This window comes from Neisseria sp. KEM232, assembly GCF_002237445.1.
In the GTDB taxonomy this organism is placed as follows: Bacteria; Pseudomonadota; Gammaproteobacteria; order Burkholderiales; family Neisseriaceae; genus Neisseria.
On record NZ_CP022527.1, the window covers coordinates 2,190,891 to 2,247,398 of the forward strand.

Below are 56,508 nucleotides of genomic sequence, written 5' to 3' on the forward strand. Positions count from 1 at the left end.
TCGCTGATTTGCGCGTCGCTTTGCAGGACGAGGCGGATGTTGGCATGGCGGCGGGTGAAGGCGGCAAAGTGCGGCATCAGCAGCCCCTTAGCGACCAGTGGCGGTGCGGAAATGACGACTTCCGCCATTTCCTCGCGCTGCTCGCGCGCGGTGCGCAGCAGGGTATTCATGCCGACGGCGATGTCCTGCGCCTGCGCGTAAATGCGCGCGCCGTCCTCGCTTAACAGGTAACGGCGGCCGATGCGGTCAAACAGGCGCAGGCCGAGCGTCGCTTCCAGCCGCGCAATGCGGCGCGAAACGGTGCTGTGCTGCACGCCAAGCGCTTCGGCGGCGGCGGTCAGGGTTTGTTTCTCTACGAGAACGGCGAAATGGTGCAGGTCGTCCCAGTCGGTCATGGCGATACTTTCGTTGTTTGTGCGTGAATCGTCGGCGGTCGGCGATTTTTCGTATTTTAAGCGCCCTGCGCACAAACTAAACTACCGTTCCCCGATACACAGGAACCAATCATGAAAAACTGCCGAAAAAATACGCGGGCGTGCTGTTTTCTTTCTACGCCTCGGCGATTATGGTGATGATTGTCAGCGGCGTGCTGGTCGCACTAAACACCGGCGTGGACGCGGGCTATGTGCTGCGCCTCGCCAAAGCCTATCTGATTACCTGGCCGGTCGCCTTTGCCAGCCTGCTGGCGGTACGGCCGCTGGTGGTGAAGCTGGTGGCGGCGAGTGTGGCGGAGTAGGGCGGTGTGAAAGGCCGTCTGAAAACCCGTTTTACGGTTTCAGACGGCCTTTTAACGGCTTTCGGAAACGTCATTCCCGCGAAGGCGGGAACGGCCTTATTGTCCGCGTAAAAACAGGGCGTCTAGGTCTTTCAGGGTCAGTTTCACCCAGGTGGGGCGGCCGTGGTTGCACTGGTTGCTGCGCGGGGTGTTTTCCATGTCGCGCAGCAGGGCGTTCATTTCGGGCAGGGTGAGGCGGCGGCCGGCGCGTACCGAGCCGTGGCAGGACATGGTGGCAAGCAGGCGGTTTTCGTAAGCTTCGACGGCCTGCGAGGCGCCGACTTGGGCGAATTCGCGCAGCATGTCGCGGGCGAGGCTTTCGATGTCGGCTTTGCCGAGCATTTGCGGCACGGTGCGCACGGCGATGCGGTTTTCGCCGATGGCGGAGAGGTCGAGGCCGAAGGCGCGCAATTCGTCGCCGTGGTCGGCGAGGGCGGCGGTTTCTTCGCGGGTGGCGGCAAAGGAAACGGGGATGAGCAGCGGCTGGCTGTTCAGACGGCCTTGCGCGTCGCGCTGGCGTTTCATTTTTTCGTAATTCACGCGTTCGGCGGCGGCGTGCATGTCGATCAGCAGCAGGCTGTCGGCGGCTTGGGCGAGGATGTAGATGTCGAGCAGCTGGGCGATGGCGAAGCCGAGCGGGTGTTCGGGGAGGCCGTCTGAAACGCTGTCGGCAGGCGCGGGCTGGTTTTCAGACGGCCTGCCGAAGCGCTGCTGTTCCAATTCGGCCAGTTCGCGGTCGTCGTGCGGGCTCTTGCGGTAGAGTTCGGCGTAGGTGTCGAGGGCGCGGCGGCTTTCGTTGAGGCTGAGGCTGCGCTGCTGCGGCACGCGGGCGGCGGGGGTGTAGGCGGCGGGCACGCTTTTGCCGGAGGACGCGGGCGGGGCGGCGTTGAGACCGTCTGAAAGGGCGGAGGACGGGCTTTCAGACGGCCTCTCGGCCACGCCCATGATTTGGTGCAGCACGGCGCCGGCGTTGCCGACGCTTTCGGTGCGGTCGGCGCGGGTGTCGGCCAGCACTTTGTCGAGGCTGTGGAAGATAAATTGGTGGACGGCGGCGCTGTCGCGGAAGCGGATTTCGGTTTTGGCGGGGTGGACGTTGACGTCTACAGCCTCGGGCGGCAGTTCGAGAAAGAGGACGAAGGCGGGGGTGAGGGCGTGGTGCAGCACGTCGCGGTAGGCCTGTTTGACGGCGTGCAGCATGACTTTGTCGCGCACGAAGCGGCGGTTGACGAAGCAGTATTGCTGCGCGCTTTTGCCTTTGGCGAAGGTGGGTTTGGCAATCAGGCCGCGCAGGCCCATGCCGCCTGCGGCGGCGGAGACGGGCAGGGAGGCCGTCTGAAAATCGGCGCCGAGCACGGCGGCCACGCGCTCTTCGAGGCTTTGCGGCGGGTAGGCAAACAGGGTTTTGCCGTCGCGTTTGAAGGTGAAGGCCACGGCGGGATTGGCGAGGGCGAGGCGTTCGACAACGGCGGCGCAGTGGGCGTTTTCGGTAGCGTCGGATTTGAGGAATTTGCGGCGGGCGGGGGTGTTGAAGAAGAGGTCGGCCGCTTCCACCGTCGTGCCTTCGGGATGGGCGGCGGCGGACACGGCGGAGAGGGCGCCGTCTTCGGCGCGGATTTGGTTGGCGTGCGCTTGGCCGCTTTGGCGGCTGGTGAGGGTGAGGCGGCTGACGGAGGCAATGCTGGCCAGCCCTTCGCCGCGAAAACCCATGCTGGCGACGTGTTGCAGATCGCCGAGGCTGGCGATTTTGCTGGTGGCGTGGCGCGACAGGGCAAGGGGCAGGTCGTCGGGGTGGATGCCCGTGCCGTTGTCGGTGACGCGCAGGCGTTTCACGCCGCCCGCATCGGCCTGCGCCTCTATCGCCGTCGCGCCCGCGTCGAGGCTGTTTTCGATGATTTCTTTGAGTGCGGCGGCTGGACGCTCGACCACTTCGCCGGCGGCAATTTGGTTGACGAGGTGGTCGGGCAGGGCGGCTATGCGGGACATGGCGGGGGCTCGTTCGGTGGGAAAAGGCGGCATTATAAGGCAAAGGGCGATGAGGCCGTTCCCGCGTAGGCGGGAACGGCCTGTTCTTTCGGTTTTGCGTCAGTCTTTGCGGCCGAGAAAACGCTGGATTTTCGCGCCGAGTTTGAGCACCTGCGCCAGTGTGCCGGCGGGGAGTTTGATCATTTCGCGCGTCCAGCCGGTGGCTATGTCCATAAATTCCTGCGTGTCGCGGATGCGTTTTTGCACCTGCTCGTTTTCCTGCGCGAACTCGGGCGTGGCCATCAGCTCGTTGAGAAAGTGCAGGGTGGGCTCGATTTCGCGCTGCTGGCGCTGCTCGACGATGGTTTTCACCAGCACCCACACGTCGTCGGAGGTGGTGAAATAGTCGCGGCGGTCGCCGAGCTGGTGCACGGTCTGCACCAGTTTCAGGCTTTGCAGCTCTTTGATGCTGTTGCTGACGTTGGAGCGGGCGACGGAGAGGGTTTCGCTGATTTCTTCGGCGTTCATCGGTCGGCCGATGATGTAGAGCAGGGCGTGGATTTGCGCCACGGTGCGGTTGACGCCCCATTTGGAGCCCATTTCGCCCCAGTGGAGCACGAATTTCTGCGTGGTCGGATTCAGTTTCATGGCGCGCATTATTGGATTTTTGCAAATTTCCGTCAAGACAGAAACGGAGTGCGCCGCTATAATCCGCGCCGTTTTGCCAACCCGTTTTTGGAGTCCCAACCGTGAACATCCGCATCATCGACCACCCCCTCGTCCGCCACAAACTCGCGCTGATGCGCGAGGCCGACTGCAGCACCTACAAATTCCGCACCCTCACCGGCGAGCTGGCGCGGCTGATGGCCTACGAGGCCAGCCGCGATTTCGCTACCGAAACCTACACCCTGCAAGGCTGGTGCGGCGAAATCGAAGGCGAGCGCATCAAGGGCAAAACGATTACCGTCGTGCCCATCCTGCGCGCGGGGCTGGGCATGCTCGACGGCGTGCTCGATCTGATTCCCACCGCCAAAATCAGCGTCGTCGGCCTGCAACGCGACGAAGAAACGCTCAAACCCGTGTCCTATTTTGAAAAATTCGTCAGCAAAATGAACGAGCGCCCCGCGCTGATTATCGACCCCATGCTGGCCACCGGCGGCTCGATGGTGGCCACCATCGACCTTTTGAAGGCCAAAGGCTGCACCAACATCAAAGCGCTGGTACTCGTTGCCGCGCCCGAAGGCGTGAAACTGGTAAACGACGCGCATCCCGACGTTACCATCTACACCGCCGCCCTCGACAGCCACCTCAACGAAAACGGCTACATCATCCCCGGCCTGGGCGACGCGGGCGACAAGATTTTCGGCACGAAATAAACATTCCGTTTGGGGCTGTACTAGATAAGCAGTCATGTCAGACTGCAAAAATGAAGATAACCCGTTGTAAACTAAAAAAGAGTATTCAAAAGAAACTGCTTCAGTTTTTTGTACTCGAAGTTACTGCCCGTTCGGCCGCCGATTTATTGGGCATCCACCCCTACGAGGTTTCGGTGGATGATGAGAAAACAAAATTTCTTTTCTGTTCATTGATATGACGAATTTTCCTCTGTGTTTCCGTTTCTGGAGCTTGACTGAAGTTTGCCGGGTTCTGTATAGTTCACATCTTCGCTGCTTCGGCGGCGCTGTTCTTTAACAAAACGATTACCGATAAGTGTGAGTGCGCGAGCCTCACACTGCGACAAAAACAGACAGAAGATGTTTTCATTGGCTGTCGGTTTCTTTGAAGCAGACCAGAAGTTATAAGTTAGAGATTGAACATAAGAGTTTGATCCTGGCTCAGATTGAACGCTGGCGGCATGCTTTACACATGCAAGTCGGACGGCAGCACAGAGAAGCTTGCTTCTTGGGTGGCGAGTGGCGAACGGGTGAGTAATGTATTGGAACGTACCGAGTAATGGGGGATAACCAATCGAAAGATTGGCTAATACCGCATACGTCCTGAGGGGGAAAGCGGGGGATCTTCGGACCTCGCGTTATTCGAGCGGCCAATATCTGATTAGCTGGTTGGTGGGGTAAAGGCCTACCAAGGCGACGATCAGTAGCGGGTCTGAGAGGATGATCCGCCACACTGGGACTGAGACACGGCCCAGACTCCTACGGGAGGCAGCAGTGGGGAATTTTGGACAATGGGCGCAAGCCTGATCCAGCCATGCCGCGTGTCTGAAGAAGGCCTTCGGGTTGTAAAGGACTTTTGTCAGGGAAGAAAAGGCTTTTGATAATACCAGGAGCTGATGACGGTACCTGAAGAATAAGCACCGGCTAACTACGTGCCAGCAGCCGCGGTAATACGTAGGGTGCGAGCGTTAATCGGAATTACTGGGCGTAAAGCGGGCGCAGACGGTTTGTTAAGCAGGATGTGAAATCCCCGGGCTCAACCCGGGAACTGCGTTCTGAACTGGCAGGCTAGAGTGTGTCAGAGGGGGGTAGAATTCCACGTGTAGCAGTGAAATGCGTAGAGATGTGGAGGAATACCGATGGCGAAGGCAGCCCCCTGGGATAACACTGACGTTCATGCCCGAAAGCGTGGGTAGCAAACAGGATTAGATACCCTGGTAGTCCACGCCCTAAACGATGTCGATTAGCTGTTGGGCAGCTTGACTGCTTAGTAGCGTAGCTAACGCGTGAAATCGACCGCCTGGGGAGTACGGTCGCAAGATTAAAACTCAAAGGAATTGACGGGGACCCGCACAAGCGGTGGATGATGTGGATTAATTCGATGCAACGCGAAGAACCTTACCTGGTCTTGACATGTACGGAATCCTCCAGAGACGGAGGAGTGCCTTCGGGAGCCGTAACACAGGTGCTGCATGGCTGTCGTCAGCTCGTGTCGTGAGATGTTGGGTTAAGTCCCGCAACGAGCGCAACCCTTGTCATTAGTTGCCATCATTAAGTTGGGCACTCTAATGAGACTGCCGGTGACAAACCGGAGGAAGGTGGGGATGACGTCAAGTCCTCATGGCCCTTATGACCAGGGCTTCACACGTCATACAATGGTCGGTACAGAGGGTAGCCAAGCCGCGAGGCGGAGCCAATCCCAGAAAACCGATCGTAGTCCGGATTGCACTCTGCAACTCGAGTGCATGAAGTCGGAATCGCTAGTAATCGCAGGTCAGCATACTGCGGTGAATACGTTCCCGGGTCTTGTACACACCGCCCGTCACACCATGGGAGTGGGGGATACCAGAAGCAGGTAGGCTAACCGCAAGGAGGCCGCTTGCCACGGTATGCTTCATGACTGGGGTGAAGTCGTAACAAGGTAGCCGTAGGGGAACCTGCGGCTGGATCACCTCCTTTCTAGAGAAAAAAGAGGCTTGTGCATTCACACTTATCGGTAATCGAAAGAGCGTTACAAAGGGTTTGTAGCTCAGGTGGTTAGAGCACACGCTTGATAAGCGTGGGGTCGTAGGTTCAAGTCCTACCAGACCCACCAAAAAACCCGTACGGAAGAAATCCGGTGCAGGAAAACGGGGGCATAGCTCAGTTGGTAGAGCACCTGCTTTGCAAGCAGGGGGTCATCGGTTCGATCCCGTTTGCCTCCACCACATACTTTACAAATCAAAAAGGGTTGCTATAATGCGCAGCCCGTTTTGATTTGCGAAGTAGACAAAATCGAACGCATAGATCTTTAACAAATTGGAAAGCCGAAATCAACAAACAAACGAAGTAAGGTTTGTGTCTGCATGAAACAGCCGGAAGGCCGTCTGAAAGCAGGTAGTTTTAAATAACAGACAAACCGAATACAGAAATTTGGGTGATGATTGTATCGACTTAACCCTGAAACACAAAAGGCAGGGTTAAGACACAACAAGCAGTAAGCTTTATCAAAGTAAAGGCCTTAAGGAACGTAGCTAGTCAACGGCGAAACTCCAAAGTCAGAAAGGTGCTTCAAATGATAGAGTCAAGTGAATAAGTGCATCAGGTGGATGCCTTGGCGATGATAGGCGACGAAGGACGTGTAAGCCTGCGAAAAGCATCGGGGAGCTGGCAATAAAGCTTTGATCCGGTGATGTCCGAATGGGGAAACCCACCGCATTCAGTGCGGTATCCTTGTCTGAATACATAGGACAAGAGAAGCGAACCCGGAGAACTGAACCATCTAAGTACCCGGAGGAAAAGAAATCAACCGAGATTCCGCAAGTAGTGGCGAGCGAACGCGGAGGAGCCTGTATACGATAGCCGTCGGGATAGAAGAAAGAATTGGAAACTTCTGCCATAGTGGGTGATAGCCCCGTATTCGAAATTCCGGCGGTGGTACTAGGTATACGACAAGTAGGGCGGGACACGAGAAATCCTGTCTGAAGATGGGGGGACCATCCTCCAAGGCTAAATACTCATCATCGACCGATAGTGAACCAGTACCGTGAGGGAAAGGCGAAAAGAACCCCGGGAGGGGAGTGAAATAGAACCTGAAACCTGATGCATACAAACAGTGGGAGCGGATTTATTCCGTGACTGCGTACCTTTTGTATAATGGGTCAACGACTTACATTCAGTAGCGAGCTTAACCGGATAGGGGAGGCGCAGGGAAACCGAGTCTTAATAGGGCGATTGAGTTGCTGGGTGTAGACCCGAAACCGAGTGATCTATCCATGGCCAGGTTGAAGGTGCCGTAACAGGTACTGGAGGACCGAACCCACGCATGTTGCAAAATGCGGGGATGAGCTGTGGATAGGGGTGAAAGGCTAAACAAACTCGGAGATAGCTGGTTCTCCCCGAAAACTATTTAGGTAGTGCCTCGAGCTAGACACTGATGGGGGTAAAGCACTGTTATGGCTAGGGGGTCATTGCGACTTACCAACCCATGGCAAACTAAGAATACCATCAAGTGGTTCCTCGGGAGACAGACATCGGGTGCTAACGTCCGGTGTCAAGAGGGAAACAACCCAGACCGCCAGCTAAGGTCCCAAATGACAGATTAAGTGGTAAACGAAGTGGGAAGGCCCAGACAGCCAGGATGTTGGCTTAGAAGCAGCCATCATTTAAAGAAAGCGTAATAGCTCACTGGTCGAGTCGTCCTGCGCGGAAGATGTAACGGGGCTCAAATCTGTAACCGAAGCTGCGGATGTACTTTTAGTGCATGGTAGGGGAGCGTTCTGTAGGCCTGCGAAGGTGTCTCGTAAGGGATGCTGGAGGTATCAGAAGTGCGAATGTTGACATGAGTAGCGATAAAGCGGGTGAAAAGCCCGCTCGCCGAAAGCCCAAGGTTTCCTACGCAACGTTCATCGGCGTAGGGTGAGTCGGCCCCTAAGGCGAGGCAGAAATGCGTAGTCGATGGGAAACGGGTTAATATTCCCGTACTTTGATTCAATGCGATGTGGGGACGGAGAAGGTTAGGTTAGCAAACTGTTGGAATAGTTTGTTTAAGCCGGTAGGTGGAAGACTTAGGCAAATCCGGGTCTTCATAACACCGAGAAGTGACGACGAGTGTCTACGGACACGAAGTAACCGATACCACGCTTCCAGGAAAAGCCACTAAGCTTCAGTTGGATCAGAACCGTACCGCAAACCGACACAGGTGGGCAGGATGAGAATTCTAAGGCGCTTGAGAGAACTCGGGAGAAGGAACTCGGCAAATTGATACCGTAACTTCGGGAGAAGGTATGCCCTCTAATGTGAAAGACTTGCTCTGTAGGCATAGGAGGGTCGCAGAGAATCGGTGGCTGCGACTGTTTATTAAAAACACAGCACTCTGCAAACACGAAAGTGGACGTATAGGGTGTGACGCCTGCCCGGTGCTGGAAGGTTAATTGAAGATGTGAGAGCATCGGATCGAAGCCCCAGTAAACGGCGGCCGTAACTATAACGGTCCTAAGGTAGCGAAATTCCTTGTCGGGTAAGTTCCGACCCGCACGAATGGCGTAACGATGGCCACACTGTCTCCTCCCGAGACTCAGCGAAGTTGAAGTGGTTGTGAAGATGCAATCTACCCGCTGCTAGACGGAAAGACCCCGTGAACCTTTACTGTAGCTTTGCATTGGACTTTGAAGTCACTTGTGTAGGATAGGTGGGAGGCTTAGAAGCAGAGACGCCAGTCTCTGTGGAGCCGTCCTTGAAATACCACCCTGGTGTCTTTGAGGTTCTAACCCAGACCCGTGATCCGGGTCGGGGACCGTGCATGGTAGGCAGTTTGACTGGGGCGGTCTCCTCCCAAAGAGTAACGGAGGAGTTCGAAGGTTACCTAGGTCCGGTCGGAAATCGGACTGATAGTGCAATGGCAAAAGGTAGCTTAACTGCGAGACCGACAAGTCGAGCAGGTGCGAAAGCAGGACATAGTGATCCGGTGGTTCTGTATGGAAGGGCCATCGCTCAACGGATAAAAGGTACTCCGGGGATAACAGGCTGATTCCGCCCAAGAGTCCATATCGACGGCGGAGTTTGGCACCTCGATGTCGGCTCATCACATCCTGGGGCTGTAGTCGGTCCCAAGGGTATGGCTGTTCGCCATTTAAAGTGGTACGTGAGCTGGGTTTAAAACGTCGTGAGACAGTTTGGTCCCTATCTGCAGTGGGCGTTGGAAGTTTGACGGGGGCTGCTCCTAGTACGAGAGGACCGGAGTGGACGAACCTCTGGTGTACCGGTTGTCACGCCAGTGGCATCGCCGGGTAGCTAAGTTCGGAAGAGATAAGCGCTGAAAGCATCTAAGCGCGAAACTCGCCTGAAGATGAGACTTCCCTTGCGGTTTAACCGCACTAAAGAGTCGTTCGAGACCAGGACGTTGATAGGTGGGGTGTGGAAGCGCGGTAACGCGTGCAGCTAACCCATACTAATTGCTCGTGAGGCTTGACTCTATCATTTGAAGGACTTTAAAACCTTTAAGATAATGCTTACATCGGACTTGTTCCGATACTTTCATCACAGTTGATTTGACGACGGTTTGTAACCGTCCGGCTTTACCGATTTGACAGTTTACGTCTGGCGGCCATAGCGAGTTGGTCCCACGCCTTCCCATCCCGAACAGGATCGTGAAACGACTCAGCGCCGATGATAGTGTGGATTCCCATGTGAAAGTAGGTCACTGCCAGACACTTATTCCGAACCCCCGCAAAAAGCGGGGGTTTTTGTTTGTTCATACCGGAGTAAGAATTCGTGCCTGTTTGTTTGTGCCGTAGTAGGGGTTTGAGGCTTTATCCCGGATATGCGTCATTCGGGCCGGGTATGCATCATGGTGTAGGTTTCGGTCTGCTGCTATCTTTATCTTAAGCTTCTTCTGTCGGATAAAACAGAATGTTGCTCCGGGAAAATGCTTGCCGATTCGGCAGTTTTTAATTATGATATCCGTTCTTGATTGTGCCGGCCCGTCCGGTGTGTGTGCCGGAACATTATTTCGGTTGTGTGCAAAAAGAAACCGGAATGGTGTGCCGCTTATGTGTCAGAAAGGAAAATTATGATGAAGAAAATCCTGTTCGGATTGGCAGCCTATGCGCTGGCGGCTCTGGCCGCCGCCGCGGTTAATATCAATACGGCAACGGTGGAGGAGCTGAAAGCCCTGCCGGGCATCGGCCCGGCCAAAGCCCAGGCCATTGCCGACTACCGTAAGGAAAACGGTGATTTCAAATCGGTTGAGGATTTGAAAAAGGTCAAAGGCATCGGCGAGGGTATCTTCGGCAAGCTCAAGGATGAGGCTACCGTCGGTTCCGCACCCAATGCCAAAGCAGCCAAACCCGCCGCACCTGCCGCCAAAAACGTAGACGGGAAAACCCGTATCCGCAGCCGCCGGGAGCTTCACTGCCGGCGGCTTTGCCTGATTGATGTGGATGAAAACGGCAATATTACGGGGCTGTTTTAAACAGAGATAAGCTCGCCCTGCGGCAAGAGGCCGTCTGAAAAAACCTGCTTCGCAGGTTTTTTCAGACGGCCTCTTTGCCGTTGCGGCGGCGGTTTGCGGTTTATACGGTTTCGGCGGCGTCGGCTTGCGGCCGGGGTTTGCGCAGCTCTTCCACTTCGTCGAGCAGGCGCATGATGAGGCCGAGGGCGGGGATGCCGGCGTCGAAGTCGCGGCTGATGCGGGCGGCGCGGCGGACGCGGGCGAGTTGGAAGCCGCTGAACTGCGCCTGTTCGGGACGGCCTTCGATGCTGATGATGTCTTCTTCTATCAGTTCGAGCAGCCATTCGCGGCGGCATTGTCCGATGCGGACGATTTCTTCAAAGCTGAGGGTGATGTCGGTTTGCATGGTGTTTGTCCTTTGCGGTGTCAGGCTGGGTGGCCGAAGTGGGCGGCAAGCTGCTCCCAGGCGCGGCGGTCGGCTTCGCTTTCGGCTTTGGGTACGGTGATGCGGATGGTGAGGTATAGGTCGCCCGCTTCTTTGGCGGGGATGCCTTTGCCTTTGAGGCGGATGGTTTTGCCGCTTTGGCTGTCGGCGGGCAGGCTGACTTGCAGGCGGCCGCCGGCGGTGGGGACGATGATTTTGCCGCCGAGCACGGCTTCCCATGGTTTGACGTCGATGGTTTGGTAGACGTCTTTGCGGTTTTTGACGTAGAGATCGGGGCGCTCGTGGAATTTGATTTTGAGGTAGAGGTCGCCGTCGGCGCCGCCGTTGCGGCCGGGCAGGCCTTGTCCGGCAAGGCGTATCTGCTGGCCTTCGCTGATGCCCTGCGGGATTTTGACGTTGAGGGTTTTTTCGCGGTAGACGGGGCGGCCGTATTCGTCGGCGGAGGGGACGTTGAGGGTGAGGGTGCGCTCGGCGCCGGTGTAGGCGGCGTAGATGTCGACGGCGAGTTCGGCGTGCTGGTCCTGCCCTTTTTCGGGGCCTTCGGGGCGGCTTTGTGCGCGGCTGCCGAAGGCGGAGAAGAGGTCTTCGAAGTTGAAGTCGCCCGCGCCGAAGGGTTCGCCGCCGCGGTATTCGTAGCGGAAGCCGCCGTCGGCGAAACCGTTTGCATCAAAGCCCTGGCCGAAGGAGCTGCCGCCCGCGCGTCCGTAGGGGTTGGCCTGTTCTTCGTCGTAGGCGGCGCGTTTTTCGGTGTCGGACAGGGTTTCGTAGGCGCGGTTGATTTCGGCGGTGCGCCCGGCGGCGTCGGGTTCTTTGCTGACGTCGGGATGGTATTTGCGCACGAGTTTGCGGTAGGCTTTTTTGATGGTGTCGGCGTCGGCGGTTTTGTCGACGCCGAGTATTTCGTAGTAGCTTTTTTCTGCCATACGGATGTCCTCTGTAATTTGGTTTCAATTCGGCTGCCATGATGGGGGCGGGGCACCGGGATTCAAGGCGCGGCGGCGGGGAAAAACGGCAGGCCGTCTGAAACGGGTGTTTTGCTTTCAGACGGCCTAAATTTTACGCCTCTTCACGCTGCCACAGGGTTTTCTGGGCGAAGACGAGTTTGTTGTCGGTGTATTTCACGCTGTCGAGTTCGAGCTGCCAAACGTCGGTTTTCAGCGCCATGGCTTTGGCCAGCGGGTGTGTTTCCGTGTAGAGCGCCAGCGCGTTTTTGCGCGCTTCGCCTTCGAGCCGCAGGGCGCGGGCGGAGAGCTGGATGCCGCTGATTTGGAGGAAGCCTTCGGGCTGTCCGGCGATGGTGGCGGCCACCTGCGGCGAGGCCGACATCAGGCGGCCGTGACGGCTGTTGCACGAGGTGAGGACGATCAGGCGGGCGGCGGCTTCGTCGAAGGCGTAGAAGCAGCAGGCGCTCCAAATTTCGCCCTCTGCTGCCGCGGCAATGCTGACGACGCGGTTGGCGCGGAAGAAGGCGGCGGTGTTTTCGGGCATGCTCTGCACGGTTTTTCCTTTCTCAATCTGTTTCCAATACGTTTTCAGACGGCCTGAAACGGACGGCATTTTAACCGAAAGGCCGCTTTGGTTTACAATGCCGCCCTTTCAGACGGCCTCTAAAAGGACTCTTCTTATGACCATTATCGTCACCGGCGCGGCCGGCTTTATCGGCAGCAACATCGTCAAAGGGCTCAACGCGCGCGGCATCACGGATATTGTCGCCGTGGACAATCTGTCAAACGGCCAAAAATTCAAAAACCTTGCCGACTGCGACATCGCCCATTACCTCGACAAAAACGAATTCATCCGCCAGGTGCGCGACCATATTTTCCCCTTCTCCGACATCGAAGCCGTGTTCCACGAAGGCGCGTGTTCCGACACCATGAACCACGACGGCCGCTATATGATGGACAACAACTACCAGTACACCCTCGATCTGCTGGACTGGTGTCAGGACGAGCGCATCCCGTTTCTTTACGCATCCAGCGCGGCCGTGTACGGCAAGGGCGAAACCTTCCGCGAAGAGCGCGAACACGAAGAGCCGCTGAATGTATACGGCTATTCCAAATTCCTCTTCGACCAAGTCGTGCGCCGCCGCATCGCCGAAGGGCTCAGCGCGCAGGTGGCGGGCTTCCGCTACTTCAACGTCTACGGCGCGCGCGAGCAGCACAAAGGCCGCATGGCTTCCGTCGCCTTCCATCATTTCCACCAATACCGCGAACGCGGCTACGTCGAACTCTTCGGCAGCTACGACGGCTACGGCAGCGGCGAACAAAGCCGCGACTTCGTCAGCGTCGAAGACGTGGTAAACGTCAACCTGTTCTTCCTCGACCACCCCGAACAATCCGGCATTTTCAACCTCGGCACCGGCCGCAGCCAGAGCTTCAACGAGCTGGCCGCCGCCACCGTCAACGCCTGCCGCGCCGCCGAAGGCAAGGAAAAACTCGGCCTGGCCGAACTGGTGGCGCAGGGTCTGATCCGCTACACCGAATTTCCCGACGCGCTCAAAGGCAAATACCAAAGCTTCACCCAAGCCGACATCGCCCGCCTGCGCGACGCGGGCTACGCGCAAGACTTCCTCACCGTCGAACAGGGCGTGGAGCGCTACGTCGACTGGCTGCGCGAACACTGAACCTGAGGCCGTCTGAAAAGAGGTTTAAACCCTTTTCAGACGGCCTCTTTTTTTCCGACACACACACGAGACACAACATGGACAAACTCAAAGCATTCAGCGACTTTTTCGGCAAAACCTTCGCCCTGTGGGCGGCGCTCACCGCCCTTGCCGCCTACGCGCAGCCCGAACTCTTCCAATGGGTGAAACCCCTTATCCCGTGGCTGCTGGGCATCGTCATGTTCGGCATGGGGCTGACCCTCAGCCCGTCCGACTTCAAAATCCTCGGCCGCCATCCCAAATCCGTGCTGGTCGGCGTTGCCGCGCAGTTTGTCATTATGCCGCTCACCGCCTTCGTACTGGCCAAAGCCCTCGGCCTGCCGCCGCAGATTGCCGCCGGCGTCATCCTCGTCGGCGCCTGCCCGGGCGGCACCGCGTCCAACGTCATGACCTTCCTCGCCCGCGGCAACGTCGCCCTTTCCGTTGCCGTCACCTCCGTCTCCACCCTGCTCGCCCCTGTGCTGACGCCCGCCGTTTTCTACCTGCTGGCACACCAGTGGCTCGACATCTCCGCCGCCGCCATGCTGGTGTCCATTTTGGAAATCGTGCTGCTGCCCATCGTGCTGGGCGTGTTGGCCAACACCTTCCTGCACCGGCAGACACAGGCCGCGGCCGACGTGCTGCCGCTGGTGTCGGTATTGGCCGTGGCGCTGATTCTCGGCGGCGTCGTTGCCGTCAGCAAAGACAAAATTGCCGAAGCCGGCCTGCTGATTTTCGGCGTGGTCGTGCTGCACAACTGCATCGGCTACCTCCTCGGCTTCTTCGCCGCCAAACTCTGCGGCCTGCCCTATGACGAACAGAAAACCCTGTCCATCGAAGTCGGCATGCAAAATTCCGGCCTCGCCGCCACGCTGGCGCTCAAATACTTCGACCCCGTCGCCGCCGTGCCCGGCGCGATTTTCAGCGTGTGGCACAACGTCTCCGGCTCGCTGCTGGCATCCTACTGGGCAGCCAAAGCCGACCGCGCCGCCGGTAAGAAATAAAACACGGCAAAAGGCGTCTGAAAAACCCAAAAAGGTTTTTCAGACGGCCTTAATTTTGCCGGCACGCATTCGGCACAACGACAGAGGCCGTCTGAAAGCACGTTTGTCCTTTCAGACGGCTTCAAACCGCATACCGCACTACGCGCCGAACAATGCGCCGTAGTCGTTATCCTGTTTGCGGTAGGGCAGGCGGATGTCGACGCGGTAGATGCCGATGTCGTCCAGCGCCGACAGTTTCAGCTCGGCGTCATTGTCGTACATGATGTCCAGACGCTCCTGCAAATTTTTCAGCGCCATCGAATTGCCGCGGTGCGCCTTTTGCGTGTTTTCCATGTTTTCGTGCGGCGTGTAGGGATTTTCGATGCGGATATACAGCCAGTGTCCCTGCAAAGCGGTTTTCACCACAATATTGCCGGGACGGGCGGTGGTTTCCACGCCGTGGAAAACGGCGTTTTCCAGCAGCGGCTGCAACAGCAGTTGCGGCGTTTCCGCATCGTCGGGCGCTTCGTGCAGCCACTCGACCTGCACGCGGTGCGGCCCCATGCGGATTTGTTCGATGGCGATGTATTCCTGCGCCCATTCGATTTCCTGTCCCAGCGTGCTGAACTGGTTGCCCTCGCGCAGCTGGGCGCGGAACAGGTTGGCGAGGTTTTCCAGCAGGGTTTCCGCGTCATACGGACGCAGGCGGATGAGGCTGATGGCGGCGTTGAGGCTGTTAAAGAGAAAATGCGGGCGGATGCGGGCGGTGAGCGCGGTGAGCCGTGCTTCGGAAACGGCGGGCGACAGGGCGCGCAGGCGGTTGGCCTCGAAATACATGGCAAAGAGCACGCCGACGGTGTAGATAACCAAATGCTGAACGAAATGGGTGCGCTCACCCAATATGACGAAATCGACGACGAAAAGCTGCACCAGGCAAAACAGCAGGTTGAGCACCGCACCCTGCGGATGGCGGACGAGATAGCGGTCGGTGAAATAACCGGTAACGGCGTTGGCCGCCACCAGCGGCACGAGCCAGGCGGCGTGCTGCCACACCAGCATCCCATAGGGCGCACCGCTGCCGGAAATCAGCGGCAGCAGCAGCACACCTGCGGCGCAAAAAAAGAAAATCCGCACGGCCGTGCCCAAATTGCGCATATCGGGAACCGCAAACCACGCGTTTATTTGACGTATAATGTGCATTTCTTAATAGTAATTCGACTGACAAAATCCGCGCATTATATATGTTTCGACATGCAGAGCCATATATTAAAAGTGCCCCGATTCGGATAAAGTCAGGCTCCCCCGCCGCCAAACGGCGGGGCTCCAACCTTCAAGGAAATATTTGATGAACAGCAACAAAACATGGTCGGGAAGATTCAACGAACCCGTGTCCGAGCTGGTGAAAAAATACACCGGCTCGATTGATTTCGACAAACGTTTGGCCGAATGGGACATCCAAGGCTCGCTGGCGCACGCCGAAATGCTGCGGCAGGCGGGCGTGTTGTCGGACGAAGACGCCGCCGCCATACGACAGGGCATGACAGAAATCCTGGCCGAAATCGCAGCGGGCAAAATGGTCTGGTCGCTCGATTTGGAAGACGTGCACATGAACATCGAACGCCGCCTCACCGACAAAATCGGCGACGCGGGCAAACGCCTGCACACCGGTCGCAGCCGCAACGACCAAGTCGCTACCGACATCCGCCTGTGGCTGCGCGACCAAATCAGCATCATCCGCAGCCTGATACGCGACCTTCAGACGGCCTTAATCGAGCTGGCCGAGCAACACGCCGATACCGTGATGCCCGGTTTCACCCACCTGCAAGTCGCCCAACCCGTGAGCTTCGGCCACCATATGCTGGCCTATGTGGAAATGCTCGGCCGCGACGACGAGCGCATGGCCGACTGCCGAGGCCGCGTCAACCGTATGCCCTTGGGCGCGGCCGCGCTGGCGGGCACAACCTATCCGATTCGGCGTGAGATTACCGCCGAAATCTTGGGCTTTGAGCAAATCTGCCAAAATTCCCTCGATGCTGTATCAGACCGCGATTTCGCCATTGAGTTCACCGCCGCCGCCTCGCTGGTGATGGTGCACTTGAGCCGCCTGTCGGAAGAGTTGATTTTGTGGATGAGTCCGCGCTTCGGGTTTATCGACATTGCCGACCGCTTCTGCACCGGCTCGTCCATCATGCCGCAAAAGAAAAATCCCGACGTACCCGAACTTGTGCGCGGCAAATCCGGCCGCGTCATCGGCCACCTTATCGGACTGATTACGCTGATGAAATCGCAGCCTCTGGCCTACAACAAAGACAATCAGGAAGACAAAGAGCCGCTGTTTGACACGGTTGACACACTTATCGGCACCTTGCGGATTTACGCCGACATGATGCGCGGCGTAACGGCGAAACCGGAAAACATGCGCGCGGCCGTGATGCAGGGCTTTGCCACCGCCACCGACCTGGCCGATTATCTGGTGAAAAAAGGCATGCCTTTCCGCGACAGCCACGAAGTCGTTGCCCAAGCCGTGCGCCATGCCGACCAAAGCGGCGTAGATTTGAGCGAATTGCCGCTGGAAGTATTGCAGGGTTTCAGCAGCCTGATTTCAGACGACGTGTACCAAGTGCTCACGCCCGAAGGCAGCCTCGCCGCACGCAACCATCTGGGCGGCACCGCGCCCGAACAGGTGCGTTTCCAAGCCGAACGCTGGCGCAGGCTGCTGGAAAAGGCCGTCTGAAAAAGGCGGATTTCCCCCCGCTGTGCAGAGGCCGTCTGAAAACATTGCGAAAATAGCGGTTGCCCGCCGCGCGGCTTAACCGTATAATGCGCAGCTTCACGGAAAGGTGGATGAGTGGTTGAAGTCGCACGCCTGGAAAGCGTGTATACGTGAATAGCGTATCGAGGGTTCGAATCCCTTCCTTTCCGCCAGATTCGAAAGACAAGCCAGACGGCTTGTCTTTTTTCAGGTTTCAGAAACGCCGATCCCACGGCCGCATCCAAGCATATCCGCATCACCCTTAAATCAAACCGGTATTCTCCAAGCAGCAGCCAAAGCAAAAAACACATACACCGAACACGTGCAGCCGCGCACTTTTCTTTTGCCCTTTCAGACGGCCTCAAAGGCCGCCCTCTCCAACCCGACCAAACCCACTCCTATGCACGTCTCCGAACTACAAACCCAACACATCTCCAAACTGCTCGAACAGGCCGAACAACTCGGCATCGAAGGCGCCAACCGCCTGCGCAAACAAGACCTCGTCTTCGCCATCGTGCGCCAGCTGATGCAGCAGGGACAAGACTTCACCTGCTCGGGCACACTGGAAATCCTGCCCGACGGCTTCGGTTTCCTGCGCAGCGCCGACACCTCCTACCTCGCCGGCCCCGACGATATTTACGTATCGCCCAACCAAATCCGCCGCTTCAACCTGCACACCGGCGACACCATCGAAGGCACCGTGCGCGTGCCGAAAAACGACGAACGCTACTTCGCCCTGGTGCACCTCAACACCATCAACGGCGACCATCCCGAAGTGTGCCGCCACAAAATCCTGTTTGAAAACCTCACGCCGCTGTTCCCCAACAAACAGCTCAAGCTCGAGCGCGACATCAAATCCGAAGAAAACATCACCGGCCGCGCCATCGACCTCGTCTCCCCCATCGGCCGCGGCCAGCGCGCACTCTTGGTTGCCCCGCCCAAATCGGGCAAAACCGTGATGCTGCAAAACATCGCCCACGCGATTACCGCCAATTATCCCGAAGCCGAGCTTATCGTACTGCTCATCGACGAGCGCCCTGAAGAAGTGACCGAAATGAGCCGCTCCGTGCGCGGCGAAGTCGTCGCCTCCACCTTTGACGAACCTGCCGCACGCCATGTCCAAGTGGCCGAAATGGTGATTGAAAAAGCCAAGCGCATGGTCGAGCACAAAAAAGACGTGATCATCCTGCTCGACTCCATCACCCGCCTTGCCCGCGCCTACAACACCGTCGTCCCCACCTCCGGCAAAGTGCTCACCGGCGGCGTAGACGCCCACGCCCTGCACCGCCCCAAACGCTTTTTCGGCGCGGCACGCAACATCGAAGAAGGCGGCTCGCTCACCATCATCGCCACCGCGCTGGTGGAAACCGGCAGCCGTATGGACGACGTGATTTACGAAGAGTTTAAAGGCACGGGCAATATGGAGCTGCACCTCGACCGCCGCATGGCCGAAAAACGCCTGTTCCCTGCCATCAACATCAACAAATCCGGCACGCGCCGCGAAGAGCTGCTCGTACCTAACGACCAGCTCCAACGCATGTGGCTGCTGCGCAAATTCCTGCACCCGATGGACGAGTTGGAAGCAGCCGAGTTTTTGGTCGACAAACTCAAAGCATCGAAGGACAACAACGATTTCTTCGAACTGATGCGCGGCAAATAAAGCCGACCGCCGACGATATGAGGCCGTCTGAAACCGTTTTCAGACGGCCTTTGTATCATTAAAGACGTGCCGCGCGACGGCACACGGTTTGCAGTTTTGCGGAAACCCGCGCGGACAGACAAAGGCCATCTGAAAAAACGATTGCGCTTTCAGACGGCCTTCGGGTGTATCGGGTACTGCAGGGAACGCGTGCGCCGCTGCGCGACACAGCCTATTGATGAGCTACGCGACGTTTATACTGTTCCGTAAAAAAAACAAAAACGGTTTTTCAGGATACCCTACCGCGCCGTATGCACAACCATGCAACCAGCATTCCGCATGTTCCCATCGACAGCCAGTTTTTTATCAGTGGCAGTGCGCCGATACAGGATGTCAATCCCCACAGCAGAGAACCGGCAAGCAGCCTGCCGTGCCAGCGCGGATGCCATATCTGATCCGACATCATCCAAGCCGCAACTGCCGCTGTCAGAGAGAAAATCAGTGCATTAAACAGACTCCACGGCAGCAGAGCCGTCAGAAAAAAACAAGGGCTTTATCCATGTCAAAAAACGCTGCGAAAACCAAATTCGACACCGCTCCTACCAACAGATTGCCTGCAAATGCCGTTTTCACCACACGCCACAAATTGCGCCGTTCCATCTTGCACTATCCTCTTGCCCGCTATTTTTACTTTTCACCGAACCGCTGGGGCGGTTAATAAGCCCTGCCGACATGCGAACGGTCGACAGCCTTGTGCGTATTCCGACGCAAGGCAAAAGCCTGCGCGGCAGATTGTCCGCCGCGTTTACTGCGCGTGCAGGGTGTCGACATAGGCCACTTCGTCGCGGCTGCCGAGGACGACGGCAACGCGCTGGTGCAGCCCCTGCGGCTCGATGTCGAGTATCTGCCGCGCGGTGTCGGAGGCCGCGCCGCCCGCTTCGCGCATAATCAGGCTCATGGGGTTGGCTTCGTACATCAGGCGCAGTTTGCCGGGCTTGGACGGGTCCCGCGCGTCCTGCGGATACATGAACACGCCGCCGCGCATCAGGATGCGGTGCACTTCGGCCACCATGCTGGCCACCCAGCGCATATTGTAGTTTTTGCCGCGCGGCCCGGTTTCGCCCGCCAGCAGTTCGTCGATATATTGCCGCACGGGGGCGAACCAGTGGCGGCGGTTGGAGGCATTGATGGCGAATTCCTTCGTCTGCGGCGGCACTTGCGGATTGCTCTGCGTGAGGATGAATTGGTTATCGGCGTTGAGCGTAAAGACGTTGACGCCGCGGCCGAAGGTGACAACCAGCTGGGTTTGCGGGCCGTAGAGCACATAGCCTGCGGCAAGCTGCTTACTGCCGCTTTGCAGGAAGGAGGCGGTGTCGAGCGCGCCTGCGGGTTTGGCGAGCACGGAAAATATCGTGCCGACGGAGATGTTGACGTCGATATTGGACGAGCCGTCGAGCGGGTCGAACAGCACGAGATAGCGGCCGTCTGAAGCGCAGGCGACGAAGCTGTCTTCTTCTTCGCTGGCGAGACCTGCCACATGAGGGTTGGCTTTGAGCGCGTCGATCAGGATGTTGTTGGCAATCACGTCGAGCTTTTTCTGCTCTTCGCCCTGGATGTTGCCGCTGCCCGCCGTGCCGAGCACGCCCGCCAGCGCGCCGAGACGCACTTGTGCGCCGATGTTCACGCAGGCGGCGGCTATGGTTTGCACGACGCCGCCCAGCTCGGCGCTCAGGCCGTGTTGCTCGATGTGTTGTTGCAGGAATTCGGGGAAGGTGGTGTTCATGGCGTTATCCTTTGCTGAGGCCGTCTGAAAAGGCCGTCTGAAAACGAAAGCTGCGGTTTATACCCGTTTCAGACGGCCGCAACAAGCGCGGTTTTGCCCGTATGGCCGTCTGAAAGGCGCAGGCGGCGAAAATTCTTGGAAAAAAACCGCGCGCCATTTAGAATATGCCGTTTTTCGCGGCGCTTGCGCCGCAGCCGTTTTTTCCACACGAGACAAGGACAGAACCATGATTGGATTAGCCTACGCCGCCGATGCCGTGCAACAGCCCGGCGCCCTGATGCAGTTTGCACCCCTCGCGCTGATTCTGGTGGTGTTTTACTTCCTGATTATGCGGCCGCAGCAGAAGAAATTTAAAGCCCATCAGGAAATGCTGGCCTCATTGAAAGCCGGCGACAAAGTGCTTCTGGCTTCGGGCATTGCCGGCAAAATCACCAAAACCGGCGAAAAATTCTTCACGGTGGAAATCGCCCGCAATGTCGAAGTGCAGGTCGAACGCAACTCCGTGGCCGCGAAAAACCCCGAATAAGCCGTTTCTTTCCGACAAGGCCGTCTGAAAACGCCGCCTGTGATTGCAGGCATCAGACGGTTTTCCCTTTGAAGGTTTGATTATGAACCGTTATCCCCTGTGGAAATATCTCCTGGTCACAGCCGTGCTCGCGCTGGGGCTGCTCTACACCATACCGAATTTCTACGGCGACACGCTGGCGGTGCAGGTGTCCACCAACCGCCAGTCGCTCGCCATCGACAGCCGCACGGAGGCACGCGTTGCCGAAGCGCTCAAAGCGGCGGACATTGCCGACGACGGCATGTTTATTGCCGACGGCTCGCTCAAAGTGCGTTTCAAAGACTCGCAAACGCAGATGAAAGCCCGCTCAGTGATTGAAAACGCGCTGGGCGAAGGCTATATCACGGCTTTGAACCAAATCGCCAACACGCCCGACTGGATGGCGAAAATCGGCGCGAAACCGATGTTCCTCGGCCTCGATCTGCGCGGCGGCGTGCATTTCACCATGCAGGTGGACATGAAGGCCGCGATGCAGAAAACCTTCGAGCGCTACGCGGGCGACATCCGCCGCGAACTGCGCAAAGAGAAAATCCGCAGCGGCCAGATTGCCGTCAACGACAACAGCCTGGCCGTGCCCTTCCAAGACGCGGCGGAATTGGAAAAAATCCTGCCGCAGCTGCAACGCCTGTTTCCCGAAGCCACCCTCACTTCCGACGGCAGCCGCCTGATTCTCACCCTGCCCGAACAAACCGTGGCCAACATCCGCAAACAGGCCGTCGAACAAAACATCACCACCCTGCACAACCGCGTCAACGAATTGGGCGTGGCCGAGCCGGTTATCCAACAGGCGGGGGCCGACCGCATCGTCGTCCAACTGCCCGGCGTGCAGGACACTGCCAAGGCCAAAGACATCATCGGCCGCACCGCCACGCTCGAAGTGCGCATGGTCAACGAAGACCAGTCCGCCTATGCCGCCGCGCGTGAGGGCAATGTGCCCGAAGGCTACGAGCTGCTGAAAACCGCCGGCGAGCAGCCCGCCCAACTGCTGCTGAGCAAACAGGTGGAGCTGACCGGCGACAACATCGACGACGCGCAGGCCGGGCAAAACGACCGCGGCCTGCCCGGCGTCAACGTCAGCTTCAACAACGCCGGCGCCGCCATCTTCGCCGACCTCACCCGCAACAATGTCGGCAAACGCATGGCGATGGTGCTGGTGGAACAGGGCAAGGCCGAAGTCGTCACCGCGCCGGTTATCAACGAGCCGATTCCCAACGGCAAAACCATTATCTCCGGCAGCATGAGCCGCGCCGAAGCCGAAGACATTTCCCTGCTGCTGCGTGCCGGTTCGCTGGCCGCGCCGATGGAAATCGTCGAAGAGCGCACCATCGGCGCCTCGCTCGGTGCGGAAAACATCAAAAAAGGCATGGATTCGACGCTGTGGGGCTTTGTCGTCGTGGCCGTGTTCATGGTGGTCTACTACCGCCTGATGGGCTTCTTCTCCGTGATCGCGCTGGTGTCCAACCTGCTGCTTCTGGTGGCCGCCCTCTCCTGGCTGGGTGCCACGCTCACTCTGCCCGGCATCGCCGCCATGGCGCTGACGCTGGGTATGGCCATCGACTCCAACGTATTGATTAACGAGCGTATCCGAGAAGAATTGCGCGACGGCGTCAAGCCGCAGGCCGCCATTGCCGAAGGCTACAAACACGCCTGGGACACCATCGTCGATTCCAACATCACCTCACTGATTGCCGGTATCGCCCTCCTGCTGTTCGGCTCCGGCCCCGTGCGCGGCTTCGCCGTGGTGCACTGTCTGGGCATTCTGACCTCGATGTTCTCGTCGGTGGTCGTGTCGCGCATGTTCGTCAACCTGTGGTACGGCCGCAAACGCAAGCTGCAAAGCATTTCCATCGGCGGCGACATCTGTCCCGCCGCCGCGGCAGACAAGGAGTAAACCAATGGAACTGTTCCGCTTCAAACGCGACATCCCGTTTATGAAATACGGCAAGCTCACCACCTTCATCTCGCTTGCCACCTTTATCCTCGCCGTCGTTTTCCTTGCCGTCAAAGGCTTGAATTTCTCGGTGGAATTCACCGGCGGCACGGTGATGGAAGTCGAATACGCCCAAGCGGCCGACGTCGACAAAGTGCGCACGGATCTCGACGCGCTCAATCTGGGCGACGTGCAGGTGCAAACCGTCAACAGCGACCGCCACCTGATGATCCGCCTGCCCAACAAAGCGGGCACCACCACCGCCCAGCTCTCCAACCAAACCATGGACATCCTAAAAAAAAGCGATGCTTCCGTGCAGCTGCGTCAGGTCGAATTCATCGGCCCGCAGGTCGGCGACGAGCTGGTGCACAACGGCCTGATTGCGCTGGGCATGGTCGTCGTCGGCATCATCCTCTACCTCTCCATGCGTTTCGAGTGGCGCTTTGCCGTGTCGGCCATCATCGCCAATATGCACGACGTGGTCATCATCCTCGGCTGCTTCGCCCTCTTCCAATGGGAATTTTCCCTCACCGTGCTGGCCGGCGTGCTGGCCGTTTTGGGCTACTCGGTGAACGAATCGGTGGTGGTGTTCGACCGTATCCGCGAAAACTTCCGCAAAAGCACCATGCGCGACCACACCGTGCCCGAGGTTATCGACAACGCCATCACCGCCACCATGAGCCGCACCGTCATCACCCACGGCTCGACCGAAGCCATGGTGCTCTCCATGCTCCTCTTCGGCGGCGCCGCGCTGCACGGCTTTGCGATGGCGCTCACCATCGGCATCGTCTTCGGCGTCTACTCTTCCGTTCTCGTCGCCAGCCCGCTGCTGCTACTGTTCGGCCTCAGCCGCGAAAACATCGCCCGCGTGAAAGAGAAAAAAGAAGAAGCCGTCGTCTGACGCGGACAAAGAGGCCGTCTGAACGGAATGTTTTCAGACGGCCTCTTTCTTCCGCCGCCCCCGCAACGCCACACCGAGAGGCCGTCTGAAACCATGATTAGCAAACAACAATACCTCGCCCAAGCCGCCGCCGGCTACAACCGCATCCCCCTCGTGCAGGAGCTGCTGGCCGACCTGGATACCCCGCTGTCCATCTACCTCAAACTCGCCAACCGCCCCTACACCTACCTGCTCGAATCCGTCGTCGGCGGCGAACGCTTCGGCCGCTACTCCTTCGTCGGCCTCGGCTCGAACACCTACATCAAAGCCTCCGGCCGCGAAATCAGCCTGTATGAAGACGGCGTCATTATCGAACAGCACAGGGGCAACCCGCTGGAATTTATCGAAGCCTTCCACAAGCGTTTCCACACGCCCGAAATCCCCGGCCTGCCGCGCTTCACCGGCGGCCTCGTCGGCTATTTCGGCTACGAAACCGTCTATTACTTCGAACACCTCGCAGGCCGTCTGAAACACCCCGTCAAAGCCGACCGCATCGGCGCGCCTGACATCCTCATGATGCTCTCCGAAGAGTTGGCCGTTATCGACAACCTCAGCGGCAAAATCCACCTTATCGTTTACGCCGACCCGGGCGAGGCCGACGCATACGAGCGCGCCCGCGCCCGCCTCGAAGACATCCGCGTCCAGCTGCGGCAAAACTGCGCCATCCCGCTTTCCCTGGGCAGCGGCAAAACCGAAGCCGCCAGCAGCTTCGGCCAAGAACCGTTTAAAGCCTGTGTCGAAAAAATCAAAGACTACATCTGTGCAGGCGACTGCATGCAGGTCGTCCCCAGCCAACGCATGGGCATGCCCTTTGCCGACAGCCCGCTCTCGCTCTACCGCGCCCTGCGCACGCTCAACCCCTCACCCTATCTGTTTTATTACAATTTCGACGACTTCCACATCGTCGGCTCATCGCCCGAAATACTCGTGCGCCGCGAAAAAGACAAAGTCATCGTCCGCCCCATCGCCGGCACCCGCCTGCGCGGCACCACGCCCGAAGAAGATGCCGCCAACGAACAGGATTTGCTGAACGACGCCAAAGAAACCGCCGAACACGTCATGCTCATCGACCTCGGCCGCAACGACGTCGGCCGCATCAGCCAAACCGGCCAAGTGCGCGTGACCGAAAAAATGACCGTCGAAAAATACTCGCACGTGATGCACATCGTCTCCAACGTCGAAGGCCGTCTGAAAGAAGGCGTAAGCAACATCGACATCCTCGCCGCCACCTTCCCCGCCGGCACGCTCTCCGGCGCGCCCAAAGTGCGCGCGATGGAAATCATCGAAGAGCTCGAGCCCGAAAAACGCGGCATCTACGGCGGCGCAGTCGGCGTATGGAGCTTCAACAACGACATGGATCTGGCCATCGCCATCCGCACTGCCGTGATTAAAAACGGCACGCTGCACGTGCAAAGCGGCGCGGGCGTGGTGGCCGATTCCGACCCCGAAGCCGAATGGCAGGAAACCCAAAATAAAGCCCGCGCCGTTATCCGCGCCGCGCAGATGGTGCAGGAAGGGCTGGACAAATAGTTTCAGACGGCCTCAATACAGCTTGAGGCCGTCTGAAAACATTGCCGCAACCTGCACCCGCCCCATCAAAAGAGATACGCAATATGAACCCGACTCCCATCCTCCCTCCCGCCATGCTCGGCATACTCGGCGGCGGCCAGCTCGGCCGTATGTTTGCCGCTGCCGCCAAAACCATGGGCTACGGCGTAACCGTGCTCGACCCCGACCCGAACGCGCCAGCCGCCGCGTTTGCCGACCGCCATTTGTGCGCGCCGTTTGACGATGCGGCCGCGCTCGCCGAGTTGGCAAAATGCGCCGCCGTAACCACCGAGTTTGAAAACGTCAATGCCGACGCGATGCGCGAACTGGCGCGGCATACAATCGTATCGCCAAGCGGCGACTGCGTGGCCGTAGCGCAAAACCGCATTTTGGAAAAAGCGCGTATCCGCGCGGCCGGTCTGCAAACCGCGCCGTATCAGGCGGTGAAATCTTCAGACGACCTTAGCGAAAACAGCGCGGCTCTGCTGCCCGGCATTTTGAAAACCGCCACGCTGGGCTACGACGGCAAAGGCCAAATCCGCGTGAAAACGCTGGCCGAGGCCAAAGCCGCGTTTGCCGAATTGGGCGGCGTGGAATGCGTGCTGGAAAAAATGGTGGATTTGCGCGGCGAAATTTCCGTAGTCGTATGCCGTCTGAACAGCGAAAACGTGTGCACCTACGACCCGGCCGAAAATATTCACGAAAACGGCATTTTGGCTTATTCCATCGTGCCTGCGCGTTTGAGTGCGGAGATTCAGCAGCAGGCGCAGCAGATGGCCGTGCGCCTGGCCGACGAGTTGGATTATGTGGGCGTGTTGGCGGTGGAAATGTTTGTCGTCGGCGATACGCAGAAGCTGGTTGTCAACGAAATCGCGCCGCGCCCGCACAATTCCGGCCACCACACCATCGGCGCCTGCGCCGCCAGCCAGTTCCAACAGCAAGTGCGCCTGATGTGCGGCCTGCCGCCCGCGGATACCCGTTTGCTTTCGCCCTGCTGCATGGCGAATATTCTGGGCGACGTATGGGGCGAAAACGGCAGCGAACCGAATTGGCTGCCGCTGCAAAGCGACGCGCGCGCCCATCTGCACCTGTACGGCAAAAAAGCCGCCCGACCCGGCCGCAAAATGGGACATTTCACCGTGTTTGCCGACGATGCCGACACCGCGCTGCAACAGGCGCAAAAGCTGCACAGCCTACTGTAACCGCTGCTCCGTGCAACACAGAGGCCGTCTGAAAAGTGCTTTTCAGACGGCCTCTGTGTTGCAACTGTATCCCCCATCCCGCACGCGGTTTCGGCTGCCGGCACGATAAAACGCACGGCTGCCGTTTTCCGACAGGCACGCGGATTCGCCGCGATGCGGGGAGCGCATTACACATTTTTCAGACGGCCTTTTACCGCATGGTAGGGCGGCGGCGTGCCTTTATCCGCTATAATCGCCGCCTGCCCGCTTCCCGTTTGACCCGAGTTCCGCCCACAGGATATGTCATGCCCATCCTAACCGTACTGCGCCCCGCCGCACCGGCCGACTGCGCCGACATCTACCACGTTCACGAATACGCCGTCCAATACACCTGCCGCAGCAGCTACGACGCCACTGTCCTCGAAGCCTGGCGCGAACTGCTCGCGCCCGACAGCTACCTGGAAACGCTGGCCGACCCCAAACGCGAGCTGTGGGTGGCCGAATTCAAAGGCAACATACAGGGTTTCTTTCAGCTCGATTTGAAAGAAGCGCAGCTCGACGCCCTCTACGTCCACCCCTTCATGCACAACCAGGGGCTGGGCACCGCCCTGCTGCAACGCGCCGAAACCCTGGCCGAACAAGCCTCGCTGGGCTTTCTCAAACTCTACGCCTCCACCAACTCCGTCAGCTTCTACCGCCTCAACGGCTACGAATCACTGGGCAAAGCCGTGCTGCCGCTCAACCCCTCCGTTTCCGTCGGCTGCGAACTGATGCGCAAAAACCTGTAACGCGGCACGCGGCCGCAAGCGGATAAGGTTTCAGACGGCCTTCGGGGCATCCGCTGCGCCAACCCTGCGCCGCCTGATGAAAACCAAACCCGTTCAGGCCGTCTGAAAGCCCGTTTCGCCCTTTCAGACGGCCTCCGTCCGATACGCCGCCGCCGCACAAAATCCGTATAATCCGCCTTCTTTTTCACACCACACACACTTTCGCCCATGACCGCACAATTCCCCGCCGCCGCTTTTTCAGACGGCCTTTACAGCTTTCTCGCCGGCCTGTTCGCCCCGTCCGAATTTACCTCCCACCTGCTCGAAAGCAGCATCCGCCAGACCTCGGGCTGGGTGGAGCTGGGCATCGCGCTGGCGCTGATGGCGGCAATGTGGCAGCTCTCCGAATGGCTGCTCAAACGCCGCCCCTCCCCGGAACAACACAAGCTGCTGCACCATATCGGCAGGCGCATCCTGTGGCCGGTGCTGATGTGGCTGGGCGGCGCGGCAGCGCTGGCGGTGTGGGTGCTGTCGGGACACACGTCCGTGTGGCTGCGCCTGCTGATTCTGGCCGCCAACTGGATGGTGGCCATCCGCACCGTTATGGCCGTGCTCCATGCCGCGCTGCCCGACAAACCGTGGAGCGACCGCCTCGAACGCAGCCTGTCCGCCGTTTTGTGGTGCGCCTTCGTGCTGTGGGTGTCGGGCATCGACGACATCATCATCCGCTGGATGCAGGGGCTGGTTTTCTCCGTCGGCTCGGCCAAATTGAGCCTGTGGACAGTGAGCACCGGCCTGCTGTGGATAGGCGTGATATTGGTCTTCACCATGTGGCTGGCGCAGTTTGTGCAGGCGCGGCTGATGGCCAACACCCATCTGGATTTGAGCCTGCGCATCATGCTGTCCAACATCGTACGCATCGTGCTCATCGTCCTCTCCGTGCTGATCGCCCTGCCGCTGGTGGGCATAGACCTCACCGTGCTTTCCGTCTTCGGCGGCGCGCTCGGCGTCGGCATCGGTTTCGGTTTGCAGAAAGTGGCGAGCAACTACATCTCCGGTTTCCTTATCTTGGGCGACCGCTCCATCCGCCCCGGCGACCGCCTCACCGTCAACAGCTTCACCGGCTACGTCACCAAAATCACCTCCCGCTTCGTCGTATTGCGCAGCGGCGCGGGCACGGAAGCGCTGATACCCAACGAAACCTTTATCACCAACATGGTGATCAACGAGTCCTACACCGCCAAAGCCCTGCGCCAGAGCATCGACATCCAAGTCTCCTACGACTCCGACATCCTGCGCGCCATGCAAATCATGACCGAAGCCGCCGCCAAACAAAGCCGCATCGACACTAGCGAAGGCAGCCGCCCCAAAGCCTACCTCACCGGCTTTGCCGCCGACGGCATCGACCTGCAGCTGGGCTTTTGGGTGAAAGACCCCGAAAACGGCTTCCTCGACCTCTTCTCCGCCATCCGCCTCGACATCTGGCAGCGCTTCAAAGAAGAAAACATCTCCTTCCCCTACCCCCAGCGCGAGGTACGCATCCTCAACGACCTCTCTCACACCGCAGGCGGACAGGCCGATGCGCAGACCAAGCAGCAGGAAAACAACCATGCCGTCTGAAAACCGCCCCGCCAAAGCACCGAAAATCCCCGTGTCCGTGCTCGTCGTCCTCCACGACGGATGCGGCAACGCCCTGCTGCTCGAACGTGCCGACCGCGCCGGCTTCTGGCAGTCGGTCACCGGCAGCCTCGAAGCAGGCGAAAGCCCCACCGACGCCGCCCTGCGCGAAGTGTACGAAGAAACCGGCGTCGCCCTTAAACGCGAAAACCTGCACGACTGGCAATACAGCACCGAATACGAAATCTACCCCCACTGGCGCCACCGCTACCCCGCAGGCGTCACCCGCAACACCGAACACCTCTTCTCTGCCCAAATCCCACGCAACACCCCCGTCCGCCTGAGCGAACACACCGCCCTCCTCTGGCTGCCCGCCGAAAAAGCCGCCGAAAAAGCCACCTCCCCCTCCAACCGCGACGCCCTCCTGCGCTTTGTGCAGCAAAAGGCCGTCTGAAACGCCCGATTCGAGATTTTCAGACGGCCTTCGGGCACAGGTATCCTACTACCTACGGGCTGCGTTCCCTCTCCCGCCCCTGAGGGGGAGGGAGTCAGGTATGCGGCGTTTCGGTTTCAGACGGCCTTTTAGGTTTCAAACTGATTTGAGGCCGTCTGAAACCTATCGGGTAACAGCGTTCCCTCTCCCGCTTGCGGGGGAGGGTTAGGGTGGAGGCTTGCGCCGCTGCGGCAGCTTTTGCAGGACATCGGCCAAATGCAGTTCTGCGAACTGCTACCCCCTCCCCAACCCTCCCCCGCGCCTGGAGCGCAGGAGAGGGGGCAGGTGCGCGGCGGGATTTTCGGTTTCAGACGGCCTTTTGGGTTTCAAACCGATTTGAGGCCGTTCCCGCCTGCGCGGGAACGGCCTTTACCATTTGGCGGTGATGCCGAAGCGGAGGGTGCGGCCGGGGGCGGGCATGTAGGAAGGACTAAGCGGATCAAGATAATAGCGGTCGGTCAGATTCGTCCCCACCAGTTCGGCGGTGATGTTTTTGCGGATTTTGTAGCGCAGGTATAAATCCCATGTGGCGACGGGCTGCCATTCCTGCCCGATGATTTGATAATTGGGATACAGTGCTTTTGGGTCTTTGCGGTAATTTTCCCATGCCTCATCACGGTTTTTCTTAATGCGGCTGTGGTAGTGGAAGCGCAGTCCTGTTTCCAGTTTTTCGCCGAAGAAACGTGCGCCGAGGTCGGCATCAATCGACCAGCGCGGTTGCAGCGCAGAAGCCAGATAACCCGAATCGCTGACTCCTCCGTGGTTGCAAGAAGGTGCTTTACCGCCCGAGCCGGGTTTTAAATAGTCGTAATTTGATGATTCATCCCGCAGTATGGCATACAGCTCATCGCACATTTCATTTTTAAGATTTCTCAATACGCCCAAGCTTCCGAATACTCTGCCGCTGTCGAAGCGGGCAGAAAGCTCCACGCCTGTCTTCACTTGTTTTTCAAACTGTTCAAACTCCAAATATTGATCACGGTCGATGATGTTTTTGGTTTTGTTGTGGAAGTAGTTGACGCGGAAGTCGGCGCGGCGCATTTTGGGGAATGCGCCCGTTAAATCATGGATGTAGCCGACTTCCCAGTTTTTGGCGTGTTCGGGTTTCCAGCCCCAGCCGGCACGGTTGAAGCCGCCGTCAAAGTTGGAGAATCCGTATGTGCCTTCAAAAATACTGGGATAGCGCAGGGTTTCGGTATAGCGCAGGTAGACACGGGCGTGGTCGGTAAGGTTTATTGTGGCGGAAAAAGCGGGTGCCCAGCCGCCGCCTTTTTGATGCCGGATGCGGTTTAATTCGGCTTGGCTGGCGTTGTTTATATTTTCAAACTTATCCGTAACAATATATTTTTTAGCCGTTTTCGGACTATTAGGGTCATTGGGATCGTAGGCGGGATTTTCCGCAGCGGCATCCAGAATATCTTTGTGCTGATTATTCAGCATGGGGTTGTTTTCAAGTTTCAGACGGCCTGATGAATCCTTATCCCAATACAAAACAGGCGGCAGAGGTTTGTCATAGGGCTCGGTATAGTGATAGGCAAATTTGGGAAAATCGGGATTGTCTTTTGTTTGCGGATTGATAAATCTCGAATCATATACAAGATAAGGCACGCCCTGATCGTTCAATTTGAGGAATTTCTGCTGCTCTTTAATTGTCTCCGCCCGAACAAACTCCTGCCTTTTCCACATCTCATCAAGCGTTTCATCGGATACGGCTTTTGCTGCTTTATAAACCGCATATTCTTCAGGTGTGGCAATGCGGGTAAAGACTATTCCCTGGCCTCTGTTTATCGGTATCGGATACCCGAAAACGGTCAAACCTTCTTTGGCAACCCTGCCGTCATCGTTAATGCTGAAATGCGTATATCTCACCCCCGCAGTCAAGTCCAGCCAGTTTGTAGGCTTAAAATGAAAATTGAAGCCCAAATTGGCTTCGTGCCGCCGCCCGTTGCGCGGGTAGCCGAAACGGCTTAATTCATAGTTAGCACGGATAGTATTGTTGGTAATTTCGTCTTTGTATTTGTCCATGCCCATCCAGCGCAGTTCGTCGGAATATTCGTCGCGCGAACGCAGTTTTTCGTATTGGTAGTCGCCCATCACGGTCAAATCCAGCTTGGGATGCAGTTTCATGCGGTTGGAGAAAGTGAAGCCGTTGCGGTCGTTTTTGGCGTAATAGGCTTGGCCTTGAACGGTATTGAACCTGCCGTCGGTGTTGGGTGTGGTGGGATCGACTTTGGGCTTTTTGTCGGGGCTGTATCCGGCATCAATCAAGTCCTGCCGTTCGCTGGGGCTCAAATGCGGCCATTGCTGCATCAGGGATTGCCACAAACCGATTTCGCTGTCGTAGCGGCGTTGGAATTCATTGTCTTCATATAAGGTGTCGCCGGGTGCGCCGCCGGCGGTGTTGGTTTTGGATTTGGTGCGGGTTGTCCATAGGGTTGCGGTGAAATCGATCCAGCGGCTGTTTTCGGGTTTGAAGGTGTAATCGATGTTGGCGGAATTCTGTTTCACCCACGAGCGCGGCCATTCGGCGATTTTGTTGAGGTCTTCGGCTTTGCTGCTGATGGGGCCGATGATGCGTGAGGGCATGACGTCGCCGAAGGTGGTGTTGGTGCGCCGCAGGCCGAGTTTGAGGGTTTGGCGGTGCGGCAGGCGGAAGGTGGTTTTGCCTATCCATGATTCGGTTTCGAGCGAGGTGTTGGAAACTTCGCCGCCGGGGTGGAAAAACAGGCCGACTCGGGCGATATTGGGTGAGCCGAGCATGTTTTCGCTTCCCCAAAACTTTTCTCCTCTTGCAGCGGCTTCTTCTTGGAGGCGTTTGAGCTTGTCTAGGGTTTCCTGCGTCCACGGCCCGATGTAGCCGTAGCGTTCCGCGCCTTTTTTGCCGGAAAAATAATTGCCTTTGCTGCGGTAGGCGTAGGCAAGCATGGCATCGAAGTTGTCCTGTTTGGTGGCGGCGGCGATGCGGTAAGCTTTGTCTTTGAAGAATTTGTTGCGGCCGGAAAAACGCTGATCTACGCGGTCGGAGCCGTCGAGCATGGCACGCCAGATGCCGCCGGTGGCGTAGGCGGGCTCGGGCAGGGTGCGGTAGTCAACCGAATCTTCGTAAACGTTTTTGCGCTGTCTGATGGAATTATTGGAGGTTTCGACTTTGACTTCGAGGCCGTATTTCTGCCCATCGGGGACAATATCGTCGGCATCGATGGTTTTCATGGCCACCGAACCGCCGATGCCGCTTTTCACGTCGCGGCTGAGGGAGGGGCCTTTTTCGACATAGACGCTGCTGATGATGTTGGGGTCGACATAGTTGCGGTTGTTCGCGCCCGCGTAGCCGCGCCACACGGTAATCGCCTGCTCGGTGCCGTCCACGGTTACGGGAATGCGTCCCTGCCCCTGCACGCCGCCTGTCTCTACTCCACATCTGCCGCGGCCCGCTCCCGCCGCCAAAAAATAGACGGGCTGAAAAAGAAAATTTGATTGGGAGTGCTCGAAAAACAGGCGTATCATCCGCCTGTTTTTTGCAGGAGGTTCAAATGGCCAAAAAATTTCCCATTCATCCCAAGCGCCCCGAGCGTATATGCTGGGGATGTGACAAGTATTGTTCGGCAGACGATTTGCAGTGCGGAAACGGTTGCGAGCGTATCCAGCATCCGTGCGAATTGGACGGAGAAGAGTGGTATAAAAAGGGCGATTGGAGCAATCTGCTGACTCAGGAACAACTCGCGGATTTGGGGCTGCTGTCGGAAGCGTTGCAGAAGGAGCAGACAAAAGAAGGGACGAAACCGCATATCAGATTGGCTGTGGAACAGGCGGGGTAGGGCGTTTTTTGGTGGAAAAATAGGCGGCGTCCGTTTGGCAGCCGCCGTTTTGTTTCGCTTGCCAAAACGCGGAATTTTGCCGCATGCCATCCGCTCTTTGGATACAATCCGCCGCAATTTTTAACTAATTGTGAGCCCACACAAAAATCTATGGCATTGCTGCTTGGTATCTTTTCATTTTGGCTCACAGTTGTAGAAAATCCTAGCGTTGTTTACAGTATTCCAAGGACAATACTGTCATGAACATACACAAAAACACCCGCCTTACCCCGCACCACCGCCAAGCCATTTGGACGGCTTACACGCAGGAAAAAGAAAGCGTTATCTCACTTGCCCGCCGCTACATGGTCAGCCGGCCCACTATCTACCGCATCCTCAAAGCCGCACGGATTAAATTGCTCGTGCCGCAAAACAGCACCAACAACCGCTTCAAACAAGCGTATTACGGAATACGCCGCTTGGCCAAAGTGGAACGTGCCATCCAAGAGAAATTCAAAAAGCAGGCCAAACGCTACAACAAGCCCTATCCCAGCGAAATGGTGCACGTCGATACCAAACGGCTGCCGCTGCTATAGTGAGCCAAAATAAAAAAGATACAAGGCAGCAAGCCGCAGACAGTATGGGTAATACGGCAAGGCGCAGCAACGCCGTAGATTTTTTATTTTGGCTCACTATAAAAGGACAAAAAGCCACCGATAAGCGCGATTACCTGTTTGTTGCCATTGACGATTTCTCCCGCGAGCTGTACGATCTAGTCCAGCTCCAATGAGTTTGCTCGTGTAGCGCAACATATTAACGGTATTGAGTCGTTTTGGAGTTATGCAAAACACCGTCTGATACACAACATGGTGTAGCAAAACATACGTTTTACTTGCATCTGAAAGAAACTGAATTTCGCTTCAATCACAGGCATGATGATTTGTACAAAGTACTGCTGAAAATGTTGCGGAATGATCCTTTAAAATGATTTTTGCTTCCTAAGCCCCTTTTTTATTTTGGCTCACTATACGACGCGAAAAGGCCGTCTGAAAAAGCCGTTTTGGACTTTTCAGACGGCCTCAAAGCAGAAAAAGGTATGCGTTGGCCGCATACCTTTTTTTATTTGCACTCGGACGGTGTTTAGAACTTGCCGCCGGATTCGTTCACCATGTAGACCACGGCCGCTTTGACTTCGTCGTCGGAGAGGGCGGTGTTGCCGCCTTTGGCGGGCATCATGCCTTTGTCGGTGAAGCCTTCGATGGCGTGTTTGAACAGGGTGTCTTTGCCTTTTTTGATGCGCGGCGCCCATTCGTCTTTGTGGGTGATGCGCGGGGTGTCGGGAATGGCGGAGTTCGCGCCGTGGCAGCCGAAGCACAGGCCGTCGAACACTTTTTTGCCGTCGGCCGCAGGCGCGGCGGCCTGTCCGGGTTTGGCGGCGGCGGTTTCCGCGGGTTTGCTTTCTGAGGCAGGAGCGGAAGCGGCGGCTTCGGGAGCGGCTGCGGCAGGAGCAGGGGCGGGCTCGGCTTTTTTCGGCTCGGCTGCGGCCACTGCGGCGGCTTTTTTGCCCAGTTCGTTTTCGCTGTCGGTTTTCAGCGCTTTACCGTCTTTGTGCGACAAGCCCCAAACGTAGGCGGTCAGCAGGTGGATTTTATCTTTATCGAGGAAGCCTTCCCAAGCCGGCATTTGGTTGTGGTGGCCGTTGGTAACGGTTTCGATAATGGCTTTCTGGGTGCCGCCCCACAGCCATACATCGTCGGTGAGGTTGGGGCCGAGGCCGCGGACGCCCTGGCCTTTGTCGCCGTGGCAGGTAAAGCAGTTTGCGGGCGGGCCGTTGAACAGGACTTTGCCGCGTTCGGCGCGTTCGGCGTCGTATTGCTCTTCCGGTTTGGACAGGGAGAGGACGTAGTTGGCAACGTCTTTCACGCCTTCTTCACCGAGTTTGGGCCCCCAGGAGGCCATGATGCCGGTGCGGCCTTTGGTGATGGTTTCCTGGATTTTTTCCGGAGTGCCGCCGTAGAGCCAGTCGGCGTCGGTGAGGTTGGGGAAGCCGCGCGAGCCTTTAGCATCGGAGCCGTGACACTGGATGCAGTAGGTGTCGAACAGGTTTTTGCCGATGGTGCGGGCTTCGGGCTGTTTGGCGGTGTCTTCTACGGACATTTTGCCGTATTTGGCATAGATGGTGCCGTATTTGGCTTTGGCCGCGTCCACTTCGGCGCGGTATTCGCCGACGCTGGTCCAGTTGCGCAGGCCTTTGAAGTCGCCGAGGCCGGGGTAGAGGGCGAGGTAGCCGATGCCGAACAGCCAGGTGAGGATGTAGAGGTAGAACCACCAGCGGGGCATGGGGTTGTTGTATTCCTCGATGCCGTCCCAGTCGTGGCCGGTGGTTTTGACGTCTTCGCCTTTGGGCAGGGGCTTGACTTTGTTCTGCGACAGCAGAAGCCAGATCAGGCCGATAAAGCTGAGGACGATGATGCCGATGATGTAGTAGTTCCAGAAATCACTGGTGAAATGGGATGTTGTGTTCATTGTTTTTAGCTCCGTGCCACGGGTTAACGGACGGGACTGTCGTTGTCGTTACCGTGCGGGGTGTCGTCGTCGTCGATGATGCTGTGCGACGCTTCGTCGTAGTTCGTTTTATTGCGCTTGTTCAGAACGATGTACAGAACCAGCATGAAGCTGACGAATACCGCTACGGTAAACAGACTGCGCGCCCAGTTAACGTCCATGGTGTTACCTTACGTTTTTCAAGGCCAAGCCCAAACCCTGCAGGTAGGCGATTACCGCTTCCAATTCGGATTTGTCTTTCAGCTCTTCGGGAGCTTTGGCAATTTCTTCGTCGGTGTAGGGTGTGCCCAAAGCTTTCAGGCCTTTCATGTGGGCGACAACCTGAGCCGGATCGACTTTGTTGCGCGCCAGCCAGGGGAAGGCGGGCATATTGGACTCGGGCACGACGTCGCGTGGGTTCAGCAGGTGGATGCGGTGCCATTCGTCGGAATAGCGGCCGCCGACACGCGCCAAATCGGGACCTGTGCGTTTGGAACCCCATTGGAAGGGCCGGTCGTAAACCGATTCTCCGGCCACGGAGTAGTGGCCGTAGCGTTCGGTTTCGGCACGGAAGGGACGGATCATCTGCGAGTGGCAGTTGTAGCAGCCTTCACGCACGTAGATGTCGCGGCCGGCCACTTGCAGGGCGTTGTAGGGTTTGACTCCTTCGATCGGTTTGGTAACCGCCGGAGAGAAGAACAGTGGGACGACTTCGATCAGCAGACCCACGCTGACCACCAGCAGGGTAAACACGATGAGGACGCCGACTTTTTCTTCGACTAGTTGTTGCAGTTTCATTTTTGGTAGCCCGTCTTTCTTATATTAATGGTGCTGCGTTTCGGCCACGGCGGGAATTTCCGCTTCAACCGGTTTGCCGTTCATGATGGTACGGTAAACGTTGTAGCCCATGATGCACATGCCGCTCAGGTAAAGGAGGCCGCCTGAAAAACGGATGACATAAAAGCGCATGCTTTCTTTCACGCCCTCGACAAAGGCGAAGGTCAGCGTGCCGTCTTCGTTGAGCGCGCCCCACATCAGTCCCTGCATCACACCGGCAATCCACATCGAGGCGATATAGAGGACGACGCCGATGGTGGCAATCCAGAAGTGCGCGTCGATGAGTTTGGTGCTGTACATTTCTTTTTGGCCGAACAGGCGGGGAATCATGTAGTAGACCGAACCGATGGTAACGAAGCCCACCCAGCCGAGCGCGCCGGCGTGTACGTGGCCGACTGTCCAGTCGGTGTAGTGGCTCAGAGCGTTGACGGTTTTGATCGACATCATCGGGCCTTCAAAGGTGGACATACCGTAGAAGGACAGGGAAACGATGAGGAATTTCAGAATCGGGTCGGTGCGCAGTTTGCCCCACGCGCCGGAGAGGGTCATGATGCCGTTGATCATGCCGCCCCAAGAGGGTGCAAAGAGAATCAGCGACAAAACCATGCCGACAGACTGCGTCCAGTCGGGCAGCGCGGTGTAGTGCAGATGGTGCGGACCCGCCCACATATAGGTGAAAATCAGCGCCCAGAAGTGCACGACGGAGAGACGGTAGGAATAAACGGGACGACCGGCCTGCTTGGGCACGAAGTAGTACATCATGCCGAGGAAGCCTGCGGTCAGGAAGAAGCCCACGGCGTTATGGCCGTACCACCACTGCACCATCGCATCGATGGCGCCGGAATAAATCGGATACGATTTCATCGGGCCGACCGGCAGGCTGAGGTTGTTGACGATATGCAAGAGGGCAACGGCGAGAATAAAGCCGCCGTAGAACCAGTTTGCCACATAGATATGCTTGATTTTGCGTTTGGCGATAGTACCGAAGAACACCACGGCATAAGCCACCCACACCAGCGTAATCAGAATATCGACCGGCCATTCCAGCTCGGCGTATTCCTTACCCTGCGTCCAGCCCATAGGAAAGCTGACGGCAGCGGCCAAAATCACGGCCTGCCAGCCCCAAAACGTGAATGCGGGCAGCCAGCCGCCGAAGAGACGGGTGTTGCAGGTACGCTGCACCACATAGTAAGACGTACCGATCAGACCGCAGCCGCCGAAGGCGAAAATCACCGCATTGGTATGCAGCGGACGGATGCGGCCGAAGTGGAACCACGGGCCGATTTCAGACAGATTGAGTGCGGGCCAGAAAAGCTGCGCGGCGGCGATCACGCCGACCAGCATACCCACAATCCCCCAAACTACAGTCATGACGGCGAACTGCCGCACCACTTTGTAGTTATAAGTTTGCGCTTCCATGAAAGTCTCCATTAAACACGGAAAATAAATCCGGTCGATTCTGCGGCACGCCGAAACCCGCCGCGCAAAGCCGTTTTTCCATCAATTTGCTGCGGCCGCCTTTTTCAGACGGCCGTTTTGCCGAACCAAGCATACAGAGAATCCGCCGCTTGGCAGCCCGTTTGCACGCTGCCATAATGGCCGGAAAGCGGAAAAGAAAGCCCGCCCGTCAAGGTAAAGCGGCAATCTTTACACTAAATTTCCATACACTTTACAAGGTTATAGATTTTAACTAATTTATGATTTGACACCAATCAATTAATTTTTAACATTGCCCAATCCTATTGAGCCATTAAATTTTCATCATGATTACCCACACCCTCAGCCCCGAACCCAAAGCCCATTACTGGCACATCACCCTCACCTTCACCCAAAACGCCGCCACATCCGCCGTGTTAAAACTCGCCAACTGGGTGCCCGGCAGCTACACCATACGCGATTTCGCCCGCCACATCGTCGAAATCCACGCCGAACACAACGGCCGCCCCGCCGCCCTGCGGCAAACCGCCAAAAACACCTGGCAGACCGAACCACTCGCCGGCGAGTGGTGCATCCGCTACACCGTCTACGCCTACGACCTCTCCGTGCGCGCCTCCTACCTCACCGCCGAACGCGGCTTCTTCGACGGTGCCTGCCTCCTTTTCGCCCTCGAAGGCCGTCTGAACGAAACCCAAACCCTCGTCCTACAAAACCTGCCCGCAGACTGGCAGACCGCCACCACCCTGCCCGCCGTCGGCGCAAACACCTTTCAGACGGCCTCCTACGGCGAACTCATCGACCACCCCGTCGAACTCGGACACATCGAAACCATCGCATTCCAAGCACACGGCATCCCCCACCGCATCGCCCTCAGCGGCCATTATTCCGACTTCGACCGCCGACGCCTGCGCGACGACATGCAACGCATCTGCGAAACCCAACTCGCCCTCTTCCCCGCGCCTGCCCCGTTTGCCGAATACCTCTTCCTCCTCCACCTCGGCGACAACATCTACGGCGGCCTCGAACACCGCAGCAGCACCGCCCTGCACGCCGACCGCAACAGCCTGCCGCCGCACGGCATGGGCGAGGCCGCCCCCGCCTACACCGAACTGCTCGGCCTCTTTTCGCACGAATACTTCCACGCTTGGAACGTCAAATCCGTCAAACCCGCCGCCTTCGCCCCCTACGACCTCGACCGCGAAAACCACACCGAACAACTCTGGGCATTCGAAGGCATCACCGCCTACTACGACGACCTCATCCTCGCCCGCAGCCACGTCATCACCCCCGAAAAATACCTCACCCTCCTGGCCAAAAACATCACCCGCGTACGCCAAAACAAAGGCCGTCTGAAACAAACCCTAGCCCAATCCTCCTACACCGCCTGGCACAAATACTACAAAGCCGACGAAAACGCCCCCAACGCCCTCGTCAGCTACTACCAGCAAGGCGCCCTCGCCGCCCTCTGCCTCGACCTCCTCATCCGGCAAAAAAGCAGCGGCGCCCACTCCCTCGACACCGTCATGCAACAACTCTACCGCGACTGGCTCGCCACCCAACGCGGCATAGAAGAACAACAATGGCAAACCCGCTGCCAACAAATCACCGGCCTTAACCTCGCCGCCTTCTTTCAGACGGCCTTATACACCACAGACGAACTCCCCCTCGCCGACTGCCTGCACACCGTCGGCATCGGCCTGCAATACGCCCCTCTGCCCCGCAGCCACGGCGGTGGCCTTATCGGCGCACCCATCGCCCCGCCCGAACCCGCCGCCGACCTCGGCGCCCGTTTCACGCAAAAAACCGACCACGCCATCCTCACCCACATCCTCAACGGCGGCAGCGCCGAAAACGCCGCCCTCTGCCCGCAGGACAAAATCACCGCCGTCAACGGCCGCGCCTGCACCAACCTTGCCGCCCTCCTCGCCGACAGCCGCCCCGACGACATCTGGCAAATCCACTACTTCCGCCACGGCATCCTGCACCAAACCGCCCTCACCCTCAAAGCCGCCGCAGCCGAAACCGCCCTTCTTTATATAGAAGACGAAGACAAACTCCGCCGCTGGCTGCTCGACGCGGCCTGACACAGAGGCCGTCTGAAACCCTTTTCAGACGGCCTCAAAGCAGTGTCGGCCAAACTAAAACCCGAAATGCTGCCTACGCCTACGCCGGGATACCGTTTTTGAAACCGCCAACCCCGTCGCGCACCAAACTCCCTCCCCCGCGCGTGTACAGACCGGACACAAAGGTAACACCCGTACGAAGACATAGGTAACACTTCCCCCGTCCCAACAGACGGAATCCCTACCATGCCTTGGAGAGAAACCACCGTGTCCCGAGAACGACAGGAAGAGTTGTATAAGACACCGGGAGAAATTGTCAATGGCAACAAACAGGTAATCGCGCTTATCGGTGGCTTTTTGTCCTTTGAGCAGCGGCAGCCGTTTGGTATCGACATGCACCATTTCGCCGGGATAGGACTTGTTGTAGCGTTTGGCCTGCTTTTTGAGTTTCTCTTGGATGGCACGCCAAGCGCCGCATTCCGTAATACGCCTGCTTGAAGCGGTTGTTGGTACTGTTTTGCGGCACGAGCAGCCTGCCGCGCGCGGCTTTGAGTATGCGGTAGATAGTGGGCCGGCTGACCATGTAGCGGCGGGCAAGTGAGATAACGCTTTCTTTTTCCTGCGTGTAAGCCGTCCAAATGGCTTGGCGGTGGTGCGGGGTAAGGCGGGTGTTTTTGTGCATGTTCATGACAGTATTGTCCTTGGAATACTGTAAACAACGCTAGGATTTTCTACATTTCACGCAGTACCGCCATCCTGTGAAAACGGGCGTTATCCATAATAATGACCGAAGGCTCTTTAAGTTCCTTCAACAGAAACTGCCCAAACCACGCTTCAAACAAGCTGCTTTCCATCGTGCCTTTGTAAACCATCGGCGCAATCAGTTTCCCATCCGCACGGGCGGCAACCAATGACATTCTTTCATAGCGTTTGCCGGAAATCCGCGCTTTGACAATCTGTCCCCTCAAGGCATAGGCATACGGGCGGTAATAGAAAGTATCAAAACCCGTTTCATCCAAGTAAACCTTTGGCATTTCTGAATATTGTTCCAGCTGTTTTTGGTAATTAATCACAGCAAGCTGTTTGCCGACAGACAGAACCATATCAACGGCATTGAAAATTTCTGGAATCAGGCAAAGCGCGTACTGCGCAAATACAATGGAATCGACCGTAAATCTTTCCCGCTTTTCTTGAAAGAATGCGAGTTCCGTTTTAACTTTGGCACACCCTCCGAGCAGCTTAAAGTGCTGCGCCGGTGGTGTGAAATTTAGGGCTTATCTAGTACAGCCCCCTTTTTTTTCGACTCACTATAAATCGTAATTGCGTGATTTAATTTTATTTTTTTTGGAAAATACTCTATAATCCGCCGCTTTTTACAACAATCAGCCCCGCAATTACGGGCAACCTGAGAAAGAACCACACCATGAAAAAAGTCTTTATCCGCACCTTCGGCTGCCAAATGAACGAATACGACAGCGAAAAAATGCTTTCCGTTTTGGAAGAAGAGCATGGAGGTATCGAGCAAGTATCCGAACCTGATGAGGCGGACATTATTTTGTTTAACACCTGTTCCGTTCGGGAGAAGGCGCAGGAAAAAGTTTTTTCCGATTTGGGACGTGTTCGTCCGCTCAAAGACAAAAATCCCGATTTGATTATCGGCGTGGCCGGTTGCGTTGCTTCTCAGGAAGGGGAAGCGATTGTGAAGCGCGCTCCTTTTGTTGATGTGGTGTTCGGCCCGCAAACTTTACACCGCCTGCCCAAGCTGATTGACGATAAAAAACACACCGGCCGCCCGCAGGTCGATATTTCATTTCCCGAAATCGAAAAATTCGACCATCTTCCCCCCGCCCGTGTGGACGGCGGCGCCGCATTTATCTCCATCATGGAAGGCTGCTCCAAGTATTGCTCCTTCTGCGTTGTTCCCTACACGCGCGGCGAAGAATTTTCCCGACCGCTTGCCGACGTGCTCGCCGAAATCGCAGGCTTGGCACAACAAGGCGTAAAAGAAATCAATCTGTTGGGACAAAACGTTAACGCCTACCGCGGCCTGATGGACGACGGCGGCATCTGCGATTTCGCCACCCTGCTGCGCATTGTCCATGAAATCCCCGGTATCGATCGTATCCGCTTTACCACCAGCCACCCGCGCGAATTTTCCGATGCCATCATCGAATGCTACCGCGACCTGCCCAAACTCGTTTCCCATCTGCACCTGCCGATCCAAAGCGGTTCAGACCGCGTCCTTTCGGCCATGAAACGCGGCTATACCGCCCTTGAATACAAATCCATCATCCGCAAACTGCGCGCCATCCGTCCCGACTTGTGCCTGAGCAGCGATTTTATTGTCGGCTTTCCTAGTGAAACCGAGCGCGAATTCGAGCAGACCCTGAAACTGGTAAAAGACATCGCCTTTGATTTGAGCTTTGTCTTTATCTACAGCCCCCGCCCGGGCACACCGGCGGCGAGTCTGCACGACGACACCCCGCATGAAGAAAAAGTGCGCCGTCTCGAAGCACTGAACGAAGTTATCGAAGCCGAAACCGCACGCATCAACCAAACCATGATAGGCACCGTGCAGCGCTGCTTGGTTGAAGGTGTGTCGAAAAAAGACCCTGACCAATTACAGGCGCGCACGGCCAATAACCGCGTTGTCAACTTTACCGGCAGCCCCGATCTGATTAACGAAATGGTCGATATCGAAATTACCGAAGCCTTCACTTTCTCGCTGCGGGGCAAACTGCTTGCGGATGCCTGAGACCAAAAAAGCTTAGTGTTGATGGAGCAAAACAGACGCCGAATATAAAACCGCAAAAAAAAATATGGGGCTGTACTAGATAAGCAGTCATGTCAGACTGCAAAAATGAAGATAACCCGTTGTAAACTAAAAAAGAGTATTCAAAAGAAACTGCTTCAGTTTTTTGTACTCGAAGTTACTGCCCGTTCAGCAGCTGATTTATTGGGCATCCACCCTAATTCGGCAGTGCTGTTTTACCGCAAGATTCGCGAAGTCATCAGCCATCATCTTTCACTGGAAGCCGATACGGTTTTTGACGGCTCAATTGAGTTGGACGAGAGTTATTTTGGCGGAAAAAAACTGAAGCAGTTTCTTTTGAATACTCTTTTTTAGTTTACAACGGGTTATCTTCATTTTTGCAGTCTGACATGACTGCTTATCTAGTACAGCCCCTAATTTTAACGCTTTTCATTGATTTGGAAGGTATTTTTTAACAACTTTTTATGGATAAAAACATGAAAACCAACAAAATCTTACAAATTGCAATGATAACAACCTTGCTCGCAGCACCAATGGCAGCATCCGCGTATGAATTGGGGGAGAAAGGCATAAGCGCAGCGGATGCCAAGTTGTACAGCCAAATAGGTTATGACAGCACGGGACGTTATGAGTATTTGAATGGCAGGGCACAGGAATCTTTGGTTAAAGTTGGGCGCAAAGGTGCTGCTAAAAATGGGGTAAGACAAAGTGGGAAACGGGTTGCGAAACAGGCGAAGAGAAAGCCTGCTGTTGGAAGCAAAGAGTGGGAAGCTAATGTTGAACGTGCTGCTCGTCAAACCGCAAAAAAACGTGAAGCTGACCGCAAGGCTGGACGTAGTGTTTTTGATGAATACCTATGATTAAAACATCATCAATATAAACAGTGCCCATTGGGCACTGTTTTTACATCTGATATTGCTGAGAGTTTCTTTGGTTTTCCTCAATCGTATCTTGCTGGCTACGAACATCTGACAAATTCGGTGTGGGTTGTAGTTTTTTGTGTTCCATATTACTAGATGTAAGTGCAGCCATTTTTTTCGCTTGGGGAGTATTAACCTTTCCGTATGCTTTATTGCCTGCATCTAATATTACCTCAGTTAAATCTACCTTAATATGTCCTTGTTCCAATTCTTTTCCTAAGAAATCGGACAAAGGCATATCAGCCGGTTTTTTGCTAAGGTCAATATTTTTACCCTTGAAGAATTCATCAAGATATTGTTTGCCATCGGGTGTTTTATAAAGCTCGTCCAACCCAATCATCTTGTCTGCCATCATCAACGAAAATTCATATTGTTCTTCCGGTGATTTATTCATATAGCCAGCAATATTATGTTGCACATATCCATTGTGGAATTTTTTTGCATCTCTTCCCTTTTTCTGGCGAAATCCGGAAAGTCTGCGGAGAAGCGTTCCATAAATTCTTCGTTTGCCCTGTTCAATAGTTCTGCGGTGGTTTTGTGTTTATCCATATCGCGCTGCACTGAGGCAAAGGCTGTTTGAGAGGTAATCATTTGAATAAATGCTTTATGAAGGTGTTCAATATAGAACTCAATTTGGTGATGACGAGAGATTTCTGCCTGAGCGTGTTCTAGTTGTTTTTGGATGTGTTTTTTATGTTTTTCTAGCCGTTTTTTGTATTGCTCTTCTTACGGGGGTGTCGGTACTCGGTCTTGCGGCGGTGTTTTTGGCAAAAAACCGCTTCGCAAGCCGAGTACCGCCACCCCCTTCCTGCATTCTGCGGGAGATTTTCGGGGCGCTGCGCGGGGGTGCCGCCGGTTTTATTGATAAAACGGGCAAAAGGCCGTCTGAAAAGAGTTTCAGACGGCCTCTGTTTATTAAAACTGCGCTTTCAGACGGCCTTGTTTTACACGTCGTAAGTGGTAGACGCGGTGTCGCCGCCGCTGCCTGTCCAGTTGGTGTGGAAAAACTCGCCGCGCGGGCGGTCGGTGCGCTCGTAGGTGTGGGCGCCGAAATAATCGCGCTGCGCCTGCAACAGGTTGGCGGGCAGGCGCGCGGTGGTGTAGCCGTCGAGGAAGGTGAGGGCGGCGGCGGTGCAGGGCATGGGCAGGCCGCTTTCGATGGCTTTGGCGGCGACTTTGCGCCAAGCGGGCAGGGCGTTTTGCAGGATGGCGCGGAAGTAGGGGTCGCTGCCGAGGAAGATTAAATCGGGATCGGCGCGGTAGGCGTCGCGGATGTTGCCCAAAAACGCGCTGCGGATGATGCAGCCTTCGCGCCACAGGAGGGCGGTGTTGCCGTAATCGAGGTTCCAGCCGTGGGTTTCGCCCGCTTCGCGGATAAGCATGAAGCCTTGGGCGTAGGAGATGATTTTGGAGGCGAGCAGGGCGAGACGCAGGGCTTCGAGCCATTCGCTGCGGCTGCCGTCGATTTTCTGCACGCTGCGGCCGAAAAGGGCGGCGGCGATTTCGCGCTGGCCTTTGACGGCGGAGACGCAGCGGGCGAAAACGGCTTCGGTAATCAGGGTGAGGGGGATGCCGAGGTCGAGGGCGTTGATGCCCGTCCATTTGCCGGTGCCTTTTTGGCCGGCGGTGTCGAGGATTTTGTCGATCAGGGGCAGGCCGTCGCTGTCTTGGTGGCCGAGGATGTCGGCGGTGATTTCAATCAGGTAGCTGTTGAGTTCGCTTTGGTTCCAGGCGGCGAAGGTCTGCTGCATTTCGGCGGCGCTCATGCCCAAGCCGTCTTTCATGAATTGGTAGGCTTCGCAGATGAGCTGCATGTCGCCGTATTCGATGCCGTTGTGCACCATTTTGACGAAGTGTCCGGCACCGTCGTTGCCGACCCAGTCGCAGCAGGGTTCGCCTTCGGGCGTTTTGGCGGCGATGGCCTGCAAAATGGGTTTGACGTGCGGCCAAGCGGCTTTGTTGCCGCCGGGCATGATGGAAGGGCCGTGGCGCGCTCCTTCTTCGCCGCCGGAAACGCCGGTGCCGATAAAGAGGATGCCTTTTTCCGCCAATTCGTGCGTGCGGCGGGTGGTGTCGGGGTAATTTGCGTTGCCGCCGTCGATGATGATGTCGCCTGCGTCGAGGTGGGGCAGCAGTTGGGCGATAAAGTCGTCAACAACTTGTCCGGCGCGTACCATCAGCATGATTTTTCGTGGTTTTTCCAGTTTTCCAACCAAGTCTTCGATGCTGTATGCGCCGATGATTGCGGTGTTTTTCGCCGCGCCGTTGAGGAAGTCGTCCACTTTGGACACGGTGCGGTTGTAGGCCACGACTTTGTAGCCTTTGTCGTTCATGTTGAGGATGAGGTTCTGACCCATAACGGCCAGGCCGATGACGCCTATGTCGCCTTTCATTTTTCTGCCTTTTTTCAGGGATGGAAACGGCCGCCACTTTACCCGAATGGCGGCGCAAGCGCCAATTTCCGGTGCTGCGGGAAAAATATCGAAGCCGCTTTATTAAAATACGGTTTATAAAATGATATTTTTGATGAAGGGCTGACGGTTGTGTGGATAACTCTGTTTTTCTTATCGGAAACAAGGTTTCAGGCCGTCTGAAAAGCTGCGGACAGATGTTTTTCTCTCTGTGGACGGCAGGGGATGCTTTTCAGACGGCCTAAGATTGCGGTGGACAAATGCGGCGTTTCCCACCGCGTTTTCACTTTGTTGAAACTTTGTTTTCAGACGGCGGGAAATGTTTTACGGCTCTTGTCCGTCAACACGGAAAAAGGCGGGCGGCAGGCCGGTGTTGTCGGGAAATTCCGCCCATTCGTAGGCGCTTTCGTCGGCAAAGAGAGCGCGCAGCAGGGCATTGTTGACGGCGTGGCCGGATTTGTAGCCCTCGAACGCGCCGATGATGGGATGGCCGGCGATGTAGAGGTCGCCGATGGCATCGAGGATTTTGTGGCGGACGAATTCGTCGGGGTAACGCAGGCCTTCGGGGTTGAGCACGTCGGTGTCGTCGATCACGATGGCGTTGGACAGGTTGCCGCCGAGGCCGAGGCCGTGCGAGCGCATCATTTCCACTTCGTGCATAAAGCCGAAGGTACGGGCGCGGGCGATTTCGTCGATATAGGACTGGCCGGCGAAGTCGATTTCAAAAGTGGGCGCGCTGCGGTTGAACACGGGGTGGTCGAACTCGATGGTGAGGCTGACTTTGAATCCGTTGTAAGGCGTGAAGGCCACGCGCTTGCCTTCGGTTTCAACGGCAACAGGTTTGACGATTTTCAAAAAACGCTTCTGCGCTTTCTGATCGACGATGCCCGCATCCTGCAAAAGATAAATGAAGGGCAGGCTGGAACCGTCCATAATCGGGATTTCCGGCGCGTCCAGCTCAATCAGGACATTGTCGATGCCGTAGGCCGCCAGCGCCGACATGATGTGTTCTATCGTGCCGATGCGCACGCCGTTTTCGGTGACGACGGTGGACGACAGGCGGGTGTCGTTGATAAGGTAGGGCGTGAGTTTGACGATTTCGCCCTGTTCGCCCGCCAGGTCGCTGCGGCGGAACATAATGCCCTCGTTTTCCGCAGCGGGATGCAGGGTGAGCGTCACGCGCTCGCCCGAATGCAGGCCGACGCCGGTGGCGCTGACGGATTTGGCCAGGGTTCTCTGCAACATGGTTTTTTCCTTATTGAAAAGCCGTCGCATGATACGGCAAAGCGCTCTTTGCGGCAGCAGCGGCATCAATAGATTTTCGCAATCTTTTCAGACGGCCTTTTTAGAGACGGAAAAAAAAGCGGGAGGCAGTGGATAAAGAAAAACTGTCCACAAAACAGAAAGGCCGTCTGAAAAACATCCACATTTTTCCCAAAACACAAAGATGCGTTTTACGCAGGTTTTTATCTGCCGGTAAATATTGAAAGAAAAAGGAAAAACCGGTTTATCCACAAAAGAGGCGGCGCATCATCCAAATCGTCTTTTTATATATTTAATTTTTTGGTTTGTGGTTTGGCTCAACCGCGTTTTCAGACGGCCTCAAAAGGGTCAGGCCGTCTGAAAAGGCAAAAGCGGCAAAACCCGTTTGCGAACGGTAAAAAAACAGGCTTTCAGACGGCCTGAATCCGATATAATCCGCGCCTGTTGCCGCGAGCGCGGCTTTGTTTTCCGGGATTGGAGAGAATTATGAAAAAAACGCTTTTGGCCGCGCTTTTATCTGCCGCCGCCGCTTTGTCCTGCGCCGCCGACAACAGCCGCATCGGCCGTTTGGAAGCCGAAATCGCCGCCATGAAACAGCGCATCGCCGAATTGGAACGGCAGGCCGGCATATCCGCCCGACCCGCAGCACCCGCCGGAGAACAGACAAACGGTTCTGCCCCGCCCAGACTGGTGGCACCGACCGCCGCCGATTTTGCCGACGGCAAAGCCCGACTCACCAATGTGGTTTACGAATGCGGCATTTATGTCAACGGCCAGCGTTACGAATCACGCAACCGTGTCAAAGCGGCAGCGATGGCGGCAGCAAAACAGTCTTGCCGCGAAGAGGAAAGCAATGCGCTTTCGTGCAGCGAATCGAATATTTTGTGTACCGAGTGGAAATAAGTTGAAAGCATACAGGCCGTCTGAAAAGGTTTCAGACGGCCTTTTTCCGTCCGCCTCGGGCGGTTTCGGCTAAAATACGCCGCATTGTCTTTATAGTGGAGGAAAGCATGAATCAGGACGCGCAAAAGCCGAACGTGGATCACGGCGAAATCGACAAATTCAGCCGGTTGGCGGAAAAATGGTGGGACACCGAGGGTGAGTTCAAGCCGCTGCACGACATCAATCCCTTCCGGCTCGACTATATCGACGGTTTTGCCGATCTGGCGGGAAAAAAGGTGCTGGATGTCGGCTGCGGCGGCGGCATTTTGAGCGAGAGCATCGCCAAACGCGGCGCGGTCGAAGTGCTGGGCATCGATTTGGCGGAAAAATCGCTGGAAACCGCGCATTACCACGCGCAGGCGCAGCAGTTGGACAATTTGTCCTACCGCTGCGTCAGTGTCGAAGATTTGGCAGCGGAAACGCCACACGCCTACGACGTAGTGACCTGCATGGAAATGATGGAGCACGTTCCCGATCCCGCTTCGGTGATCCGTGCCTGCGCCAAGCTGGCCAAGCCTGACGGAATGGTGTTTTTCTCCACCATCAACCGCAACGCGAAATCTTATCTGCACGCGATTTTGGGGGCGGAATACATTTTGAACATCGTGCCCAAAGGCACGCACGACTGGCAAAAGTTCATCACGCCCGCCGAGCTGGCGCGGATGTGCCGCCAGGCCGGGTTGGATGTGGCCGACAGCAGGGGTTTGGGTTACAACCCGCTATTGCAGCGTTATTTTTTAAGCGATAAGGTGGATGTGAACTATATGGTTGCCTGCCGCCCGGTTGCGGCCGCTTGAACTGTTTGAGCATGACGGAGGCCGTCTGAAACCCGTTTTCAGACGGCCTCTGCCGACAGAATCACCGCCGTGTGCCCGTTTATGCGGAATTTCACCGCCAGCCCGGCGATTTCCATTACATAAACCCGTTCGGGAATGTCCTGATAGGCGGGGCGCGGGTCTTGGGCGACGGATTGCCCGATCAGGCTTTTGAAGCCGTCTGAAAGATCTGCCGCGTCGGTTTGCCAAACCACATCGAGCAGCGGCGGCGTTTCGACGGCGAAACCGGCCGCCGCGTCGGGTTTGGCTTCGACAAAGGGAATATAGGGTTTGATGTCGACCACCGGCGTGCCGTCGAGCAAATCTGCGCCGCTGCAACGGATGCTGATGCCGCCAGCGCAGTCAATGTCTTCCAGTTTCAGCAGCGACAGGCCGAGATGGTTCGGCCGGTGCGGGCTGCGGGTGGCGAACACGCCCATTTTCCGTTTGCCGCCCAAACGCGGCGGCCGCACCAGCGGCGACCAGCCTTCGTCTAACACGCCGTGGAAAATGAAATGCAGCCAGATATAGCCGAAATTTTCCAGCCCGCGCACCGAGTCTTCGTTGAAACGCGGGTCTAAAACAATGCGGACTTCCGCCGCCGGAACCAGCCCGGGCTGGCGGGCAATGCCGAATTTCTGCGTATAGGGGGAAACGACGCGGCCTATGGTTTCGATGGTGTGGCGCATTGTGGATAACTGTGTTGAAAAGTTGTGCGGATTGTAGCACGGGGCAGGGGCGGTTTTGCTATAATGCCGCCCTGTTTGTAAACGTTAAGGCGGGACGCCATGATTATTTCGATAGACGTCGATGCGCAGAAAACCTTTACCCCGCTTTGTCCGGCGGAGCTTCCCGTAGCAGGCGGCGACGCCATCGCAGCGGAATTGAACGCACAGGCGGCCTTGGCGGATCTGCGGGTAATGACCAAAGACGCACACAGCCCGCAGGCAAAATGGCTTGTGGATAATCCTGTGGATATGTTGCAGCCGACCGGTTTGAAAAACGCGGATTTGACTTGGGTTGCCCACGCCGTAATCGGCAGCGAAGGTTACGCCCTGCTCGACGGCCTGCCCGCATTGGACGGCTACGATTTCTGCGTATGGAAGGGCGTCGATCCCGAGCTGCACCCCTACGGCGCGTGTTATCACGACATCGAAGAACGGTTGAGCACCGGCCTGATCGAATGGCTGCATGCGCAAAATGCCCGTTTTGTTTTGGTGGGCGGACTGGCCACCGACTACTGCGTCAAACATACCGTGCTGCAACTCTGCCGTGGCGGAGACTGGCAGGTTATCGTCAACGAAGCAGCCTGTCGCGGCATCGCCGAAGAAACCGTTGCTTTGGCGCGGCAGGAAATGCAGGCGGCGGGCGCATTATTGCTGCCGAACGCCGAAAAAATAAAACAATATTTAAAATCAAATAATTAATTGTGTTTCACGTGAAACATGTAATGTGAAATACGCAAAACTGCCTTGCGAGCAGATTCCTGAAAATCCATGAAAGTCCTACTGGTGCGCCTGTCGAGCATGGGCGATTTGATACACACTCTGCCCGCCGTCAGCGATTTGGCGTGCATGCGCCCCGATGTCGAACTGCACTGGCTTTGCGAGGAGGGTTTTGCCGATATTGCCCGCCTGCATCCTTTCGTGTGCAAAGTCCATACTTTGAGCTGGCGGCGTTGGCGCAAAGAATTGGCAAAACGGGCGACTTGGCAGGCGATAGGCCGTCTGAAAGACAGTTTGCGGCAGGAGCGTTTTGATTTTGCCCTCGACAGCCAGGGTTTGCTGAAAAGCGTGTTGCCTGCGAAGATGGCCGGAGTGCCGGTTAAAGGTTTGGATAAACACAGCGCGCGCGAAAGTTTGGCGGCATTTTTTTATACACAGACTTTTTTCGTGCAAAAAGGGCAGGATGCCGTATTGCGCAACCGCTTGTTGTTTGCCCAAGCCTTCGCTTATGAGATGCCGTCTGAAATGTCTTTCGGCGCGCTTGTACCGGAAAATATCCGTTTGCCGAATCCGAACCATCCTTATTGCGTTGCCCTTCATGCCACCAGCCGCGACAGCAAATTATGGCGGCAGGGAAACTGGCGTGAACTGATGGCGAAGCTGCACGAATTGGGCGGTTATACCGTTTATCTGCTGTGGGGCAATGCACAAGAATTGGCGCGGGCGCAGAAATTGGCCGACGGCCTGCCTTATGTCCGAGTGTGTGAAAAAATGAATTTATTGCAGGCGGCCGCACTGCTCGACGGTGCGCAATGCGTGGCGGGTGTGGATACCGGCCTGCTGCATCTGGCCAACGCGTTGGACAAGCCTCTGGTCGGCATTTATACCGACACCGACCCGCAGAAAACCGGTGTCCAACAGTCGGCCAAAGCGCGCAATATCGGCGGCGTCGGCCAAATGCCGGAGACAGAAGAAGTTTATCGTTTATTGTTGGAATGTATGGCGGCGCAGCAGACAGGTTGCCAGGGAGAGGAAAAATGAAAGCATTGGTTGCGGTAAAAAGGGTGGTGGACTACAACGTCAAAGTCCGTGTGAAAAGCGACGGATCGGATGTGGACATCGATAATGTGAAAATGTCGATGAACCCGTTTGACGAAATCGCCGTGGAAGAAGCCGTCCGCCTGAAAGAAGCGGGCAAAATCGGCGAAATTGTCGCCGTGTCGCTGGGCGGCAAAAAATGCGAAGAGACCCTGCGCACCGCTTTGGCAATGGGTGCCGACCGCGCCGTCCATGTTGAAACCGAGGTCGCTTTGGAGCCGCTGGTAGTGGCAAAGCTGCTGAAAGCGGTGGCGGATAAAGAGCAGCCGCAAATCCTGCTGCTGGGCAAACAGGCCATCGACGACGATGCTAACCAAACCGCACAAATGCTCGCCGCGCTGTTAAACGCGCCGCAGGGCACGTTTGCCGGAAAAGTGCTTATCGAGGGCAACGAAGCCCTTGTTACCCGCGAAATCGACGGCGGTTCGGAAACCGTTGCCCTGAAGCTGCCCGCCGTTATCAGTGCCGACCTGCGCCTGAACGAGCCGCGCTACGTCAAACTGCCGCAGATTATGCAGGCCAAGAAAAAACCGCTGGAAAAAACCACGCCGGAAGAATTGGGCGTGTCCACCGCTTTGCGTTTGCAGGCCGTGCGCTATGCCGAGCCGAAAGCGCGGCAGGCAGGCGAAAAAGTCGGCAGCGTTGCCGAATTGGTGGAAAAACTGAAAGCTGCCAAAGCGGTTTGAGGAGGATAAAGATGAACGTTTTAGTGATTGCCGAACACGACGGCCAAACCCTAAATCCCGCCACGCTGCACGCCGTTACCGCCGCCGCCAAACTCGGCGAAGTGCATCTGCTGGTTGCCGGCAGCGGCGTGGAAAACATTGCCGCGCAGGCCGCACGGCTTGAGGGCGTAGCCAAAGTGCTGACCGCCGATGCGCCGCATTACGCCGACGGCTTGGCCGAAGAACTGGCACCGCTGGCCGTATCGCTGGCTGCGGAATACCGCTACCTCACCGCCGCTGCCGACGCCTTCGGTAAAAACCTGATGCCGCGCATCGCCGCGTTGCTCGATTGTCCGCAGGTTTCCGACTTGGTGGAGATCGTCGACGCCGATACCTTCGTCCGCCTGATTTATGCGGGTAACGCGCTGGTAACCTTGAAATGCACAGAAGCCAAACTGGTTCTGACCTTCCGCACTACCGCCTTTGAGGCCGCAGGCAGCGGCGGCAACGCGCAAATTGCCGCGGTACCCGCCACGCCCGCGCAGAATCTGAGCCGTTTTATCGGCCGCGAACTGCCGCAGCTGGAACGCCCCGAGCTGACGCAGGCCAAAGTCGTAGTGTCCGGCGGCAAAGGATTGGGCAGCAAAGAAAATTTCGATGCGTTGATTCTGCCGCTGGCCGATGCCTTGGGTGCAGCCGTCGGCGCATCGCGTGCGGCGGTGGATGCCGAATACGCGCCGAACGATTACCAAGTGGGGCAGACCGGCAAAGTCGTCGCGCCGGAGCTTTATATTGCTGTCGGCATTTCCGGCGCAATTCAACACGTTGCCGGCATGCAGGACAGCAAAACCGTGGTCGCTATCAATAAAGACCCCGAAGCGGCGATTTTCAATGTCGCCGATTACGGCATCGTCGGCGATTTGTTCGAAATCGTCCCGGAACTGACCGCCGCGCTGAAAGCCTGATTTATCCGCATATCCGGCATTTCTAGGCCGTCTGAAAACGTTTTCCGGCTTTCAGACGGCCTCTCGGATTGTTGGCAGGCTTATTCCGGCAATAATCCGTCCGCTTTATAAGGCCGTCTGAAACCATGTCTCCCGCCACCTATCAAACCCTTGCCGCACCCGTCGAAGCCGAGTTCAAAGACAAAGGCAGCCGCTTCATCGCCTATGCCTATCCCGTGCGCAGCGCGGAAGATGTGAAAAACCATGTCGAACGGCAGCGGCAGGCGCACCACAAAGCGCGGCATTGGTGCTATGCCTACCGCTTGGGTACGGACGGCCTGCAATTTCGCGCCAACGACGACGGCGAACCGTCGGGCAGTGCCGGCCGGCCGATACTCGGGCAAATCGACTCCTTTGCCGTAACCGACACGCTGATTATCGTCGTACGCTATTTCGGCGGCACCCTGCTCGGCGTGCCCGGCCTGATTCACGCCTATAAAACCGCGGCCGCCGAAGCCCTGAAAGCGGCGGAGATTATTGAAAAAAATATTGAAAAAACCGTTTTTCTGCGCTGCGGCTACCCGCACTTAAACGACGCCGTACGCATTGCCAAACAACATCAGGCCGAAATCGTCGCGCAGGATTTGCAGCTCGACTGCCGCCTCACCGTGCGCGTGCCGCTGGCAGCCTATGAGAGCTGCTTGGCCGCATGGCGGCAGACGCGGCAGATGGAAATCGACACCGACGGACAAAGCGGAGAACAAGAAAATGGCTGAAACCGATTACGCCGCACACGGCATCACACTCAACCGCGTGGAAATCGACACACCGCTGGGTGAAATGGCTGCCGTCTTTTCGCCGCACGGCCTGTGCCTGCTCGAATTCACCGACCAAAAAACGCTGGACAGGGAATTACGCGCCCTGAACGCGCATTACCGCCCGTCCGCTATTACCGCCGTAGAAAACGAAGCCGCAGCCGCCTTGCGCCGCCGGTTAGACGAATATTTCGCCGGTTCGCGGCAGCAGTTCGACCTGCCGCTTGATTTGGTCGGAACGTCGTTTCAAAAACAGGTTTGGCGCATCCTGCTCGACATTCCCTACGGCCAAACCCGCAGCTACAAAGCGCAGGCGGAAATCTTCGGCAATGCAAAAGCCGTCCGCGCCGTTGCCGCCGCCAACGGTGCCAACAAAATTTCCATTATCGTTCCCTGCCACCGCGTAATCGGCAGCAGCGGCAGGCTTACCGGCTACGCGGGCGGCCTACCGCGCAAGCAGGCACTGTTGAACTTGGAAAGCGGCAACGCATCCTTATTTTGAGGCCGTCTGAAAAGCCGTTTTTGCCTTTCAGACGGCCTCTATCCGGTATTCCAAGGCAAAAGGCCGTCTGAAACCCCAAACCCATTCCCCATCATCGGAGACATCATGACCGTCAAAACCCGTTTTGCCCCCAGCCCCACCGGCTATTTGCACATTGGCGGCGTACGCACCGCCCTGTTTTCATGGGCGTTTGCCCGCTACCACAAAGGCGAATTCCTGCTGCGCATCGAAGACACCGACCTCGCCCGCTCCACCGCCGAATCCGTCAACATCATTCTCGACGGCATGAACTGGGTCGGCCTCAACTACGACAACGCCGACAACGTCGTGTACCAAACCCGCCGCTTCGACCGCTATAAAGAAGTCATCGCCCAACTGCTCGAACAAGGCCATGCCTACTACTGCTATTGCAGCAAAGAAGAACTCGAAGCCATGCGCGAAAAAGCCGAAAAAGAAGGCACGGCCACTTACGACCGCCGCTGGCGGCCGGAAGAAGGCAAAGTATTGCCGCCGGTACCCGAAGGCCGCGAGCCTGTTGTGCGCTTCAAAATGCCGCTGGAGGGCGCAACCCATTGGCGCGACTTGGTCAAAGGCGATATCACCATTCCCAACGAAGCGCTCGACGACCTCATCATCGCCCGCGCCGACGGCACGCCCACTTACAACTTCTGCGTGGTGGTGGACGACTTCGACATGGGCATCACCCATGTGATACGCGGCGACGACCACGTCAACAACACGCCCAAGCAAATCAACATCTTAAAAGCCGTCGGCGCCACGCTGCCCGAATACGGCCACCTGCCGATGATACTCAACGAACAAGGCCGCAAAATCTCCAAACGCAGCGGCGACACCGTAGCGATTACCGAGTTTGACGCCATGGGCATCCTGCCCGAAGCCATGCTCAACTACCTCGCGCGGCTCGGTTGGGCGCACGGCGACGACGAATTTTTCACCATGCAGCAGTTTGTTGAATGGTTTGACCTGAAAGACGTATCCGCTTCGCCCAGCCGCATGGATTTGAAAAAACTCTACTGGATCAACGGCGAACACATCAAAATCACGCCCAACGGCAAACTGGCCGCGCTTTTGAAAGAGCGTTTGGCCATACGCGGCATCGCCGACACCGCCGCGCCGAATCTGGAAGACGTACTTGCCCTCGTCAAAGACCGCGCCCAAGATTTGAACACGCTCGCCGACGAATGCCTGTATTTCTACCAAAAACAAACGCCCGCCGAAGCCGACGTACAAAAACACTGGGACGAAGAAGCTCCCGCCCGCATGCTGCGCTTTGCCGACCGCCTCGAAGCCTTAAACGAGTGGACAGCCGAAGCCATCCACGCCCTGTTCAAACCCTTCTGCGACGAAGAAGGCATCAAAATGGGCAAACTCGGC

45 protein-coding genes, 3 tRNA genes, 3 rRNA genes and 9 pseudogenes (2 of these 60 running past the window's edge) are annotated in these 56,508 nt (G+C 56.9%); 40 read left to right on the forward strand and 20 right to left on the reverse strand.

Annotated elements, in window-relative coordinates:
• A protein-coding gene (locus CGZ77_RS10910; protein WP_009425006.1) for a LysR family transcriptional regulator crosses the window boundary here: on the reverse strand, positions 1 to 395 show its 5' end (the start). It extends 454 nt beyond the left edge of the window; the window shows 395 of its 849 coding nt (coding positions 1-395); the start codon lies at positions 393 to 395; its stop codon lies off the left edge, out of view.
• A gap of 140 nt (positions 396 to 535) precedes the next feature.
• Between CGZ77_RS10910 and CGZ77_RS10915 the strand changes: the two genes are divergently transcribed.
• Positions 536 to 736: a DUF2798 domain-containing protein gene (locus tag CGZ77_RS10915; RefSeq protein WP_009425007.1), complete on the forward strand. Its 201-nt coding sequence runs from the start codon at positions 536 to 538 to the stop codon at positions 734 to 736.
• A 96-nt stretch (positions 737 to 832) separates the two neighbouring features.
• On the opposite strand, the gene mutL is transcribed toward CGZ77_RS10915, so the two are convergent.
• Positions 833 to 2,758: a DNA mismatch repair endonuclease MutL gene (gene mutL, locus CGZ77_RS10920; protein WP_036495441.1), complete on the reverse strand. Its 1,926-nt coding sequence runs from the start codon at positions 2,756 to 2,758 to the stop codon at positions 833 to 835.
• Between the two features lie 99 nt (positions 2,759 to 2,857).
• Positions 2,858 to 3,385 (reverse strand): GbsR/MarR family transcriptional regulator, encoded by a 528-nt coding sequence (locus CGZ77_RS10925; RefSeq protein ID WP_036495442.1) that lies wholly within the window; start codon positions 3,383 to 3,385, stop codon positions 2,858 to 2,860.
• Between the two features lie 101 nt (positions 3,386 to 3,486).
• On the opposite strand from CGZ77_RS10925, the gene upp reads away from it, so the two are divergent.
• From upp to CGZ77_RS10960, 8 genes and pseudogenes are all read left to right on the forward strand, one after another.
• Positions 3,487 to 4,113 (forward strand): uracil phosphoribosyltransferase, encoded by a 627-nt coding sequence (gene upp, locus CGZ77_RS10930; RefSeq protein ID WP_009425011.1) that lies wholly within the window; start codon positions 3,487 to 3,489, stop codon positions 4,111 to 4,113.
• 50 nt (positions 4,114 to 4,163) lie between these two features.
• Positions 4,164 to 4,274, forward strand: a pseudogene (locus CGZ77_RS12180) (IS1595 family transposase); the annotation flags it as partial.
• A 275-nt stretch (positions 4,275 to 4,549) separates the two neighbouring features.
• A 16S ribosomal RNA gene (locus CGZ77_RS10935) occupies positions 4,550 to 6,090 on the forward strand.
• Between the two features lie 59 nt (positions 6,091 to 6,149).
• Positions 6,150 to 6,226: transfer RNA gene (locus CGZ77_RS10940), tRNA-Ile, on the forward strand.
• 36 nt (positions 6,227 to 6,262) lie between these two features.
• Positions 6,263 to 6,338: transfer RNA gene (locus CGZ77_RS10945), tRNA-Ala, on the forward strand.
• Between the two features lie 354 nt (positions 6,339 to 6,692).
• Positions 6,693 to 9,584 (forward strand): 23S ribosomal RNA (locus CGZ77_RS10950).
• Positions 9,585 to 9,707: 123 nt separating this feature from the next.
• Positions 9,708 to 9,820, forward strand: a 5S ribosomal RNA gene (gene rrf, locus CGZ77_RS10955).
• The 16S, 23S and 5S rRNA genes sit together here with 2 tRNA genes alongside, the layout of an rRNA operon.
• A 363-nt stretch (positions 9,821 to 10,183) precedes the next feature.
• Positions 10,184 to 10,477, forward strand: a pseudogene (locus tag CGZ77_RS10960) (ComEA family DNA-binding protein); the annotation flags it as partial.
• Positions 10,478 to 10,682: 205 nt separating this feature from the next.
• Here CGZ77_RS10960 and CGZ77_RS10965 read toward each other — a convergent pair.
• The 3 genes from CGZ77_RS10965 to CGZ77_RS10975 all read right to left on the reverse strand — a co-directional run bounded on the left by CGZ77_RS10965 (position 10,683) and on the right by CGZ77_RS10975 (position 12,503).
• Complete coding sequence (locus tag CGZ77_RS10965; protein WP_009427161.1) at positions 10,683 to 10,967, reverse strand: chaperone modulator CbpM; 285 nt, start codon at positions 10,965 to 10,967, stop codon at positions 10,683 to 10,685.
• Between the two features lie 20 nt (positions 10,968 to 10,987).
• Positions 10,988 to 11,929, reverse strand: a complete 942-nt coding sequence (locus CGZ77_RS10970) for a DnaJ C-terminal domain-containing protein (RefSeq protein ID WP_009427162.1) — start codon at positions 11,927 to 11,929, stop codon at positions 10,988 to 10,990.
• A gap of 133 nt (positions 11,930 to 12,062) precedes the next feature.
• Positions 12,063 to 12,503, reverse strand: a complete 441-nt coding sequence (locus CGZ77_RS10975) for a pyridoxamine 5'-phosphate oxidase family protein (RefSeq protein WP_036496622.1) — start codon at positions 12,501 to 12,503, stop codon at positions 12,063 to 12,065.
• 127 nt (positions 12,504 to 12,630) lie between these two features.
• Here CGZ77_RS10975 and rfaD point away from each other — a divergent pair, with 127 nt between their 5' ends.
• Both rfaD and CGZ77_RS10985 read left to right on the forward strand, forming a co-directional pair.
• The gene (gene rfaD / locus CGZ77_RS10980; protein WP_036496610.1) at positions 12,631 to 13,629 is read left to right on the forward strand and encodes an ADP-glyceromanno-heptose 6-epimerase; all 999 of its coding nucleotides are present in this window, start codon (positions 12,631 to 12,633) and stop codon (positions 13,627 to 13,629) included.
• A 77-nt stretch (positions 13,630 to 13,706) separates the two neighbouring features.
• The gene (locus tag CGZ77_RS10985) at positions 13,707 to 14,651 is read left to right on the forward strand and encodes a bile acid:sodium symporter family protein (protein ID WP_009427165.1); all 945 of its coding nucleotides are present in this window, start codon (positions 13,707 to 13,709) and stop codon (positions 14,649 to 14,651) included.
• A gap of 138 nt (positions 14,652 to 14,789) precedes the next feature.
• On the opposite strand, the gene CGZ77_RS10990 is transcribed toward CGZ77_RS10985, so the two are convergent.
• On the reverse strand, positions 14,790 to 15,830 hold the full coding sequence (locus CGZ77_RS10990; protein WP_009427166.1) for a sensor histidine kinase: 1,041 nt from the start codon (positions 15,828 to 15,830) through the stop codon (positions 14,790 to 14,792).
• Between the two features lie 145 nt (positions 15,831 to 15,975).
• Here CGZ77_RS10990 and argH point away from each other — a divergent pair, with 145 nt between their 5' ends.
• From argH to rho, 3 genes are all read left to right on the forward strand, one after another.
• Positions 15,976 to 17,364 carry an argininosuccinate lyase gene (gene argH / locus CGZ77_RS10995; RefSeq protein WP_009427167.1) on the forward strand — a complete coding sequence of 463 codons (1,389 nt, stop codon included), beginning with the start codon at positions 15,976 to 15,978 and terminating at the stop codon, positions 17,362 to 17,364.
• A gap of 100 nt (positions 17,365 to 17,464) precedes the next feature.
• Positions 17,465 to 17,555 (forward strand) — tRNA-Ser (locus tag CGZ77_RS11000).
• A gap of 227 nt (positions 17,556 to 17,782) precedes the next feature.
• Positions 17,783 to 19,042 (forward strand): transcription termination factor Rho, encoded by a 1,260-nt coding sequence (gene rho, locus CGZ77_RS11005; RefSeq protein ID WP_036496612.1) that lies wholly within the window; start codon positions 17,783 to 17,785, stop codon positions 19,040 to 19,042.
• Between the two features lie 784 nt (positions 19,043 to 19,826).
• Here the strand turns inward: rho and CGZ77_RS11010 are convergent.
• Positions 19,827 to 20,804: a class 1 fructose-bisphosphatase gene (locus tag CGZ77_RS11010; protein ID WP_009427172.1), complete on the reverse strand. Its 978-nt coding sequence runs from the start codon at positions 20,802 to 20,804 to the stop codon at positions 19,827 to 19,829.
• Between the two features lie 226 nt (positions 20,805 to 21,030).
• Between CGZ77_RS11010 and yajC the strand changes: the two genes are divergently transcribed.
• The 8 genes from yajC (at position 21,031) to nudB (ending at position 29,806) form a co-directional block, all read left to right on the forward strand.
• Positions 21,031 to 21,330, forward strand: coding sequence for a preprotein translocase subunit YajC (gene yajC / locus CGZ77_RS11015; RefSeq protein ID WP_009427174.1), 300 nt, complete (start codon positions 21,031 to 21,033; stop codon positions 21,328 to 21,330).
• Positions 21,331 to 21,412: 82 nt separating this feature from the next.
• Positions 21,413 to 23,260 (forward strand): protein translocase subunit SecD, encoded by a 1,848-nt coding sequence (gene secD, locus CGZ77_RS11020; protein ID WP_009427175.1) that lies wholly within the window; start codon positions 21,413 to 21,415, stop codon positions 23,258 to 23,260.
• 4 nt (positions 23,261 to 23,264) lie between these two features.
• Positions 23,265 to 24,200, forward strand: a complete 936-nt coding sequence (gene secF, locus CGZ77_RS11025) for a protein translocase subunit SecF (RefSeq protein WP_009427176.1) — start codon at positions 23,265 to 23,267, stop codon at positions 24,198 to 24,200.
• A 93-nt stretch (positions 24,201 to 24,293) separates the two neighbouring features.
• Positions 24,294 to 25,769 carry an anthranilate synthase component I gene (gene trpE / locus CGZ77_RS11030; RefSeq protein WP_036496624.1) on the forward strand — a complete coding sequence of 492 codons (1,476 nt, stop codon included), beginning with the start codon at positions 24,294 to 24,296 and terminating at the stop codon, positions 25,767 to 25,769.
• Between the two features lie 83 nt (positions 25,770 to 25,852).
• On the forward strand, positions 25,853 to 26,989 hold the full coding sequence (locus CGZ77_RS11035) for a 5-(carboxyamino)imidazole ribonucleotide synthase (RefSeq protein ID WP_094031179.1): 1,137 nt from the start codon (positions 25,853 to 25,855) through the stop codon (positions 26,987 to 26,989).
• A 284-nt stretch (positions 26,990 to 27,273) separates the two neighbouring features.
• On the forward strand, positions 27,274 to 27,756 hold the full coding sequence (locus tag CGZ77_RS11040; RefSeq protein WP_009427180.1) for a GNAT family N-acetyltransferase: 483 nt from the start codon (positions 27,274 to 27,276) through the stop codon (positions 27,754 to 27,756).
• Between the two features lie 207 nt (positions 27,757 to 27,963).
• On the forward strand, positions 27,964 to 29,355 hold the full coding sequence (locus tag CGZ77_RS11045; RefSeq protein ID WP_009427181.1) for a mechanosensitive ion channel family protein: 1,392 nt from the start codon (positions 27,964 to 27,966) through the stop codon (positions 29,353 to 29,355).
• Positions 29,345 to 29,806, forward strand: coding sequence for a dihydroneopterin triphosphate diphosphatase (gene nudB, locus CGZ77_RS11050; RefSeq protein ID WP_009427182.1), 462 nt, complete (start codon positions 29,345 to 29,347; stop codon positions 29,804 to 29,806). The genes CGZ77_RS11045 and nudB overlap by 11 nt, the downstream gene beginning before the upstream one ends.
• Before the next feature lie 408 nt (positions 29,807 to 30,214).
• Here nudB and CGZ77_RS11055 read toward each other — a convergent pair whose 3' ends face one another.
• On the reverse strand, positions 30,215 to 33,349 hold the full coding sequence (locus CGZ77_RS11055; RefSeq protein WP_232504837.1) for a TonB-dependent receptor domain-containing protein: 3,135 nt from the start codon (positions 33,347 to 33,349) through the stop codon (positions 30,215 to 30,217).
• Positions 33,350 to 33,375: 26 nt separating this feature from the next.
• On the opposite strand from CGZ77_RS11055, the gene CGZ77_RS11060 reads away from it, so the two are divergent.
• From CGZ77_RS11060 to CGZ77_RS11070, 4 genes and pseudogenes are all read left to right on the forward strand, one after another.
• The gene (locus tag CGZ77_RS11060) at positions 33,376 to 33,660 is read left to right on the forward strand and encodes a DUF3079 domain-containing protein (protein WP_062546253.1); all 285 of its coding nucleotides are present in this window, start codon (positions 33,376 to 33,378) and stop codon (positions 33,658 to 33,660) included.
• 239 nt (positions 33,661 to 33,899) lie between these two features.
• A pseudogene (locus CGZ77_RS11065) lies at positions 33,900 to 34,232 on the forward strand (IS481 family transposase); the annotation flags it as partial.
• 104 nt (positions 34,233 to 34,336) lie between these two features.
• Positions 34,337 to 34,408 (forward strand): annotated as a pseudogene (locus CGZ77_RS12800) (transposase); the annotation flags it as partial.
• Between the two features lie 13 nt (positions 34,409 to 34,421).
• Positions 34,422 to 34,627 (forward strand): annotated as a pseudogene (locus CGZ77_RS11070) (IS1595 family transposase); the annotation flags it as partial.
• A gap of 152 nt (positions 34,628 to 34,779) precedes the next feature.
• Here the strand turns inward: CGZ77_RS11070 and ccoP are convergent.
• Genes ccoP through ccoN form a run of 4 tightly spaced genes read right to left on the reverse strand, consistent with a single transcriptional unit; the run spans position 34,780 to position 38,439 of the window.
• Positions 34,780 to 36,165 (reverse strand): cytochrome-c oxidase, cbb3-type subunit III, encoded by a 1,386-nt coding sequence (gene ccoP / locus CGZ77_RS11075; RefSeq protein ID WP_009425110.1) that lies wholly within the window; start codon positions 36,163 to 36,165, stop codon positions 34,780 to 34,782.
• A 23-nt stretch (positions 36,166 to 36,188) separates the two neighbouring features.
• The gene (locus CGZ77_RS11080; protein ID WP_009425111.1) at positions 36,189 to 36,365 is read right to left on the reverse strand and encodes a CcoQ/FixQ family Cbb3-type cytochrome c oxidase assembly chaperone; all 177 of its coding nucleotides are present in this window, start codon (positions 36,363 to 36,365) and stop codon (positions 36,189 to 36,191) included.
• Positions 36,366 to 36,369: 4 nt separating this feature from the next.
• Positions 36,370 to 36,981, reverse strand: a complete 612-nt coding sequence (gene ccoO / locus CGZ77_RS11085; RefSeq protein WP_009425112.1) for a cytochrome-c oxidase, cbb3-type subunit II — start codon at positions 36,979 to 36,981, stop codon at positions 36,370 to 36,372.
• A gap of 24 nt (positions 36,982 to 37,005) precedes the next feature.
• Positions 37,006 to 38,439, reverse strand: coding sequence for a cytochrome-c oxidase, cbb3-type subunit I (ccoN, locus tag CGZ77_RS11090; protein ID WP_198142876.1), 1,434 nt, complete (start codon positions 38,437 to 38,439; stop codon positions 37,006 to 37,008).
• 344 nt (positions 38,440 to 38,783) lie between these two features.
• Here ccoN and CGZ77_RS11095 point away from each other — a divergent pair, with 344 nt between their 5' ends.
• Positions 38,784 to 40,541 (forward strand): M61 family metallopeptidase, encoded by a 1,758-nt coding sequence (locus CGZ77_RS11095; protein ID WP_009425115.1) that lies wholly within the window; start codon positions 38,784 to 38,786, stop codon positions 40,539 to 40,541.
• A 261-nt stretch (positions 40,542 to 40,802) separates the two neighbouring features.
• On the opposite strand, the pseudogene CGZ77_RS12550 reads toward CGZ77_RS11095, so the two are convergent.
• Both CGZ77_RS12550 and CGZ77_RS11105 read right to left on the reverse strand, forming a co-directional pair.
• Positions 40,803 to 41,208, reverse strand: a pseudogene (locus tag CGZ77_RS12550) (hypothetical protein); the annotation flags it as partial.
• A gap of 46 nt (positions 41,209 to 41,254) precedes the next feature.
• Positions 41,255 to 41,593 (reverse strand): annotated as a pseudogene (locus CGZ77_RS11105) (transposase); the annotation flags it as partial.
• Between CGZ77_RS11105 and CGZ77_RS11110 the strand changes: the two are divergent.
• The 4 genes and pseudogenes from CGZ77_RS11110 to CGZ77_RS11125 all read left to right on the forward strand — a co-directional run.
• Positions 41,585 to 41,791 (forward strand): annotated as a pseudogene (locus CGZ77_RS11110) (transposase); the annotation flags it as partial. The pseudogenes CGZ77_RS11105 and CGZ77_RS11110 sit on opposite strands and share 9 nt — an antisense overlap.
• 152 nt (positions 41,792 to 41,943) lie before the next feature.
• On the forward strand, positions 41,944 to 43,275 hold the full coding sequence (miaB, locus tag CGZ77_RS11115) for a tRNA (N6-isopentenyl adenosine(37)-C2)-methylthiotransferase MiaB (protein WP_009425761.1): 1,332 nt from the start codon (positions 41,944 to 41,946) through the stop codon (positions 43,273 to 43,275).
• A gap of 105 nt (positions 43,276 to 43,380) precedes the next feature.
• Positions 43,381 to 43,614: pseudogene (locus tag CGZ77_RS11120) on the forward strand (IS1595 family transposase); the annotation flags it as partial.
• A gap of 155 nt (positions 43,615 to 43,769) precedes the next feature.
• Positions 43,770 to 44,153 (forward strand): hypothetical protein, encoded by a 384-nt coding sequence (locus tag CGZ77_RS11125; protein WP_232304375.1) that lies wholly within the window; start codon positions 43,770 to 43,772, stop codon positions 44,151 to 44,153.
• A gap of 43 nt (positions 44,154 to 44,196) precedes the next feature.
• Here the strand turns inward: CGZ77_RS11125 and CGZ77_RS11130 are convergent, their stop codons facing one another.
• From CGZ77_RS11130 to lpxC, 4 genes are all read right to left on the reverse strand, one after another.
• Positions 44,197 to 44,631 (reverse strand): hypothetical protein, encoded by a 435-nt coding sequence (locus tag CGZ77_RS11130; RefSeq protein WP_157058113.1) that lies wholly within the window; start codon positions 44,629 to 44,631, stop codon positions 44,197 to 44,199.
• Positions 44,604 to 44,804, reverse strand: coding sequence for a hypothetical protein (locus CGZ77_RS11135; protein ID WP_009425550.1), 201 nt, complete (start codon positions 44,802 to 44,804; stop codon positions 44,604 to 44,606). Before CGZ77_RS11135 ends, CGZ77_RS11130 begins: the two co-directional genes overlap by 28 nt.
• Positions 44,805 to 45,157: 353 nt before the next feature.
• Positions 45,158 to 46,606 carry a decarboxylating NADP(+)-dependent phosphogluconate dehydrogenase gene (gene gnd, locus CGZ77_RS11140; RefSeq protein WP_009425548.1) on the reverse strand — a complete coding sequence of 483 codons (1,449 nt, stop codon included), beginning with the start codon at positions 46,604 to 46,606 and terminating at the stop codon, positions 45,158 to 45,160.
• 342 nt (positions 46,607 to 46,948) lie between these two features.
• Positions 46,949 to 47,869, reverse strand: a complete 921-nt coding sequence (lpxC, locus tag CGZ77_RS11145; RefSeq protein ID WP_036495686.1) for a UDP-3-O-acyl-N-acetylglucosamine deacetylase — start codon at positions 47,867 to 47,869, stop codon at positions 46,949 to 46,951.
• Between the two features lie 504 nt (positions 47,870 to 48,373).
• Between lpxC and CGZ77_RS11150 the strand changes: the two genes are divergently transcribed.
• Both CGZ77_RS11150 and ubiG read left to right on the forward strand, forming a co-directional pair.
• Positions 48,374 to 48,790: a hypothetical protein gene (locus CGZ77_RS11150; protein WP_009425545.1), complete on the forward strand. Its 417-nt coding sequence runs from the start codon at positions 48,374 to 48,376 to the stop codon at positions 48,788 to 48,790.
• Between the two features lie 107 nt (positions 48,791 to 48,897).
• Positions 48,898 to 49,626 carry a bifunctional 2-polyprenyl-6-hydroxyphenol methylase/3-demethylubiquinol 3-O-methyltransferase UbiG gene (gene ubiG, locus CGZ77_RS11155; protein WP_009425544.1) on the forward strand — a complete coding sequence of 243 codons (729 nt, stop codon included), beginning with the start codon at positions 48,898 to 48,900 and terminating at the stop codon, positions 49,624 to 49,626.
• Between the two features lie 38 nt (positions 49,627 to 49,664).
• Here the strand turns inward: ubiG and tsaA are convergent, their stop codons facing one another.
• Entirely contained in the window at positions 49,665 to 50,333 is a 669-nt protein-coding gene (tsaA, locus tag CGZ77_RS11160) for a tRNA (N6-threonylcarbamoyladenosine(37)-N6)-methyltransferase TrmO (RefSeq protein WP_009425543.1), read from the reverse strand.
• Positions 50,334 to 50,432: 99 nt separating this feature from the next.
• Between tsaA and CGZ77_RS11165 the strand changes: the two genes are divergently transcribed.
• The 7 genes from CGZ77_RS11165 to gltX all read left to right on the forward strand — a co-directional run.
• Positions 50,433 to 51,071 carry a nicotinamidase gene (locus tag CGZ77_RS11165; protein ID WP_009425542.1) on the forward strand — a complete coding sequence of 213 codons (639 nt, stop codon included), beginning with the start codon at positions 50,433 to 50,435 and terminating at the stop codon, positions 51,069 to 51,071.
• 69 nt (positions 51,072 to 51,140) lie between these two features.
• The gene (gene waaC, locus CGZ77_RS11170; RefSeq protein ID WP_009425541.1) at positions 51,141 to 52,130 is read left to right on the forward strand and encodes a lipopolysaccharide heptosyltransferase I; all 990 of its coding nucleotides are present in this window, start codon (positions 51,141 to 51,143) and stop codon (positions 52,128 to 52,130) included.
• Positions 52,127 to 52,873: an electron transfer flavoprotein subunit beta/FixA family protein gene (locus CGZ77_RS11175; RefSeq protein ID WP_009425540.1), complete on the forward strand. Its 747-nt coding sequence runs from the start codon at positions 52,127 to 52,129 to the stop codon at positions 52,871 to 52,873. The genes waaC and CGZ77_RS11175 overlap by 4 nt, the downstream gene beginning before the upstream one ends.
• Positions 52,874 to 52,884: 11 nt before the next feature.
• Positions 52,885 to 53,817: an electron transfer flavoprotein subunit alpha/FixB family protein gene (locus tag CGZ77_RS11180; RefSeq protein ID WP_009425539.1), complete on the forward strand. Its 933-nt coding sequence runs from the start codon at positions 52,885 to 52,887 to the stop codon at positions 53,815 to 53,817.
• Positions 53,818 to 53,942: 125 nt separating this feature from the next.
• A complete protein-coding gene (locus tag CGZ77_RS11185) occupies positions 53,943 to 54,572 on the forward strand; it encodes a YigZ family protein (RefSeq protein ID WP_009425538.1) in 630 nt (209 codons plus the stop codon).
• On the forward strand, positions 54,565 to 55,113 hold the full coding sequence (locus CGZ77_RS11190; protein ID WP_009425537.1) for a methylated-DNA--[protein]-cysteine S-methyltransferase: 549 nt from the start codon (positions 54,565 to 54,567) through the stop codon (positions 55,111 to 55,113). The genes CGZ77_RS11185 and CGZ77_RS11190 overlap by 8 nt, the downstream gene beginning before the upstream one ends.
• A 105-nt stretch (positions 55,114 to 55,218) precedes the next feature.
• Positions 55,219 to 56,508: the 5' portion of a glutamate--tRNA ligase gene (gene gltX, locus CGZ77_RS11195; RefSeq protein WP_009425536.1), read on the forward strand. 105 nt of this gene lie beyond the right edge of the window; 1,290 of the gene's 1,395 nt are visible here — the first part of the coding sequence; the start codon lies at positions 55,219 to 55,221; the stop codon falls past the right edge of the window.

Excerpts from the sequence above, each read along its gene's own strand:
- mutL (WP_036495441.1), bottom strand. The coding sequence starts at position 2,758 with ATGTCCCGCATAGCCGCCCTGCCCGACCACCTCGTCAACCAAATTGCC.
- CGZ77_RS10925 (WP_036495442.1), bottom strand. The coding sequence starts at position 3,385 with ATGAAACTGAATCCGACCACGCAGAAATTCGTGCTCCACTGGGGCGAA.
- CGZ77_RS10965 (WP_009427161.1), bottom strand. The coding sequence starts at position 10,967 with ATGCAAACCGACATCACCCTCAGCTTTGAAGAAATCGTCCGCATCGGA.
- CGZ77_RS10970 (WP_009427162.1), bottom strand. The coding sequence starts at position 11,929 with ATGGCAGAAAAAAGCTACTACGAAATACTCGGCGTCGACAAAACCGCC.
- rfaD (WP_036496610.1), top strand. The coding sequence starts at position 12,631 with ATGACCATTATCGTCACCGGCGCGGCCGGCTTTATCGGCAGCAACATC.
- CGZ77_RS10985 (WP_009427165.1), top strand. The coding sequence starts at position 13,707 with ATGGACAAACTCAAAGCATTCAGCGACTTTTTCGGCAAAACCTTCGCC.
- CGZ77_RS10990 (WP_009427166.1), bottom strand. The coding sequence starts at position 15,830 with ATGCACATTATACGTCAAATAAACGCGTGGTTTGCGGTTCCCGATATG.
- argH (WP_009427167.1), top strand. The coding sequence starts at position 15,976 with ATGAACAGCAACAAAACATGGTCGGGAAGATTCAACGAACCCGTGTCC.
- rho (WP_036496612.1), top strand. The coding sequence starts at position 17,783 with ATGCACGTCTCCGAACTACAAACCCAACACATCTCCAAACTGCTCGAA.
- CGZ77_RS11010 (WP_009427172.1), bottom strand. The coding sequence starts at position 20,804 with ATGAACACCACCTTCCCCGAATTCCTGCAACAACACATCGAGCAACAC.
- yajC (WP_009427174.1), top strand. The coding sequence starts at position 21,031 with ATGATTGGATTAGCCTACGCCGCCGATGCCGTGCAACAGCCCGGCGCC.
- secD (WP_009427175.1), top strand. The coding sequence starts at position 21,413 with ATGAACCGTTATCCCCTGTGGAAATATCTCCTGGTCACAGCCGTGCTC.
- secF (WP_009427176.1), top strand. The coding sequence starts at position 23,265 with ATGGAACTGTTCCGCTTCAAACGCGACATCCCGTTTATGAAATACGGC.
- trpE (WP_036496624.1), top strand. The coding sequence starts at position 24,294 with ATGATTAGCAAACAACAATACCTCGCCCAAGCCGCCGCCGGCTACAAC.
- CGZ77_RS11035 (WP_094031179.1), top strand. The coding sequence starts at position 25,853 with ATGAACCCGACTCCCATCCTCCCTCCCGCCATGCTCGGCATACTCGGC.
- CGZ77_RS11040 (WP_009427180.1), top strand. The coding sequence starts at position 27,274 with ATGCCCATCCTAACCGTACTGCGCCCCGCCGCACCGGCCGACTGCGCC.
- CGZ77_RS11045 (WP_009427181.1), top strand. The coding sequence starts at position 27,964 with ATGACCGCACAATTCCCCGCCGCCGCTTTTTCAGACGGCCTTTACAGC.
- nudB (WP_009427182.1), top strand. The coding sequence starts at position 29,345 with ATGCCGTCTGAAAACCGCCCCGCCAAAGCACCGAAAATCCCCGTGTCC.
- CGZ77_RS11055 (WP_232504837.1), bottom strand. The coding sequence starts at position 33,349 with ATGATACGCCTGTTTTTCGAGCACTCCCAATCAAATTTTCTTTTTCAG.
- CGZ77_RS11060 (WP_062546253.1), top strand. The coding sequence starts at position 33,376 with ATGGCCAAAAAATTTCCCATTCATCCCAAGCGCCCCGAGCGTATATGC.
- ccoP (WP_009425110.1), bottom strand. The coding sequence starts at position 36,165 with ATGAACACAACATCCCATTTCACCAGTGATTTCTGGAACTACTACATC.
- CGZ77_RS11080 (WP_009425111.1), bottom strand. The coding sequence starts at position 36,365 with ATGGACGTTAACTGGGCGCGCAGTCTGTTTACCGTAGCGGTATTCGTC.
- ccoO (WP_009425112.1), bottom strand. The coding sequence starts at position 36,981 with ATGAAACTGCAACAACTAGTCGAAGAAAAAGTCGGCGTCCTCATCGTG.
- ccoN (WP_198142876.1), bottom strand. The coding sequence starts at position 38,439 with ATGGAAGCGCAAACTTATAACTACAAAGTGGTGCGGCAGTTCGCCGTC.
- CGZ77_RS11095 (WP_009425115.1), top strand. The coding sequence starts at position 38,784 with ATGATTACCCACACCCTCAGCCCCGAACCCAAAGCCCATTACTGGCAC.
- miaB (WP_009425761.1), top strand. The coding sequence starts at position 41,944 with ATGAAAAAAGTCTTTATCCGCACCTTCGGCTGCCAAATGAACGAATAC.
- CGZ77_RS11125 (WP_232304375.1), top strand. The coding sequence starts at position 43,770 with ATGAAAACCAACAAAATCTTACAAATTGCAATGATAACAACCTTGCTC.
- CGZ77_RS11135 (WP_009425550.1), bottom strand. The coding sequence starts at position 44,804 with ATGATTACCTCTCAAACAGCCTTTGCCTCAGTGCAGCGCGATATGGAT.
- gnd (WP_009425548.1), bottom strand. The coding sequence starts at position 46,606 with ATGAAAGGCGACATAGGCGTCATCGGCCTGGCCGTTATGGGTCAGAAC.
- lpxC (WP_036495686.1), bottom strand. The coding sequence starts at position 47,869 with ATGTTGCAGAGAACCCTGGCCAAATCCGTCAGCGCCACCGGCGTCGGC.
- CGZ77_RS11150 (WP_009425545.1), top strand. The coding sequence starts at position 48,374 with ATGAAAAAAACGCTTTTGGCCGCGCTTTTATCTGCCGCCGCCGCTTTG.
- ubiG (WP_009425544.1), top strand. The coding sequence starts at position 48,898 with ATGAATCAGGACGCGCAAAAGCCGAACGTGGATCACGGCGAAATCGAC.
- tsaA (WP_009425543.1), bottom strand. The coding sequence starts at position 50,333 with ATGCGCCACACCATCGAAACCATAGGCCGCGTCGTTTCCCCCTATACG.
- CGZ77_RS11165 (WP_009425542.1), top strand. The coding sequence starts at position 50,433 with ATGATTATTTCGATAGACGTCGATGCGCAGAAAACCTTTACCCCGCTT.
- waaC (WP_009425541.1), top strand. The coding sequence starts at position 51,141 with ATGAAAGTCCTACTGGTGCGCCTGTCGAGCATGGGCGATTTGATACAC.
- CGZ77_RS11175 (WP_009425540.1), top strand. The coding sequence starts at position 52,127 with ATGAAAGCATTGGTTGCGGTAAAAAGGGTGGTGGACTACAACGTCAAA.
- CGZ77_RS11180 (WP_009425539.1), top strand. The coding sequence starts at position 52,885 with ATGAACGTTTTAGTGATTGCCGAACACGACGGCCAAACCCTAAATCCC.
- CGZ77_RS11185 (WP_009425538.1), top strand. The coding sequence starts at position 53,943 with ATGTCTCCCGCCACCTATCAAACCCTTGCCGCACCCGTCGAAGCCGAG.
- CGZ77_RS11190 (WP_009425537.1), top strand. The coding sequence starts at position 54,565 with ATGGCTGAAACCGATTACGCCGCACACGGCATCACACTCAACCGCGTG.